Origin of the sequence: Sanguibacter sp. 25GB23B1 (assembly GCF_040012415.1) — a bacterium.
GTDB lineage: Bacteria > Actinomycetota > Actinomycetes > Actinomycetales > Cellulomonadaceae > Sanguibacter.
In genome coordinates this window covers 57672-98888 of the sequence record NZ_JBDYKL010000012.1, presented here as the reverse complement: position 1 = coordinate 98888, position 41217 = coordinate 57672, and the positions used below count along the sequence as shown (strand labels likewise).

General features: G+C 71.5%; 41 protein-coding genes and 5 tRNA genes (1 of these 46 cut by a window edge). 23 read left to right on the top strand and 23 right to left on the bottom strand.

The genetic code is table 11. The features are described 5' to 3' along the window. Window positions 1–93 precede the first annotated feature (93 nt). Together epsC and ABKW26_RS09185 are read left to right on the top strand one after the other, a co-directional pair. Complete coding sequence (gene epsC / locus ABKW26_RS09190) at window positions 94–678, top strand: serine O-acetyltransferase EpsC (RefSeq protein ID WP_348592925.1); 585 nt, start codon at window positions 94–96, stop codon at window positions 676–678. A 77-nt stretch (window positions 679–755) separates the two neighbouring features. Continuing rightward, on the top strand, window positions 756–1814 hold the full coding sequence (locus tag ABKW26_RS09185; protein WP_348592923.1) for an LLM class F420-dependent oxidoreductase: 1059 nt from the start codon (window positions 756–758) through the stop codon (window positions 1812–1814). Between the two features lie 18 nt (window positions 1815–1832). On the opposite strand, the gene ABKW26_RS09180 is transcribed toward ABKW26_RS09185, so the two are convergent. The 3 genes from ABKW26_RS09180 to ABKW26_RS09170 are packed head-to-tail and all read right to left on the bottom strand — an operon-like array spanning window position 1833 to window position 3613. After that, window positions 1833–2126, bottom strand: coding sequence for an MGMT family protein (locus ABKW26_RS09180; RefSeq protein WP_348592921.1), 294 nt, complete (start codon window positions 2124–2126; stop codon window positions 1833–1835). A gap of 23 nt (window positions 2127–2149) precedes the next feature. After that, a complete protein-coding gene (locus ABKW26_RS09175) occupies window positions 2150–3145 on the bottom strand; it encodes a zinc finger domain-containing protein (protein ID WP_348592919.1) in 996 nt (331 codons plus the stop codon). Between the two features lie 18 nt (window positions 3146–3163). Further along, the gene (locus ABKW26_RS09170) at window positions 3164–3613 is read right to left on the bottom strand and encodes a ribose-5-phosphate isomerase (protein WP_348592917.1); all 450 of its coding nucleotides are present in this window, start codon (window positions 3611–3613) and stop codon (window positions 3164–3166) included. A 91-nt stretch (window positions 3614–3704) separates the two neighbouring features. On the opposite strand from ABKW26_RS09170, the gene ABKW26_RS09165 reads away from it, so the two are divergent. After that, a complete protein-coding gene (locus tag ABKW26_RS09165) occupies window positions 3705–5711 on the top strand; it encodes a M13-type metalloendopeptidase (RefSeq protein ID WP_348592915.1) in 2007 nt (668 codons plus the stop codon). A 4-nt stretch (window positions 5712–5715) separates the two neighbouring features. Here ABKW26_RS09165 and ABKW26_RS09160 read toward each other — a convergent pair whose 3' ends face one another. From ABKW26_RS09160 to ABKW26_RS09150, 3 genes are all read right to left on the bottom strand, one after another. Continuing rightward, entirely contained in the window at window positions 5716–6297 is a 582-nt protein-coding gene (locus ABKW26_RS09160) for a hypothetical protein (RefSeq protein WP_348592913.1), read from the bottom strand. 136 nt (window positions 6298–6433) lie between these two features. Continuing rightward, window positions 6434–6928, bottom strand: a complete 495-nt coding sequence (locus tag ABKW26_RS09155; RefSeq protein WP_348592911.1) for a hypothetical protein — start codon at window positions 6926–6928, stop codon at window positions 6434–6436. Beyond that, window positions 6928–7554, bottom strand: coding sequence for a DsbA family protein (locus ABKW26_RS09150; protein ID WP_348592909.1), 627 nt, complete (start codon window positions 7552–7554; stop codon window positions 6928–6930). Before ABKW26_RS09150 ends, ABKW26_RS09155 begins: the two co-directional genes overlap by 1 nt. A 198-nt stretch (window positions 7555–7752) precedes the next feature. Between ABKW26_RS09150 and pepN the strand changes: the two genes are divergently transcribed. Then, window positions 7753–10305 (top strand): aminopeptidase N, encoded by a 2553-nt coding sequence (pepN, locus tag ABKW26_RS09145; RefSeq protein ID WP_348592907.1) that lies wholly within the window; start codon window positions 7753–7755, stop codon window positions 10303–10305. A gap of 84 nt (window positions 10306–10389) precedes the next feature. Here pepN and malQ read toward each other — a convergent pair whose 3' ends face one another. Further along, complete coding sequence (gene malQ, locus ABKW26_RS09140; RefSeq protein WP_348592905.1) at window positions 10390–12516, bottom strand: 4-alpha-glucanotransferase; 2127 nt, start codon at window positions 12514–12516, stop codon at window positions 10390–10392. 99 nt (window positions 12517–12615) lie between these two features. Between malQ and ABKW26_RS09135 the strand changes: the two genes are divergently transcribed. Further along, a complete protein-coding gene (locus ABKW26_RS09135; RefSeq protein WP_348592903.1) occupies window positions 12616–13731 on the top strand; it encodes a mechanosensitive ion channel family protein in 1116 nt (371 codons plus the stop codon). Window positions 13732–13738: 7 nt separating this feature from the next. Here ABKW26_RS09135 and ABKW26_RS09130 read toward each other — a convergent pair whose 3' ends face one another. Beyond that, the gene (locus ABKW26_RS09130) at window positions 13739–14074 is read right to left on the bottom strand and encodes a PTS glucose/sucrose transporter subunit IIB (protein WP_348592930.1); all 336 of its coding nucleotides are present in this window, start codon (window positions 14072–14074) and stop codon (window positions 13739–13741) included. Between the two features lie 526 nt (window positions 14075–14600). On the opposite strand from ABKW26_RS09130, the gene ABKW26_RS09125 reads away from it, so the two are divergent. From ABKW26_RS09125 to ABKW26_RS09110, 4 genes are all read left to right on the top strand, one after another. Beyond that, entirely contained in the window at window positions 14601–15632 is a 1032-nt protein-coding gene (locus ABKW26_RS09125) for a LacI family DNA-binding transcriptional regulator (RefSeq protein ID WP_348592901.1), read from the top strand. A gap of 7 nt (window positions 15633–15639) precedes the next feature. Continuing rightward, window positions 15640–16041 (top strand): globin, encoded by a 402-nt coding sequence (locus ABKW26_RS09120; protein WP_348592899.1) that lies wholly within the window; start codon window positions 15640–15642, stop codon window positions 16039–16041. A gap of 7 nt (window positions 16042–16048) precedes the next feature. After that, a complete protein-coding gene (locus ABKW26_RS09115; RefSeq protein WP_348592897.1) occupies window positions 16049–16960 on the top strand; it encodes an acyl-CoA thioesterase II in 912 nt (303 codons plus the stop codon). A 96-nt stretch (window positions 16961–17056) separates the two neighbouring features. Beyond that, window positions 17057–18040, top strand: a complete 984-nt coding sequence (locus tag ABKW26_RS09110) for a DNA topoisomerase IB (protein ID WP_348592895.1) — start codon at window positions 17057–17059, stop codon at window positions 18038–18040. Window positions 18041–18104: 64 nt separating this feature from the next. Here the strand turns inward: ABKW26_RS09110 and ABKW26_RS09105 are convergent, their stop codons facing one another. The 9 genes from ABKW26_RS09105 to ABKW26_RS09065 all read right to left on the bottom strand — a co-directional run bounded on the left by ABKW26_RS09105 (window position 18105) and on the right by ABKW26_RS09065 (window position 28998). Further along, the gene (locus tag ABKW26_RS09105; RefSeq protein ID WP_348592893.1) at window positions 18105–18602 is read right to left on the bottom strand and encodes a thioesterase family protein; all 498 of its coding nucleotides are present in this window, start codon (window positions 18600–18602) and stop codon (window positions 18105–18107) included. 23 nt (window positions 18603–18625) lie between these two features. Then, on the bottom strand, window positions 18626–20239 hold the full coding sequence (locus ABKW26_RS09100) for a GTPase (RefSeq protein ID WP_348592891.1): 1614 nt from the start codon (window positions 20237–20239) through the stop codon (window positions 18626–18628). Then, window positions 20236–22221, bottom strand: coding sequence for a GTPase domain-containing protein (locus tag ABKW26_RS09095; protein WP_348592889.1), 1986 nt, complete (start codon window positions 22219–22221; stop codon window positions 20236–20238). The genes ABKW26_RS09100 and ABKW26_RS09095 overlap by 4 nt, the downstream gene beginning before the upstream one ends. A 47-nt stretch (window positions 22222–22268) precedes the next feature. Beyond that, a complete protein-coding gene (gene ettA, locus ABKW26_RS09090) occupies window positions 22269–23951 on the bottom strand; it encodes an energy-dependent translational throttle protein EttA (RefSeq protein ID WP_348592887.1) in 1683 nt (560 codons plus the stop codon). Window positions 23952–24164: 213 nt separating this feature from the next. Next, window positions 24165–24749 (bottom strand): single-stranded DNA-binding protein, encoded by a 585-nt coding sequence (locus tag ABKW26_RS09085; protein WP_348592885.1) that lies wholly within the window; start codon window positions 24747–24749, stop codon window positions 24165–24167. Between the two features lie 98 nt (window positions 24750–24847). Further along, on the bottom strand, window positions 24848–26410 hold the full coding sequence (locus ABKW26_RS09080; protein ID WP_348592883.1) for an ABC transporter: 1563 nt from the start codon (window positions 26408–26410) through the stop codon (window positions 24848–24850). Window positions 26411–26433: 23 nt separating this feature from the next. Then, window positions 26434–28092, bottom strand: a complete 1659-nt coding sequence (locus ABKW26_RS09075; protein WP_348592881.1) for a dynamin family protein — start codon at window positions 28090–28092, stop codon at window positions 26434–26436. Window positions 28093–28165: 73 nt separating this feature from the next. Further along, window positions 28166–28780: a hypothetical protein gene (locus ABKW26_RS09070; RefSeq protein WP_348592879.1), complete on the bottom strand. Its 615-nt coding sequence runs from the start codon at window positions 28778–28780 to the stop codon at window positions 28166–28168. 145 nt (window positions 28781–28925) lie between these two features. Continuing rightward, window positions 28926–28998 (bottom strand) — tRNA-Arg (locus tag ABKW26_RS09065). 103 nt (window positions 28999–29101) lie between these two features. Between ABKW26_RS09065 and rnhA the strand changes: the two genes are divergently transcribed. The 4 genes from rnhA to ABKW26_RS09045 are packed head-to-tail and all read left to right on the top strand — an operon-like array spanning window position 29102 to window position 33029. Continuing rightward, a complete protein-coding gene (rnhA, locus tag ABKW26_RS09060; RefSeq protein ID WP_348592877.1) occupies window positions 29102–29587 on the top strand; it encodes a ribonuclease HI in 486 nt (161 codons plus the stop codon). 1 nt (window position 29588) lies between these two features. After that, complete coding sequence (locus tag ABKW26_RS09055) at window positions 29589–31118, top strand: AMP-binding protein (protein WP_348592875.1); 1530 nt, start codon at window positions 29589–29591, stop codon at window positions 31116–31118. 9 nt (window positions 31119–31127) lie between these two features. Further along, window positions 31128–31895 (top strand): type I methionyl aminopeptidase, encoded by a 768-nt coding sequence (map, locus tag ABKW26_RS09050; protein ID WP_348592873.1) that lies wholly within the window; start codon window positions 31128–31130, stop codon window positions 31893–31895. A gap of 3 nt (window positions 31896–31898) precedes the next feature. Further along, window positions 31899–33029 (top strand): thiolase family protein, encoded by a 1131-nt coding sequence (locus tag ABKW26_RS09045; RefSeq protein ID WP_348592871.1) that lies wholly within the window; start codon window positions 31899–31901, stop codon window positions 33027–33029. Between the two features lie 14 nt (window positions 33030–33043). On the opposite strand, the gene ABKW26_RS09040 is transcribed toward ABKW26_RS09045, so the two are convergent. Continuing rightward, window positions 33044–33769 (bottom strand): phosphatase PAP2 family protein, encoded by a 726-nt coding sequence (locus ABKW26_RS09040; RefSeq protein ID WP_348592870.1) that lies wholly within the window; start codon window positions 33767–33769, stop codon window positions 33044–33046. A 180-nt stretch (window positions 33770–33949) separates the two neighbouring features. Here ABKW26_RS09040 and ABKW26_RS09035 point away from each other — a divergent pair, with 180 nt between their 5' ends. From ABKW26_RS09035 to ABKW26_RS09020, 4 genes are all read left to right on the top strand, one after another. After that, a complete protein-coding gene (locus ABKW26_RS09035; protein WP_348592868.1) occupies window positions 33950–34123 on the top strand; it encodes a hypothetical protein in 174 nt (57 codons plus the stop codon). Window positions 34124–34207: 84 nt separating this feature from the next. Beyond that, window positions 34208–34873 carry an oligoribonuclease gene (orn, locus tag ABKW26_RS09030; protein ID WP_348592866.1) on the top strand — a complete coding sequence of 222 codons (666 nt, stop codon included), beginning with the start codon at window positions 34208–34210 and terminating at the stop codon, window positions 34871–34873. Between the two features lie 122 nt (window positions 34874–34995). After that, a tRNA-His gene (locus ABKW26_RS09025) sits at window positions 34996–35071 on the top strand. A gap of 107 nt (window positions 35072–35178) precedes the next feature. Next, on the top strand, window positions 35179–35385 hold the full coding sequence (locus tag ABKW26_RS09020) for a hypothetical protein (protein WP_348592864.1): 207 nt from the start codon (window positions 35179–35181) through the stop codon (window positions 35383–35385). Window positions 35386–35483: 98 nt separating this feature from the next. On the opposite strand, the gene ABKW26_RS09015 is transcribed toward ABKW26_RS09020, so the two are convergent. Both ABKW26_RS09015 and ABKW26_RS09010 read right to left on the bottom strand, forming a co-directional pair. Next, window positions 35484–35750, bottom strand: coding sequence for a hypothetical protein (locus ABKW26_RS09015; protein WP_348592863.1), 267 nt, complete (start codon window positions 35748–35750; stop codon window positions 35484–35486). Between the two features lie 75 nt (window positions 35751–35825). Beyond that, window positions 35826–36734: a hypothetical protein gene (locus tag ABKW26_RS09010; protein ID WP_348592861.1), complete on the bottom strand. Its 909-nt coding sequence runs from the start codon at window positions 36732–36734 to the stop codon at window positions 35826–35828. A 180-nt stretch (window positions 36735–36914) separates the two neighbouring features. On the opposite strand from ABKW26_RS09010, the gene ABKW26_RS09005 reads away from it, so the two are divergent. Genes ABKW26_RS09005 through ABKW26_RS08995 form a run of 3 tightly spaced genes read left to right on the top strand, consistent with a single transcriptional unit; the run spans window position 36915 to window position 39558 of the window. Beyond that, entirely contained in the window at window positions 36915–37298 is a 384-nt protein-coding gene (locus tag ABKW26_RS09005; RefSeq protein ID WP_348592859.1) for a response regulator, read from the top strand. Next, the gene (locus tag ABKW26_RS09000; protein ID WP_348592857.1) at window positions 37295–38116 is read left to right on the top strand and encodes a HEAT repeat domain-containing protein; all 822 of its coding nucleotides are present in this window, start codon (window positions 37295–37297) and stop codon (window positions 38114–38116) included. Before ABKW26_RS09005 ends, ABKW26_RS09000 begins: the two co-directional genes overlap by 4 nt. Next, a complete protein-coding gene (locus ABKW26_RS08995) occupies window positions 38113–39558 on the top strand; it encodes a glycosyltransferase family 2 protein (protein WP_348592854.1) in 1446 nt (481 codons plus the stop codon). Before ABKW26_RS09000 ends, ABKW26_RS08995 begins: the two co-directional genes overlap by 4 nt. A 149-nt stretch (window positions 39559–39707) precedes the next feature. Here ABKW26_RS08995 and ABKW26_RS08990 read toward each other — a convergent pair. The 3 genes from ABKW26_RS08990 to ABKW26_RS08980 all read right to left on the bottom strand — a co-directional run bounded on the left by ABKW26_RS08990 (window position 39708) and on the right by ABKW26_RS08980 (window position 40288). Then, window positions 39708–39783: transfer RNA gene (locus tag ABKW26_RS08990), tRNA-Lys, on the bottom strand. 121 nt (window positions 39784–39904) lie between these two features. Next, window positions 39905–39977: transfer RNA gene (locus tag ABKW26_RS08985), tRNA-Lys, on the bottom strand. Between the two features lie 116 nt (window positions 39978–40093). Next, a complete protein-coding gene (locus tag ABKW26_RS08980) occupies window positions 40094–40288 on the bottom strand; it encodes a hypothetical protein (protein ID WP_348592853.1) in 195 nt (64 codons plus the stop codon). 130 nt (window positions 40289–40418) lie between these two features. Between ABKW26_RS08980 and bcp the strand changes: the two genes are divergently transcribed. The 3 genes from bcp to trmB form a co-directional block, all read left to right on the top strand. After that, complete coding sequence (bcp, locus tag ABKW26_RS08975) at window positions 40419–40895, top strand: thioredoxin-dependent thiol peroxidase (protein WP_348592851.1); 477 nt, start codon at window positions 40419–40421, stop codon at window positions 40893–40895. 22 nt (window positions 40896–40917) lie between these two features. Then, a tRNA-Leu gene (locus ABKW26_RS08970) sits at window positions 40918–40999 on the top strand. A 135-nt stretch (window positions 41000–41134) separates the two neighbouring features. Further along, window positions 41135–41217, top strand: partial view of a tRNA (guanosine(46)-N7)-methyltransferase TrmB gene (gene trmB / locus ABKW26_RS08965; protein WP_348592849.1) — the beginning only. Its footprint extends 763 nt past the window's final position; only the first 83 of its 846 coding nucleotides appear in the window; the start codon lies at window positions 41135–41137; its stop codon lies off the right edge, out of view.

The following is a 41217-nucleotide window of genomic DNA, read 5'->3' as shown; positions in this document are numbered from 1 at the left end:
CGCCCCCCCCCCCCCCCCCCCCCCCCCCCCCACCGCGATCCTTCGCCGCTCCGGCGCCCTCCGCACCGCACACACCGACAGGACACCCACCGCATGTCACGAGTATCAGCCGCACGGCAGCTCCTGCGGGAGGACCTGGAGGCTGCGCGCGACCGCGACCCGGCCGCGCGCAGCGTGCTCGAGGTCGCCCTCGCCTATCCCGGCGTGCACGCGCTCTGGGCGCACCGGCTCGCCCACCGGATGTGGCGGCACCCCGGCCTGCGCCTCCCGGCGCGCCTCCTCTCCCAGGCGACCCGCGCGGCCACCGGCATCGAGATCCACCCGGCCGCGACGATCGGTCGCCGGCTCTTCATCGACCACGGGATGGGCGTCGTCATCGGCGAGACCGCCGTCGTCGGTGACGACGTGACGCTCTTCCACGGCACGACGCTCGGCGGCCGGTCCATGACCCACGGCAAGCGCCACCCCACGCTCGGCGACCGCGTCGTCGTCGGCGCTGGCGCCAAGGTGCTCGGCGCCGTCTGGGTCGGCGACGACGCACAGATCGGCGCCAACGCCGTCGTCGTCAAGGACGTGCCGGCCGGGGAGGTGGCTGTCGGTGTCCCCGCGAAGGTCAAGACCCGCCCGGCGTCGTCGCCGACGGTCGAGCACTGCGAGGACCCCGCGATCTTCATCTAGTAGGCTCGGGCAAGTACGTAGTACCGGCAGTCTCATGTTGCCGACCGTCCCTGCCCACCTCAACGACGAGGATCCATATGCGCATCGGAGTTCACACCGGCTACTGGTCTGCCGGCCCACCACCCGGGATCGCCGACGCCGTCCGTCAGGCGGACGAGCTCGGCGCCGACTCCGTGTGGACGGCCGAGGCGTACGGGTCCGACGCCCTCACCCCCCTGGCCTGGTGGGGTGCTTCGACCCGCCGGATCAGGCTGGGCACCGCCGTCATGCAGATGTCCGCACGCACCCCGACAGCCGCCGCGATGGCCGCGATCACCCTCGACCACCTCTCGGGCGGCCGGTTCATCATGGGCCTCGGCGTCTCCGGCCCGCAGGTGGTCGAGGGCTGGTACGGCCAGCCGTACCCCCGCCCCCTCGCCCGGACCCGCGAGTACATCGAGATCGTGCGTCAGGTCATCGCCCGCGAGCGACCGGTGAGCTACGACGGATCCTTCTACACCCTGCCGCTCACGGCCGAGGCCGCTGGCGGTCGCCCGATCACAGGGGTCGGCAAGGCCCTGCGCTCGACCGTCCACCCGCTGCGCGCAGACCTCCCCATCCACCTCGCCGCCGAGGGACCGAAGAACATCGCGCTCGCCGCCGAGATCGCCGACGGGTGGCTGCCGCTCTTCTACGCACCCCGCCTCGACGCCGACTTCCGTGCGAACCTCGCCGAAGGATTCGCGCTCCGCTCCCCCGAACGGTCCGCGCCCGCAGACTTCGAGGTGTCGGCGACCGTGCCCGTCGTCGTCCACGACGACGTCGAGAAGGCTGCCGATGCGGTGCGTCCTTTCCTCGCGCTCTACATCGGAGGCATGGGCGCCAAGGGTGCGAACTTCCACCGCAACGCCGTCGACCGGCTCGGATACTCCGACGCGTGCGACGAGATCGAGGCGCACTACCGCGCCGGCCGTCGCGACGAGGCCGCCGCGGCCGTACCGACGGCCCTCGTCGAGGACATCGCGCTCGTCGGGCCCGCAGAGAAGATCCGAGAGGACCTGCGTGCGTGGGAGGACACCGCGGTCACGACGATCATCGTCCAGGGCGACGCCACCGCCCTCCGCGCGGTCGCGGGCGCGCTCGCCCCGACCCGCTGAGGCACCTGCCCGGCCGGTTCAGACCGGCCGGTGCACGGCGGCACGCAGGTCGACCCGCGTACCGTCGGCGACGAGCGGGCACCCGTCGGCTCGCAGCCGCTCGATCGCCGACGCGTGGTGGTGCCGTGGCGGCGCGCCCGCCGCGTTGACCACGCGCCACCACGGGACTCCCGACCCCGCGCGGCTGAGGACCTGGCCCACCTGACGCGGACCTCCGCGGCCGAGCACCTGCCCGACGACCTCGGCGACGCCGCCGTACGTCATCGCACGGCCCGCCGGGATCTCCCCGACGACGTCGAGTACCGCCTCCATGTACTCCTCGTCCACCGGTCTGCCTACGACGCCTGGCACCGCGGGCACCAGTACAGCGTGCGTCCGCCGAGCTCGGCGAGGGCGATCGTCGTGCCACAGATCCTGCAGGGCAAGCCGTCGCGATGGTAGACGTAGAACGCCTCGTCGTGCGGGACCGCACCAGGGAGGCCGTCGGTGTTCTGTCTCGTCCGACGGCGGGCCCGCACGGACGGGACGTCGGGCAGGCTCCCTCCGGGCACCTCGCCGCGATCCTCGACCCGCGTCGTGACGATCGCTCCCACACGGACCCCGTCGTGCATGAGATCGACGAGATCGGCCCAGAGCTCGAGCGCCGTCTCACGGGGAACCGCCGTCCCGGGCGTCCTCGGGTCGAGCCTCGCGCGGTACAGCGACTCCGCCCGGTAGATGTTGCCGACCCCGGCGAGCACCTCCTGGTTCATGAGCAGGAGCGCCACGCTGCTCCTGGAGCGCGTGAGCGCGGCGACGAACGCCTCGGGGTCCGCATCGTCCCGCAGGGGGTCCGGCCCCAGCCGCGCCTGGACGGCGGCCTTCTCGGCCGCCGTGACGACCTCGCACGCGGTCGGCCCCGTGAGGTCCGCGCTGGCGCGCTCCGTGGTCATCCGCACCCTGACCTGGCCCCGCGGTGCGGGCGGCTGCCACGTCCCGTCGGACGCGTCGGACGCGTCGGACGTCACCTCGCTCTCTCCCACCCGGCGCCGGGGTGCGCCGATCGCGTGGACCACGTCGGAGCCCGGGTCTCCCGCGAAGGTCCATGCCCCGTAGAGGCCGAGGTGGACGCGGAGCCAGCGCACGTCGTCACCGTCCGCCGTACCTGCGTCCTGGGCGAAGCCGAGGAACATCTGCTTGCCCCACGCCTCGCTCGCGACGAGCACCCGTCCGTCCAGGCGGGCGGCACCGGCGGCGAAGCGCCCCTGAGGACTCGACACGGCGAGCCGCTGGCCGTGGAAGAGCTGGTCGAACGTCGTGGCCAGTCGATGGACGGTGTGGCCCTCAGGCATCGTGCGCGACCGCCTGCGTCAGCGGCGTGACTCGTACGTCGCGAGCTGGTCGATCCGGCGCTGGTGCCGGGCGTCGCCGCTGAACGGCTCGGCGAGGAAGGCGTCCACGAACGAGGCTGCCTCCTCGGGGGTGTGCTGCCGGGCTCCGATCGAGACGACGTTCGCGTCGTTGTGCTGGCGTCCGAGGCGTGCGGTGTCGAGGTTCCAGGCGAGCGCCGCCCGGACACCCGTCACCTTGTTCGCGGCGATCTGCTCTCCGTTGCCGGAGCCGCCGATGACCACACCGAGCGACCCGGGCTCGGCCACGACGGCCTCGCCCGCGGCGAAGCAGAAGGACGGGTAGTCGTCCTGGGCGTCGAAGCCGTGCGCGCCGTGGTCCACGACGTCGTGACCCCCCTCACGCAGGTGGTCGACGAGGAAGGTCTTCAGCTCGAATCCGGCATGGTCAGAGGCAATGTGAACGCGCATGGGCCCATCATGCCGCATCCGCATCGAGGACCTCTGTGCGGGGTCGGCCAGCGGACGCGCGGTGTCGGGTGCACCGCCTAACCTGTGACGTATGACTACAGCTGACACCGCCGGGGCTGCTCCCAGCACCCGGTCCGGGATCGACCTCGCCGCGATCGACGAGGCGGTCCGTCCTCAGGACGACCTCTACCGCCATGTGAACGGGACCTGGCTCGACACCCACGAGATCCCGGCGGACCGTGCCGCGGACGGAGCGTTCCGCGTCCTCCACGACGAGGCGGAGGTGCACGTCCGCGAGATCATCGAGGAGCTCGCCGACCAGGACGGGCTCACCGGGGTCTCGGCACAGATCGGCGCTCTCTACGCGAGCTTCATGGACACCGACCGCGTCGAGACGCTCGGCGTGGAGCCGCTGGCACCGGACCTCGGTCTCCTCGCGGGTGCGACGTCCCAGGCCGAGCTCACGGGTGCTCTCGGTGCGCTCCAGCGGACCGGTGGCGCCGGCGCGTTCGGGTTCTGGGTCGACAACGACGCCAAGGACCCCGAGAAATACGTCGTCTACCTGTACCAGGCCGGCCTCGGGCTGCCCGACGAGTCCTACTACCGCGACGAGAAGTACGCCGAGATCCGCACGAAGTACGTCGCGCACGTGGCACGGATGCTCGAGCTGGCCGAGGTCGCCACCGCCGAGGCAGCGCCCGACGCCGCCGAGCGTGTCCTCGCTCTCGAGACGAAGCTCGCCGGTCACCACTGGGACGTCGTCCGCGACCGCGACTCGGAGCTCACGTACAACCCGACGACGCTGCACGCCCTCACCGAGACCGCGCCCGGCTTCGACTGGCGGTCCTGGACCATGGCGGTCGGGGCCCCGGCGAAGGCGTTCGACGACGTCGTGGTCCGGGAGCCGGAGTTCTTCCAGGGCTTCGCGTCCCTCTGGCAGAGCGAGCCCCTCGACGACTGGAAGACGTGGGCCGCGTACCACCTCGTCTCGGCCCGTGCGCCGTACCTCTCCGAGGCGGTCGTCGAGGCGAACTTCGACTTCTACGGGCGGACGCTGTCCGGCGCCCAGGAGGTGCGGCTGCGCTGGAAGCGAGGCGTCTCCCTCGTCGAGGGTGCTCTCGGCGAGGCCGTCGGCGAGGTCTACGTCGAGCGGCACTTCCCGCGCAGCCACAAGGAGCGCATGGACGTCCTCGTGAAGAACCTCATCGAGGCGTACCGCGAGTCGATCGTCGGGCTCGAGTGGATGGGCCAGGAGACGAAGACCAAGGCCCTCGCGAAGCTCGCCGCCTTCACGCCCAAGGTCGGATACCCGGTCCGGTGGCGGGACTACTCGGCCCTCGTCGTCGAGCCCGACGACCTCCTCGGGAACGTCCGCCGGTCCAACGCGTTCGACCTCGACCGCGAGCTGGGCAAGATCGGCAAACCGATCGACCGCGACGAGTGGCACATGACACCGCAGACGGTGAACGCCTACTACAACCCGTCGATGAACGAGATCGTCTTCCCTGCAGCGATCCTCCAGCCGCCGTTCTTCGACCCCAGGGTCGACGACGCGGCCAACTACGGCGGCATCGGGGCAGTCATCGGGCACGAGATCGGCCACGGCTTCGACGACCAGGGCTCGAAGTACGACGGTGCGGGGCGGCTCGAGGACTGGTGGACGAGCTCCGACCGCGCAGAGTTCGAGAAGCGGACGACGTCCCTCGTCGACCAGTACGACGCCTTCCACCCGGCGCAGCTCGGCCCGGAGCACCCGGTCAACGGTGCTCTGACCATCGGCGAGAACATCGGCGACCTCGGCGGGCTCTCGATCGCGCTCAAGGCCTACCGGCTCGCCCTCGGGACGGAGCTGTCCTCGGCACCCGTCGTGGACGGACTCACCGGTGCCGAACGCGTGTTCCTCAGCTGGGCGCAGGTCTGGCAGACGAAGATGCGCGACGAGGCGGCAGTCCAGCGGCTCGCGACCGACCCGCACTCACCCGCGGAGTTCCGCTGCAACGGGGTCGTGCGCAACCTCGACGAGTTCCACTCGACGTACAACGTCCAGCCGGGAGACGCGCTCTATCTCGCCCCCGAGGAACGCGTGCGGATCTGGTAGCAGGTCAGAACTCGGTGATACCGGCACGGGCGAGGGTGAACCCCTTGCCCGTGCTCGTGTCCGTGCACGTCATCCCGGACTCGGTGCTGTCGCACGTGAAGTTGTTCACGGTGATGTTCTGGCCGTAGTCGAGGACCTCGACCGCGGCACCGGCCGCTGTGGGGAGCTCGTCGGGGCTCACGCACGGGAGGGAGACGCCCTCGGACGTGAGCGAGACGACGTAACCCTGGACGCCGTCGCAGTCGTCGGCGGGGGCCGGCTCCGACGTGAGCGTGGCGATCCCGCACTCGGCGCCGCTCGGCGAGACCTCGCACGTGATGTTGCCGCTCGGCGACGCCACCGACTCGGTCCCTGGCTCCGGTCCGGCGGAGGGCTCGGCGCCGGGAGCCGGCGTCTGCGTCGCAGACACGCTCGGGGACGGCTCGGCGTCCCCCGACGCCTCCGGGTCGTCCGAGCCGAGCGAGACACCGAGCCAGATCGCCCAGACGACGAGCAGGACGTCGAGGACGATGAACGCGATGAGGCCGGGTCCGAGGCCCCGACCCTTCTGCGCGGTCGACGATCCTGTGGGCGACGTGCCTGACATCCCGAGCTCCTCACGGTTGGACAGAGCACGGCTGTCTCACCCGCTCCGGACGCCCAGCATGTCATGCCCGGCGAGAGCACGCCCACACGGTGGCGCGCCGCACACCTCCACCGGTCCCGGGGGGGGAGTCCGGGTCTCAGTGCCGGTGCCCGCCGTGTCCTGGCCGCCACCGGGTGACGCCGGACGCCGCCCGGTCGTGCGCCGCGGGAGCCAGCCGCACCGTGCGCAGCCGCAGGAGGAACACGTCGGACGGCTCCCGCAGTCCCGCGTCCTCGACGAGGGCGTCGTGCGCGCCGCCGGCGACGAGCTCGACCGCCAGCCCGCCGACCTTCGCGTCGCCGCGGGTGCCGTCACCGGGGTTGGAGTGCAGGGCGAACCGTGCGTCGGAGCGGAGGTCGCGCGCCTTGGGCGACCCCGTCGGTGCAGCGAGCCACATCTCGTCGCCCCACCACCCGACGCCCGCACCGCTGACGCGTGGCGAGCCGATGATCGTCAGGGTCGCGAGGACGTGCTGGGTGTGCGCCTCGAAGAGCTGCCGGACGCGGGCGGCCAGGTCGGGCGTCTCCCCTGCGAAGATGCCCCAGGGGACGCCGGTACGCCCCGGTTCGGGCTCCGGGACGCCGTCCGGCATCAGTCGAACACCGGGCCCTGCGTGCGGGTGCGCTTGAGCTCGAAGAACCCGGGAGTGCCGGCGACGAGGACGCACCCGTCCCAGAGTCGGCCGGCGGCCTCCCCCCGGGGGGCGGGTGTGACGACGGGGCCGAAGAACGCGACGTCGTCGAACGCGACGACCGGGGTGCCGACGTCCTCACCGACCTTCGTGATGCCCTCCGTGTGGGATGCGCGGACCTCCGCGTCGTAGGTGTCCTTCTCGAAGTGCTCGATGAGGTCCGCCGGCAGTCCGACCTCGGCGAGCGCCTCGGCGACCGCGTCGCGCCGGTCCTTGCGGCCACCCGGGTGGAACCGTGTGCCGATCGCGTCGTAGAGCGGCTTGACGACGTTCTCGCCGTGCTCGATGCGCGCAGCCGTGACAACCCGCACCGGCCCCATCGCCCCCTCGAGCCCCTTGCGGTAGGACTCCTCGAGCTCACGCCCCTCGTTGAGCACCGCGAGGCTCATGACGTGCCAGCGCACGGTCACGTCACGGACCTGCTCGACCTCGCCCATCCAGCGGCTCGTCATCCAGGCCCACGGGCACAGCGGGTCGAACCAGAAGTCGGCGACGGTTCCGGAGTTCTCGAGGGCAGGGGTCGTCATGATGCTCCAATGCGTCGGCGGCGTGCGTCGGGGGGCTCCCGGGGACTCGTAACGTGCCTGCCTGGCACTCCATTCCCGAGAGCACGTGAAATGATCAGTCTCGGCCACGACCAGGCCACCACACGTGGTGCTCGACGGTGCACCCGCTCACCAGCGGGCCTCTCTCCCGGTAGCACCCTCAGAGCCGAGGAGGCGTCCGTGCCCGGACAGAACCTGACCCGCACCGAAGCGATCGAGCGTGCCGACATCGTCGCAGCACAGTCCTACGAGATCGCGCTCGACCTGACGACCGGGCCGACCACCTTCGCGTCGACGACGACGGTCCGCTTCACGGCGCGACCCGGCGCGACGACGTTCATCGACCTCGTCGCCCCCACCGTCCGCACGGTGCGGCTCAACGGCCGCGACCTCGACCCGGCCGCGGTGTTCGCCGACTCGCGCGTCACGCTGACCGACCTCGAGGCGGAGAACGAGCTGCTCGTCGTCGCGGACGCCGCGTACACGAACTCCGGCGAAGGTCTCCACCGGTTCGTCGACCCGGTCGACGACGAGGTCTACCTCTACACGCAGTTCGAGGTCCCCGACTCACGCCGCGTCTTCGCGGTGTTCGAGCAGCCCGACCTCAAGGCGACGTTCCAGTTCACCATCACCGCACCGGCCCGCTGGCACGTCGTGAGCAACCAGCCGACACCCGCGCCGGTCGCGGCCGGCGACGACGTCGCGACGTGGACCTTCGAGCCCACCCCGCGCATCTCGTCCTACATCACCGCGCTCGTCGCCGGGCCGTACGTCGTCGAGCGCTCCGAGCTCACGAGCCGCGACGGCCGGGTCGTCCCCCTCGGGGTGTTCTGCCGGGCGTCGCTCGCGGAGTTCCTCGACGCCGACTACATCTTCGCCAAGACACGGGAGGGCTTCGCGTTCTACGAGGAGAAGTTCGACTACGCGTACCCGTTCGACAAGTACGACCAGCTGTTCGTCCCCGAGTTCAATGCCGGTGCCATGGAGAACGCCGGGTGCGTGACCTTCACCGAGACGTACGTCTTCCGGTCGAAGGTCACCGACGCGATCAAGGAGCGTCGCGTCGTGACGATCCTCCACGAGCTCGCCCACATGTGGTTCGGCGACCTCGTGACGATGAAGTGGTGGAACGACCTCTGGCTCAACGAGTCCTTCGCCGAGTGGGCCTCGACGCTCGCGACGGCCGAGGCCACCGAGTGGACCCACGCCTGGACGACGTTCGCAGCCATGGAGAAGAGCTGGGCGTACCGCCAGGACCAGCTCCCCTCGACGCACCCGATCGTCGCGACGATCAACGACCTCGAGGACGTCCAGGTCAACTTCGACGGCATCACCTACGCCAAGGGCGGATCGGTCCTCAAGCAGCTCGTCGCGTGGGTCGGCATCGACGCGTTCATGGCCGGGGTCTCCCGCTACTTCAAGAAGCACGCGTTCGGGAACACCGAGCTGTCCGACCTGCTCGTCGAGCTCGAGACCACGAGTGGTCGCGACCTGTCCGCCTGGGCGACGACCTGGCTCGAGACCGCGGGCGTCAACACGCTCCGACCGGAGATCGAGGTCGACGCGGACGGGACCATCACGTCGTTCGCCGTGCTGCAGAGCGCCCCCCAGGACTACCCGACGATCCGTCCCCACCGCCTCGCGGTCGGCTTCTACGACCTCGACGCGAGCGGCGCCCTCGTGCGCACGCACCGCGAGGAGCTCGACGTCGACGGGACCCGCACCGACGTCCCCGCCCTCGTCGGACGTCCGCGACCGGCGATGGTCCTCATCAACGACGACGACCTCGCCTACGCCAAGATCCGTCTCGACGACGCCTCCCTCGCGGTCGCCACCGAGCACCTCTCCGACATCTCGGACCCGCTCGCCCGCTCGCTCGTCTGGGGCTCGGCATGGGACGCGACGCGCGACGGCGAGACGCCTGCCAGCCTCTACGTCCGTCTCGTCCTCGGGAACATCGCGACCGAGAGCGAGTCGACCACCATCCGCACGACCCTCGCGCAGCTCGCGCTCACCGCCCGCAGCTATGTCGACCCGGCGAAGCGGTCCGCCACGGTCGCCGAGGTGGGCGACGCGCTGTGGTCCCTGGCACGCGACGCAGCAGCCGGGTCCGACGCCCAGTTCCAGCTCGTCAAGTACTTCGCGAGCATCGCCAGCACGGACGCGCACCTCGACGCGCTCCAGTCGCTCGTCGACGGCACGCTCGAGCTCGCCGGTCTCGTCGTCGACACCGACCTGCGGTGGGAGCTCCTGGAAGGCCTCGTCGTCGGTGGCCGTGCGACGCAGGCGGACATCGACGCTGCGCTCGCCGCCGACAGCACGGCGAACGGCCAGCAGGCGGCAGCACGGGCGACCGCTGCGCTGCCGACACCCGAGGCCAAGCGCGCCGCGTTCGACTCCCTGGTCACCGCGGACACGGCGCCGAACGCCATCGTCCGTGCGACGACCCTCGGGTTCCTCCACGTGAACGACCCCGCGGTCCTCGCACCGTTGGTCGAGCCGTACTTCGACGCGATCGAGCGCCTGTGGGAGGAGCGCAGCTACTCCATCGCCGAGACCCTCGTCGAAGACCTGTTCCCCGCTCCTCTGGCGAACGAGGCGCTCCGGGCCGCGACGCAGGCGTGGCTCGACGACCACCGGGACGCGGCGCCGGCACTGCGCCGGCTCGTCGTCGAGAACCTCGCCGGGGTGGAGCGGGCGCTCGCCGCGCAGGCCGTGGACGCACGCTCCTGACGGTCCGCACCTGACACGACGACCCGCCCTGCAGAGCTCCTCGGAGACTGTCGGGCGGGTCGTCTGGGTGCAGAGGTGTGCGGTCTAGTCGTTCATGACCGCAGCGAGCGACCGGAGCCGTGCGTTCGCGAGGAGGTCCTCGATGAGCACCGGGTTGCCCGAGGAGTCCCCCAGCGGGATCTTCCAGTTGGGGTACTCCTGGTCCGTGCCGGGCTGGTTCTGGGCCCGGCGCTCGCCGACCGCGTCGGCGAGCGAGACACCGAGCAGGAGCGCGGGCGTCGCCTTGATGTACCGGTGGAGCGCCTCGACGAGCTCGCGCTCGGACGGGTCGTCGTCCACGAGACCGCGGGCAGCCAGCGCGAGGATCATCTGGTCCCGCTCCTGACGCGCCTGCTGGCGCACGAGCGCCAACGGCTCCGTGAGCAGTCCGAGACGCTCCCGGATCTCCACGTGCTCCCCTGCGAGGTAGCCCGCCGTCGGCGGGAGGTCGTGCGTCGTCACGGTCGTCAGGGCCAGCGGGCGGTAGCCCTCGGGCCGGAGCGGTCGGTCGCCCTCCTCCTTCTCGAACCACAGGACGGACGTGCCGAGGATGCCGCGCTCCGTGAGGTAGTCGCGGACCCACGGCTCGAAGAGGCCGAGGTCCTCGCCGATGACGACCGCACCGGCGCGGTGGGCCTCGAGGCAGAGGATCCCGATGAGCGCGTCGTGGTCGTACCGCACGTAGGCACCCTGGTCGGCGGAGTTGCCCTGCGGGATCCACCACAGACGGAAGAGACCGATGACGTGATCGATGCGCAGCGCGCCCGCGTGGCGGAAGATCGTCCGCAGCAGGTCACGGAACGCGGCGTACCCCGTCCGGGCGAGCTCCTCCGGGTGCCACGGCGGCTGCGACCAGTTCTGCCCCTGCTGGTTGTACATGTCGGGCGGTGCCCCGACACCGATCCCCTTCGCGAGGACGCTCCCGAGCGCCCAGGCGTCCGCACCCTCGGGGTGCACGCCCACGGCGAGGTCGTGCATGATCCCGAGAGACATCCCGCCGTCGAGTGCCGCGCGCTGTGCGTGCTCGAGCTGGAGGTCGGCCACCCACTGCAACCAGCAGTAGAAGTCGATCTCTGCGGCGAGCTCGGCGCGCAGCGCCTCGGTCGTCGCGCTCGTGGGGTCGTGCAGGTCCTCGGGCCACTCGTGTCCGGCGAAATAGTCCGAGAACGCGCACCAGGCGGCGAAGTCCTCGAGGCCGCGCCCCTGCGACGCGCGGAACTCCGCGAGCGCGGTCTCACGTGCGGCCGAGCGCGGGGCCTCGAAGATCACGCGCAGGGCGACCTTCTTCGCGTCCCACGCCGAGTCGCGGTCGATGGGACCAGGATCGGTGCTCATCTCACGCACCCCGTCGGCGGACCACTCGATGAGGGACCGGTCGGCGGCCGACAGGTACGCCGTCTCGCGGATGTCCTCGACGCGCAGGTAGAGCGGGTTGACGAACCGCCGGCTCGAAGGCAGGTAGGGGGACGGCGTCATCGGGGTTGACGGCTCGGCCGCTGCGACCGGGTTGATGAGCAGGAAGTCGGCGCCGAGGGATCGTCCGGCGAGCCAGCCGAGGTCGGCGAGGTCGGCGAAGTCGCCGACGCCCCACGACTGCCGGGAGCGGACGGAGTACAGCTGGGCCATGAGCCCCCAGGTGCGTCGCTCGGTGAACGTCGACGGGAGCTCGAGCCGGTCCGGTGTCACGGCGAGCGTCGCACGGGACTGGCCGTCGGGTGTGCGTGCTCGCACCTCGTGCCACCCGAGCGGGAGGTCGTCCGGGAGCTCGAAGACCGCGCGCCCGATCGAGCGGCCGTCGACGGTCCGCGGCTCGGTGTACACGTCGAGCTGGGAGAGCTCGCGGACTCCCGAGTGTGCCTCCAGCTCGATCCAGACCTCGACGGGCAGCCCGTTCGTCACGTGGACAGGGAGCTCGACGGACCGGCCCTGCCGGACGACGACCGTGGGCGGGAGCATCCGTCGCCACGGTGCGTCTGCGACGCTCGCCACGGCGACGTCGACGCGCTCCGGGGTCGTGGCGTCGACCCCCATCGCGCCGAGCACCGCGACGAGCGTGTGCGCCGCGACATCCTGCTTCTCACCATGGAACCCCCAGTGGTCAGGCGAGATGCCGAAGGCACGTGCGAGGTCGACGAGAGCGGGCGAGGGGGTTGGGTGTTCGACGGGGTCCACGTGTGAATCCTGCCAGAGAGCGCGGCATCGAGCAGCAGATGGCCTCGGCGAGCCTGGACGCACGTCCGTCAGGGACCAGCGGCTCGGTAGCCTTCGACCATGATCAACTCCGACGTCCCGCCCGAGGCGTTCGACCCTGGGAGCCTCGACTCGTGGCTCACCTGGTTCGTGGGCACCCCTCTCAAGCTCCTCCTCACGCTCCTCGTCGGTCTCGTCGTCCTGCTCGTCCTGCGCCGCCTCATCAAGGCGGCCACCGACCACATCGCGGACGGCACGCTGATGAACCGCCGGGGGCTGCGCGAGCTGGGCGCGACGGACTTCGGTTCCGCGCTCTTGCGCTCGAGCCCCGTCGCCACCGCTCGCCGGATGCAGCGTGCGCGGACGATCGGCTCGGTCCTGCGGTCGACGACCACGCTCGTCGTCGGCGCGATCGTCGTGCTCATGATGCTCTCCGACGTCGGGGTGAACATCATGCCGCTCGTCGCGTCGGCCGGTGTCGCCGGTGTCGCGCTCGGCTTCGGCGCGCAGAGCCTGGTCAAGGACTTCCTCTCGGGCACCTTCATGCTGCTCGAGGACCAGTACGGCGTGGGAGACACCGTGACGTTCGGAGCTGTCTCCGGGACGGTCGAGGCCGTGGCGCTGCGGGTGACGAAGGTGCGCGACATCAACGGGACCCTCTGGTACATCCGTAACGGCGAGATCGTCAGCGTCGGCAACCGCACGCAGGGGTGGGCTCGCGCCGTGGTCGACGTCCAGCTCCGCTTCGACACGGACATCGCGCTGGTGCGCCGGCTGCTCGAGCGCGCGGGCGAGAAGGTCAAGAACGACCCGATCATCGGCACGTACCTGCAGGAGGATCCCGAGGTCATCGGGATCGAGGCGCTGACGGCCGAGTCGGTCCTCATGAAGGTCCAGGCGAAGACGGACCCGGCGATGCAGTGGAGCGTGGCGCGCGCCCTGCGCGAGGCGGTCCGGGAGGAGCTCGACGCCGCCGGGGTGTCCCTCGCGGCCAGCCAGCAGACGGTGCTCATCAACGAGCAGGCGTCGGGCGGGCCCGTCGCTCCGCCGACGGTGACTGCTCCGGCAGCACTGGCGACGCGGACCGCAGGGCCAGGACCCGACGACGACGCATCGTCGTCGGGCCAGGCAGCTGACGACCACGTGGGCGCCACGCCGACGCCGGTGGAGGAAGAGACAGCCGCGCGACCGCGCTGAGGGCGGCTCAGCGCAGGCCGTCGAGCTCCGCAGCGAGCGCGTCGGCCTCAGGACCGACGATGACCTGCACGACGCGACCCGAACGGACCACGCCGAACGCGCCGGTCGCCTTGAGTCCTGCCTCGTCCACGAGGTCGGGGTCCGTGACCTCGACACGCAGTCGGGTGATGCACGGCTCGAGGTCGACGACGTTGACCTGGCCGCCGAGGGCCGCGAGGATCTGCTGGGCCTTGCTCATGGATGGGGCTCCTGAACTCGATGATCGATCGGTGGACCGGTGACTGGCATCAAGAGTAGTCGTCCCTGGTACTGATCGCGGCGGTGGCGCCGCACGTCGGAGCAGCCGCGACCGTGGTGGGCTGCGTCGTCGTGCCGGGCTGCTCTCCCTCGCAGGCCCTGGCCTCCGACCTCCGGCACGGCCGCCCCCTGCTCGGCCGTGTCGTCTTCAAGCATCCTCCTGAGGGGCCCGGTGCGCCCGCGGGGGCGGCGGGCGCACCGGAGCCCGGGGGCGTCCTCGTTCGCCTCCGGGCTCCCCGGCATCCGCTCACGTGCGCTCCGGGACCCGAGCATCAGGCCTGGTCGGGCCTGACACCCCGCGCGGGACGCGGCGACGGCACGTGGCCCATCGGCGCAGGTCGCGGCCCTATGCCCAGGTGGTCGTCTCGCGGCGCACGAACGACCCCGCCGGCGCCCGCACCTCCCCGCCTCGGCGGCGAAGGCACCCACGGGCGGGGGCGACCGACTGCGGACGGGCCCGACCTGCACAAGAACTTCACCCGGTCGGCCCGGCAGAGAGCCGTCCACGTCGGTGCACGGGCGTAGCATCCACGCAGGCCTGACCCCACACGAGACGACGAGAGCGAGCGGGCATGGACGCGGCACCTGTGACCATCTCGACGATCGCCGAAGCAGCGGGCGTCTCGGTCCCGACGGTCTCCAAGGTGCTCAACGGTCGCGCCGACGTGGCCCCGGCGACACGCGCACGGGTCGAGGCCCTCATCGACGAGCACCAGTACCGTCGTCGACGCGGCTCCCCGACCGTCGGTGGCCGGATGATCGATCTCGTCTTCCACGAGCTCAGCAGCGCCTGGGCGGTCGAGATCATCCGCGGTGTCGAGCGGGTCGCCCGCGAGACGGGCGTGAGCGTCGTGCTCTCCGAGTGCGGAGGCGCGACCACCCCGCGCCAGGACTGGCTCGACGGCGTTCTCGCCCGCAGACCGCTCGGTGTCGTCCTCGTCTTCTCCGACCTCGATCCCTCCCAGCGACGGCAGCTCGAGGCGCGCAACATCCCCAGCGTCGTCGTCGACCCGGTGGGCGAGCCGTCGGGCGACGTCCCGGCGATCGGGGCGGCCAACTGGAGCGGTGGTCTCGCCGCGACCCGGCACCTGCTGCACCTCGGACACAGCCGGATCGCCATGATCGCGGGCCCGGCACGCGTGTGGTGCAGCCGCGCGCGCACGGACGGCTACCGCGCGGCGCTGGAGGACGCGGGCATCACCCCTGACCCGGATCTCCTCCGCCACGGCGACTTCACGGTCGAGGCCGGGTACGCGGTGGGTCTCGCGCTGCTGCGCCTCACCGACCGCCCGACCGCCGTGTTCGCCGGCAGCGACCTCCAGGCCCTCGGTCTGTATCGCGCGGCCGCCGACCTCGGGCTCCGGGTGCCCCAGGACCTGTCCGTGGTCGGGTACGACGACCTACCGGTCGCCCAGTGGATCGGTCCCCCGCTGACCACCGTCCGCCAGCCGCTGTCCGAGATGGCCGACCACGCGACACGTCTCGTCCTGCAGCTCGCCCGCGGAGAGAGCCCGCCCAGCACCCGCATCGACCTCGCGACGATCCTCGTTGTGAGGGAGAGCACCGCGCGCGTGGGACCGGAAGCCCACGGTTCTTTGGGATAGTGGAGCAGTGACCGACCCGACCCTTGACGCGCGCGACCCGTTCTACGACCTCGTCGGAGGGCACGAGACCTTCGTCCGGCTCGTCGACCTCTTCTACACGGGAGTCGCCCAGGACGAGGTGCTGCGCGCGATGTATCCCGAGGAAGACCTCGGCCCGGCGAAGGAGCGGCTCACGCTGTTCCTCGAGCAGTACTGGGGCGGGCCCACCACGTACTCCCAGGAGCGCGGGCACCCACGACTGCGCATGCGCCACGCCCCGTACAAGGTGAACCCCGATGCTCGCGACCGCTGGCTCGCGCACATGCGGGCAGCCGTTCTCGGTCTCGGGCTCGCGCCGCTCCACGAGGCGACGTTGTGGGACTACCTCGAGCGTGCAGCCCATTCCCTCATCAACACGTTCGACGAGTAGGAGCACCGTGACCGATCCTGCACCCCACCAGCCGAGGCCCGACATCGCCGCGATCGAGCGTGACCCCTTGGCGTACCTTCTCGAGGTGCTGCGCCTGGAGTACCACGGCGCCGAGACCGGCGAAGACGTCTACTCCGGCCCGAGCCTCCCCCAGCTCCACGGTCGGGTCTACGGCGGTCAGGTGCTCGCACAGGCACTCCTGGCGGCCGGCGCCACGGTGCCCGACGGTCGCCTTCCGCACTCGATGCACGGCTACTTCCTCCGCGCCGGTGACATCCACCAGCCCGTGGACCTCGCCGTCGAGCGGCTCCGGGACGGACGCTCGTTCAGCGCACGACGGACGCACGCGTACCAGGGTGGGAAGGCGATCCTCTCGATGATCGCCTCGTTCCAGGAGGACCAGGACGGCATCGAGCACACGTCGCGGATGCCCGAGGCACCGGACCCGGAGGACGTCGAGTCGGCGCATGCCGTGCTCGCCGGTATCGACCACCCCATCGCGCACTTCTGGTCGCGGCAGACCGCCTTCGACGTCCGTCACGTCGACGGAGCGCTCTACCTCGCGCCCGGTGTCGAACGGACCGACCACCAGCTCGTCTGGATGCGGTCACGCGGCCCCGTCCCCGACGACCAGCTCCTCCACCGTGCGCTCCTCGCCTATGCGTGCGACCAGATCATGCTCGAGCCCGTCCTGCGACAGTCCGGGCACAGCTGGCGAACACCGGGCCTGAGCATCGCCAGCCTCGACCACGCGATGTGGTGGCACCGCGACGTGCGCGTCGACGAGTGGCTCCTGTACGTACAGTCGTCGTCGTCGGCCCAGGGCAGCCGCGGGCTCGGCTCGGCCCGGGTGTTCGCCCAGGACGGCACCCTCGTCGCGAGCATCGCGCAGGAAGGGATGATCCGGGTCCCCAACTGACCGGTCTGTGCTCCGGGGCCGAGCAGCAGTCCCGACCGTCCTGCGGGTGCTCACCGATGTCCTGCGGGCCGTCGACGGACGATGCAGACTGTCCGGGTGCCACGACTGCGACGCGTATCGGTCTCCCAACCGGGACTCTCCCGGCGTGCCGCAGGGAAGGGCTTCTCCTACACGGACGTGAACGGGACGCGGATCACGGACCCCGAGGTCGTGGCGCGCTGCAAGGCGCTCGCCGTCCCGCCCGCCTGGACGTCGGTGTGGATCTCCCCGTACCCGAACGGCCACATCCAAGCGTTCGGCTACGACGCGGCGGGTCGCGGCCAGTACCTCTACCACCCCCAGTGGCGGGCGCGACGCGACCGCGCCAAGCACGACCACATCCTCGAGGTGGCCGCGCGGCTACCGGCCGCCCGCCGCCGCACGGCCGCGGACCTCGCGCTCCCGGGCATGCCCCGGGAGCGGGTGCTGGCCCTCGCGTTCCGGATGCTCGACCTCGGGTACTTCCGCGTGGGCGGCGAAGTCTATGCCGCCCAGAACGAGAGCTACGGGCTCTCGACCCTCCGCAAGGAGCACGCGTCGATCCAACCCGACGGCTCGGCGCGCTTCACGTTCCCGGCGAAGTCGGGCCAGCTGCGTGACGTGGTGCTCGACGACCCGGAGGTGGCGGCCGCCGTGACCACGCTCCTCGGCCGACGCGGCGGCGAGAGGCTCCTCGCCTGGCGCACGAGCGACCGGCCTGTCGCGTGGCACGAGATGGCCTCTGCCGACCTGTCGGCGCACGTCAAGGCGATGCTCGGCGACGATGCCTCCCCGAAGGACTTCCGCACGTGGCACGCGACCGTCCTCGCGGCGCGCGGGCTGGCCGAGATCGGCCCGGCACCCCGGTCGCAGCGGGGCCGGCGCGCGGCCGTCGCCCAGGTGGTGCGCGACGTCGCGGACGAGCTCGGCAACACTCCTGCGGTGTGTCGCGCGTCCTACATCGACCCGCGGCTCGTCGACCTCTGGGAGCGCGGCTCGACGATCTCGACGACGCAGAGCTCGGCGCGAGCCGAGCACGAGGTGCTGGAGCTGCTCGGCTAGGCCGTCACGCTCGCCAGGGAGGGCCGCGTGGTCCGGCGACGGCCGGCGACGAGCGACGTGTCGCTCATCGGCGCAGGAACGCGACCGGTTCGTCGCGGAAGGGCTCCCACGCCGCCCGCTCTGCGGCATCGAAGCGACGCGGTCGGCCAGAGTCGGCGTCGATGACGACGATCGTCGTCGTCGCACGTGCGTACGGTGCCCCCGCCGTCGCCGGGCCCCACCGGCCCACGACACCACCGTCGTCGTGCACCTCGTAGCAGACGTCCAGGCTCGCCGCACCGATCTTCCCGATCCACATCTCGACGCGCACCGGCTCGCGCGTGAAGCTCAGCGGGCGCAGGTACTCGATCTCCTGGCGTGCCACGAGCGTGTGCGACGTCGCCGTGGGCCCCGAGTCGAGGACCGCAGTCGGCCACACGTCCGCGTCCGGCGCCAGCGGATGCCTCCAGAACGCCGTGATCCGTGCTTCCTCGAGCAGCCTGAACATCTCGACGTTGTTCACGTGGGCGTAGGCGTCGAGGTCGGACCAGCGCAGGCGGACGGGCACGTAGAGGCGAGTCATGGGACCAGTCAACCAGCCGAGACCTACCGGCTCGCGAGCGCCGCGGCCGCGCGGCACTCGTCGAGCAGCCTGCGCTGTGTCCCGACAGGGCCGATGACTGCGTCACGTGCGACGGCGTCGATCTCCGCGCGCAGCCGGCGAGCCGCACGGCGCGCCGCCTGGTTCGCCCCGAGGAGCCCGAGCAACCGTGCGACGAGCGCGAGGAGCACCCCGACGAGCAGCCCACCCACGACCATGAGCGTCGGGATCGGGAAGCCCTCCACGTCGGGTGAGGCGGGCACCGGGAGCTGGACGTAGGCGAGCAGCGCAAGACCACCGAGCCACGCCAGCCCCGCGACGAGGACGCCGAGAACGACCCACTGGACGACCGACACGACAGCCCACCAGCGCGGACGACGCTCCCCGTCGAGCTCGGTGCGCGCCACCGCCTGGTCGAGCGCGTCCGGGAGGTCGTCGTCACGCAGGTGCTCCCGCGTCGCGAGCACCCACCCGGTGGGCGCACCGACCGACGCCGCGTCCACGTAGGCGCGCACGGCGCTGCGCGTCCGGGCCGCCATCGCGGCGTCCACCGGGGGCAGCGACGAGCGTGCCAGCTCGGCGCGCACCTCCCGGCGGTGGAGGTTGAGCCTGCGGAGCGGGTCGGCGCGGAAGCGCCCCACCCACCGCGTCACCGGCCAGCCGGTCGCGGCCCGGGCACGCAGGAGCGCTGACCCGCGCACCGCGTCGACCACCACGTCCGCGCGTGCTGCTCTGCTGAGCGACTCCAGGAGCTCCCCGCGGACGAGGTCCTGCTGCTGGGCGCCGCCGTTGCTCGCACCGCACTCCGCCAGGACGGCGCTCGCCGCACCCCTGACGTCGGCGAGCAGCCGGTCGGTCGACGCTGCGCGCTTGCGCGCGGCCTGCGCGACGAGCTCGTGCAGCTCGCCCATCCCCTGTCCGGTCGCTGCGGACACTCCCACCACGACCGCCGACGAGAGCCCGTCGTCGCTCGCGAGGCGTCGTAGGTCTGCTAGGCACTGCTCCTGGTCGACCGGAGAGAGTCGGTCGATCTGGTTGAGCACGATGACGACGACGTCCGCATGCCCGGCGAGCGGTCGCAGGTAGCGGTCGTGGACAGCCGCGTCGGCGTACTTCTGCGGGTCCATGACCCACACGAGCAGGTCGGCGCGCTCGACGAGCCGCTCCGCCCGCACCCGGTGCTCGACGACGACGGAGTCGTGGTCCGGGAGGTCGAGCAGGACGAGCCCGGCCCGGTCCTCCCCGGTGTCGACGAACGTCCGCTGCGCCACCTCGAGCCAGTCCAGGAGCGGTTCGACCGCTCCCGTGCCCGGGGTGTCCCACACGGCAGCGACCGCGCGGGACGTCGTCGGGCGCCGGATACCCGGGCTCGAGATCTCCCGGCCCGCCAGGACGTTGAAGATCGACGACTTCCCCGACCCCGTCGAGCCGGCGAGCGCCACCACCGTGTGGTCGACGGAGAGCCGCAGCCGCTCACGAGCGTGCGCGGCGGTCTGGGCACCCCGCTCGAGCACCTGGGTGCCGAGCCACCCGCGGCCCGCGTCGAGCGCAGACTCGAGAGCCTGGGTACGGCGCGCCAGCACCTCTCCGCGGCGCGTCACGCCGCTGAACCGCTTCACGCTCGCCCGCGCCTCTGGCGCAACCTGCTGAGGAATCCTCGTCGGACGGGATCCTTCTCGGGCGCGGGTGCGTACGGATCGTCCAGCACGGAGAGGTCCGCGCCCCGTAACCGGCCCCGGTGCGCGTCCGGTTCCGGCGAGAGGCCGGACGCGACGGCCTGGCCGGGAGGTCCAGGAACCGGCCGCTCCGCCGCTGCTGCGGCACGGGCTGCTCGCTCGCGCTGCGCGGCGCCCTGGAGCGTCTGCGCTGCGCCCCGGAGCGCAGGACCCCAGGCAGCTCCGGAGCCGACCGCGTCGAGAAGACCGACGAACCGTGCGGACTCGTGCTCGAGGAGACGGTCCACCCGCTCGAGGAGAGCCGTCTGGGCCGCGCGCGCGAGCGACCGCACGGCCTCGTCTCCGAACACCGCCTCGAGGAGCCGCTGGGCGAGGATCGCTGATCCCCCGGCGATCCCGACCTCCGCGCCCGTGAGCCCACCCGTCTGGGCGAACACGACGATCATGAGCGCTGCTCCGAGCCCGTTCACCCCGACGGCCAGGACCCGGGCGCGCCCACGCTTGTCGGCGCCACGCTCGCTCACGAGCGCGAGGACGTCCGACTGCCATGCCCGGATCTCGACGGCGAGCCTCGTGCGGAGGTCGGCGGACGCACGCGAGAGCTCGAGGCTCTCGAGGAGGGGGGCTCCGGCACCGTCCGAGCGCCAGGCTCCGTACGTGCGTTCCGCCGCCCGGTCCGCCGTGTCGAAGATGATCGCCTCGAGGTTGGTGCCGATGGCGACGGCCACCTTGGGCTCGGCCGGTCCTCGACCGCGGAAGAACCCCGTGATCGTGTCGCGGACCATCCCGATCCTCACCTCCACCGCGCGCATGAAGTCGCCGGTACCGATGAAGTCCTGCCAGCGGGCGAGCACCTCACCCCGGAGCATGGTGCCGTCCGAGGTGGCGTCGGCGACGTCACGGGCAGCGGCCGCGTAGGTGTCACTGACGATCGCCCGCAGGCGGGCGTCCACCGACACCTGGGCGTCGGCGGCATCGGCGAGGGACATCGTGCGACCGGCGATGTCGTCGATCGCCCCGTCCCGGGTCGCCTCGATGACCGTCGTCCGCGACGCGGCGTCGCCGCCGGTCGCGGTGAGCCACCGCGAGATGGGAGCGACGACCTGCGACGGAAGCATGCCGTCGACGAGCGGGGTCTCCGGGACGAGGAAGACCGGCGACCCTCCGAGCCCGTGCTCCGCGAGCATCTGCCGCAGGTGCTCGCGCACGACCTCGGCGCCGGGGTCCACCCGGTCGATGACGATCGCGACCTGCGCGCGGCGCTCGGCGCCCTCGCGCAGGAGGTCCCACGGGACGGCGTCGGCGTAGCGGGCAGCAGTGGTGACGAACAGCCAGAGGTCCGCGGCCGCGAGCAGCTGGGCGGCGAGCTCCCGGTTCCCGACGACGACCGAGTCGATGTCGGGGGCGTCGAGGATCGCGAGGCCGGGAGGCAGGACGTCCGTGGCCACGAGCCGCAGCGAGCGTCCCGCGCCGGTCCCGGGCGCGTGCATCGACGCACCTCCGTCCGACGCCCCCGTGGTCGTCTCGCGAGCAAGGTGCGGGAAGACGCGTTCCGTCTGGAACCATGACGCGTCGAGCGGATGGTGCGCGAGCACCGGGGAGCGCGTCGTGGGGCGGAGCGCTCCGGGCGTGGTCACGTGCTGCCCGAGGATCGAGTTGACGAGTGTCGACTTCCCCGCGCCCGTCGATCCGCCGACGACGACGAGGAGAGGTGCGGCCACCGCGTCGATGCGGGGCAGCAGGTAGTCGTCGAGCTGGTCGAGGACGCGCTCGCGCGCGGCGCGAGCAGCCGGGGCGAGCACGGTCTCGAGCGGCAGCGCGAGATCGTCGACGGCGCTGCGCAGCTGGGCGAGCGCCGAGGCGAGCTCGGCGACGCGGGAGGTCCCGTCGCCGCCGAGCTCAGAGGGGTCAGGTGCGTCCGGCATGAGTGCAGTCTGCCGGAAAACCCCTGGTCGCACCCACCGTGCGTGGTTCAGCCGCGCGTGAGCTTGCGGTGCGTCACGCGGTGCGGGCGTGCGGCGTCGGCGCCGAGGCGCGAGACCTTGTTCTCCTCGTACGAGTCGAAGTTCCCCTCGAACCAGTACCAGGCCGACGGGTTCTCGTCCGTACCCTCGTACGCGAGGATGTGCGTCGCGACCCGGTCGAGGAACCACCGGTCGTGCGAGACGACCACGGCGCAGCCCGGGAACTCGAGCAGAGCGTTCTCGAGCGAGCCGAGGGTCTCCACGTCGAGGTCGTTGGTGGGCTCGTCGAGCAGGAGGAGGTTCCCACCCTGCTTGAGGGTGAGCGCGAGGTTGAGGCGGTTGCGCTCTCCACCGGAGAGCACGCCGGCCGCCTTCTGCTGGTCCGGGCCCTTGAAGCCGAACGCGGCGACGTAGGCACGAGAAGGCATCTCGACGTTGCCGACCTTGATGTAGTCGTTGCCGTCGGAGACGACCTCCCAGAGGCTCTTCTTCGGATCGATGCCACCACGCGACTGGTCGACGTACGAGATCGAGACCGTCTCGCCGATCTTCAGCTGTCCGCCGTCGAGCGGCTCGAGACCGACGATCGTCTTGAAGAGCGTCGTCTTTCCGACACCGTTGGGGCCGATGACACCGACGATGCCGTTGCGCGGCAGCGTGAAGGAGAGCCCGTCGATGAGGGTCCGGCCGTCGAAGCCCTTGTTGAGGTCGGTCGCCTCGATGACGAGGCTTCCCATGCGGGGGCCCGGCGGGATCTGGATCTCTTCGAAGTCGAGCTTGCGGGTACGGTCCGCCTCGGCGGCCATCTCCTCGTAGCGGGCGAGTCGAGCCTTGGACTTCGTCTGGCGTCCCTTGGCGTTCATGCGGACCCACTCGAGCTCGTCGCTCAGGCGCTTGGCGAGCTTCTGGTCCTTCTTGCCCTGGACCTTGAGGCGCTCGCCCTTCTTCTCGAGGTAGGTCGAGTAGTTGCCCTCGTACGGGTAGAGGCGTCCGCGGTCGACCTCGCAGATCCACTCCGCGACGTGGTCGAGGAAGTACCGGTCGTGGGTGACGGCGAGGATGGCGCCGGCGTAGGACGACAGGTGCTGCTCGAGCCACAGGACGGACTCGGCGTCGAGGTGGTTGGTGGGCTCGTCGAGGAGCAGGAGGTCCGGCTTCTGGAGCAGGAGCTTGCACAGGGCGACGCGGCGGCGCTCTCCACCTGAGAGCACCTTGACGTCGGCGTCCGGCGGGGGGCAGCGCAGGGCGTCCATCGCCTGCTCGAGCTGGGCGTCGAGGTCCCACGCGTCGGCGTGGTCGAGAGCCTCTTGGAGGTTCCCCATCTCGGCGAGGAGCGTGTCGAAGTCCGCGTCGGGTTCCGCCATGAGCGCGGAGATCTCGTTGAAACGGTCGAGCTGTGCCTTGATCTCGGCGACGCCCTCCTCGACGTTCCCGAGGACGGTCTTGTCCTCGTTGAGCGGCGGTTCCTGGAGGAGGATTCCCACCGTGTACCCGGGCGAGAGCCGGGCCTCGCCGTTCGACGGCTGCTCGAGGCCCGCCATGATCTTCAGGATGGTCGACTTCCCGGCACCGTTGGGGCCGACGACGCCGATCTTCGCGCCGGGGAGGAAGTTCAGTGTGACGTCATCGAGGATGACCTTCTCACCGTGCGCCTTGCGCGTCTTGTACATGGAGTAGATGAACTCAGCCACTGGCTCTCTGTCCGCCTCATGATCGATTGCGCTGGAGCGGGTTCGCCTCGCGCGGGTCAGGGGACCCGTCGCACTGCTCGCCGGCAGCGTGTGCTGGGTGGAGCCGGTGGACGGGATGCTCAACGTCCCAGCCTACGCCGTTCTCACCCCTGGCTGCTCAGCCGACCGGGCAGCCCGTCGCGGCGGGTGCCCGGTCGGTCGTCGCGGAGCCGCTCAGCCGGCGAGGCTCGGCACCCGGGAGTCGCTCTGCGCGACGCCTTCGTCCGTGACGTCGTCCGGCTCGTCCACGCCGCGCTCGGGTGCCGTGACCGCCACGGACCACGGGTCGTCCTGCTGGAGCAGGGAGGACGCGTCGTCGGGTGCGTCCTCGACGAGACCGTGCTCGGGCACGTCTGCTGCGCTCGTGCCGTCGGTACCGGCCGCGAGCGGTCGTGCCTGCACCGTGTGCCGGAACGTGGCCTGACCACGGGAGAGGTCAGGGCCGAGGGCGTCGGCCTCGATGACGAAGGTCGTGCGCGGCCCCTCGGGAGATACCCACTCGTCGCTGGACAGGGAGCCGTGCACGACGACGGGGTCGGACTTGCGGAGCGACTCCGCGACGTTGAGCGCGGTGCTCCTCCACGTCTTGACGGTGAACCACGTGGTGGGGCCGTCGACCCAGCGGTCCTCGGCCCGGTTGTAGTAACGCTTGGTGCTCGCGAGCCGGAAGGTCGTGAAGTCGGTGCCGTTCTCGGACACGAAGTGCTTGGGCTGGGTGCCGACCCAGCCGGCGACGGTGACCTTGGTGTCAGTGCTCATGGGTCCTCCTGAGACTCGGGAGGCGCGGTCGCTTCCCTGGTCCGGTCAGACTCGTCGCTCGTGACGGGCTCCGCGTCGCCCCACGAAGGACCTGTGGATCAGACCTCGGTGACGCGCCCTGTGGCCGACGACTCACGGGCGGAGAGAGCCGACTCCCGGACATCCGTGTGCTCGTCGAGCACTCGCTGTGCCGGAGCGACGAACTCTCGCTCGACGACCGAGCGCAGCGCGCCGAGCGCTGCGTCCCGGACGCCGTCGGCCCGCTGCTCACCGAGCGCCGCACGCAGCCGGGCACCGACCACGAACGACACGACCGCGCCGAGCGCGGCCACGATCGTGAGGATCCCGGTGACCGCCGCCCACGGAGCACCGAGGTCGAGTACCCCGGTCCCCAGCAGGAGAGAGAAGACACCGGCGACCAGCGCGAGGCCGGCGAACACCCACCCGACCGTCCGTGCACGCCGCCCGCCGACGGAGCCGGACGTGTCGATGGGGACCTCGTCGAGCGCAGCGACGATCCTCTGCGAGAGCTCGCCGTGGTCCGGGACTGCCGCGTCGACCGACTGCGCCCAGGTCGGACGCATCGTGTCCGTGATCCTCGTGATCCACCGGCTCCGGATGACACGGACGGCCGACTCCTGCGGTGCGCGGAAACGCGGCGCGTCGGACTCGCGGACACCGCCGAAACGGACGACCCCGCGGACGTCGTCGACGACCGCCGACACCCCGACCGCCACCGCGACACGGTCGACCTCTCCCTGCACGAGCGGCGAGAGGTTCTGCAGGACGGTGGGCCGCACCTCGGCCGCGATCTTCCGGCCCTCACGGTCGAGCTCGTCCGCGAGACGGCTCGCGGCGACGCTGCGCTTGCCGACGGCCTCGCGCAACGTCTCGCGCAGCTCGGCGACCCCTTCCCCCGTCTTCGCGGAGAGCGTCCGGACGTCGACGCCGACAAGACCGTCCTCCTCGAGGAGCCGGGAGACGTCCGCGACGAGCGAGGCACGCCCGCCGGGCGCGATCGTGTCGATCTGGTTGAGCACGACGATCATCGACGCCTCGGACCCCGCGAGGTTGCGCAGGTACCCGGCATGGAGCGCCTCGTCGGCGTACTTCTGCGGGTCGACGACCCAGATGAGGAGATCGACGAGCGGCAGGATGCGGTCGACGATCTCGCGGTGCGCCGGCTCGATCGAGTCGTGGTCGGGCAGGTCGAGGAGGATGAGGCCGTCGAGGCCGAGCTCGGCATCGCCGTCGAGCTCGCTCCCCCGGTTGATGCGACGCTCGGAGTCCACCTCGAGCCAGTCGAGGAGCGCCGTCGCGCTCTGGCTCCACGCGCACGCGGTCACGCGCGCCGTCGTGGGGCGGCGCACGCCGACGTCGGCGAAGTTCAGGCGTGAGATCGCGTTGAACGTGCTCGACTTTCCCGAGCCGGTCCCGCCGGCGAGGGCGACGATCGTGTGGTCGACGCCGAGCGCGAGGCGCTCGTCGGCCCCGGCGAGCACGGAGCGTGCGTGCGCGGCCACCGCGGGGTCCAGCCGGTCGCCGGCGACCTCCAGAGCGTGGCGCAGGTTCGCGACGTGGGCGGTGTAGCGCTCGCCGTCCGAGGTCGTCGACCGGGTGCGCCGCGTGCTGCGATCGCTCGTCTGGTCGGTCTGGGTCACGGGCTGCTCCTGAGGTGGCGGGGTCATGTGAGCTGGGCGAGCTCCGCGAGCCGGACGCTCAGCCCGACGGCCGCGTCGTCCGCCAGCGCGGGCACCGCGAGAGCAGCGACGACGGGTTCGATCTCCCGGTTCACCAGAGTAGCCGCGCGGTCCGCCAGGTCCGTGGTCACGACCGGGACGAGCTCGCGCCCGTCGTTGCCGAGGAGCCGGCCGAGGAGTGCCGCAGCGTCCTCGTTGCCGACGGCGGCCGCGAGCAGGAGGGCCGTGAGACCCCCGCGACCGAAAGCACGCACCGCGGCGGCAGCCTGCTTGGAGGCGGTGTCGTCGAGGGCGTCCACCCGGGCGCGGACCGACGCGACCCAGCCGTCGACGGAGCCGCTCACCGCCTCGTCCGAGTCGGGCGGGCGGATGTGCTCCGCTCCGAGCTCGGGACCGCCCGGGACCGCCTCGAGAGCTGTCCGCAGCGCCTGCTGGGCGTCGTCGACCGCCGAGGTGAGCGCGGCCGTGGCCGCCTCCCCCACCGCAGCGGCGAGGTCGTCGAGCTGCGCCTCGCGGGAGCGGCCGCGTCGTGCCGAGCCGCGGGCGAGACCGGAGCGGGTGATCGCCTTGTCGAGGCGCGCCGGCTGCACGAGGTGCGACCACCGCGACTGCACGGCGCCGACCGCGAGCGCTCCGGACTCGACCGAGCGACGGACGGTCGTGACGACCGGCGGGAGCGCCGTCTCGGCGGCGGTGACCATCCGCCGACCGGCCAGGTACTGGGCGTCGACGTGCGCGACGAGCTCCTCGACCCACGGGGGCAGCGCCACCAGCGAGCCCCGCAGCGTACGGAGGATGACCGTACGGGCACGGTCGGCGCCCCCGAGCGTCCGCAACCACCGCTCGATGGGCGCGACCTCGGTGGCGGGCAGCAATCCCTCGTGCGGACCCGCGTCGGGCACCACGAAGAGCGGGGTGCTGTCCATGTGGTGCTCTCGGAGGCGGTCGAGCAGGTCGCCGCGGACCGTCTTGAGCGACGCTGTGGGGGCGCGGTTGAGGACCATCGCGACCGTCGCGCCACGCTCGACCGCACCGGTGAGCGTGCGCCACGGCAGCGCGTCGCCGTAGCGGGCGGCGGTGGTGACGAAGAGCCAGAGGTCGGCTCCCTCGAGGAGCCGGGCGGCGGTCTGCCGGTTCTCCTCGAGGACGGAGTCGAGGTCGGGTGCGTCCAGCAGTGCGATGCCGCGCGGGACGTTCGTGTTGACGACGGACCGGATCGAGGTGACCAGCGGCGTGCCGGCGACGATCTCGGCGTCCTGCGGGTTGTAGACGACGACGGGCTCGCGCGTGGTGGGTCGGATGACGGACGCCCGCGAGATCTCCTCGCGCAGGAGCGAGTTGAGGAGGGTCGACTTCCCGGCCCCGGTCGAGCCCGCGATGACGACGACCGCAGGTGTGGAGAGCTCCTTGAGGCGCGGGAGGAGGTGGTCGTCGAGCTGGCCGACGAGCCGGGCCTGCTTGGCGCGGGCCTCGTCGGCGCCGTCGACCCCGAGCGGGAACTCGAGCGCCGCGACGTCGCGTCGCAGGTCCGTGACGATGTCGAACACCGTGAAGTGCGGCTCCGCCGCGTCCACACCGTCTGACGTGTGGCGGCCCTGGCTGGTGCTCGGCTGACGCGCTCCGGGGCCGCTGGTGGTAGTCACGGCGTAATTCTCCCGTGGATCGCGGGTGAGGCCAAACGCGCGCGCCGTCGGGGGCCGACGAGAACGCGCGTCGTCAGGCTCTCCGGGCAGGCTCTTTACCAGGTCCGTCGCCGCGTCCAGCCGGGAGCATCGCGGCGGCGATGCCGCTGCGCCAGCCCGGGGCGCTCCCACCGTGCGGTGGGGCGAGGTCGCTCGCGTCGATACCGGAGGTGTGCAGGAGCCAGGAGACGAGGGAGTTCGAGTTCCACATGTCGCCGACGTCGAGCACGTCGCGCCCCCAGGTCAGCGGCGGTACCGTCGCCACGCGTCCGAGCAGGGCGCGGGCGTCGTCGGGAGTGAGCGCGAACCGGGCGGGCGGGCCGACCGCCCAGTCCTTGTCCGGGATGGTTCCGTCCTCCCAGCACCGGACCTCGTAGCGGAAGGACCGGAGCCGGCCGAGCCGCTGAGCACCGACAGGGCCGTTCGCGACCACGCCACGAGAACCGGCGGGCTGCCCCCATGCGGGCGTCATCTCGATCACGTACCGGCCGTCGCCGTCGAACGCCTCGAGCGCGGCGTGGAACAACGGACGGGGGTGGCGGTGCTCGCGCCGGGCGCGGAGCAGCTCCCACCACCTGCTGGTATGGATGACGACGTGCCCACCGGCTCCCACGGGGAGCCACCACAGGTCGACGTGGGGACCTGTCATGGGTGATCCTGCACGGTTCCCACGACGATCGCGTCGGCGTCTGCGACGGCCCGGACCCACAGCGAAGAAGCCACGTCAGAACGCTAGCAGCCCACCGCTCCCGCCCCGAGCACGCGACGAGGGCGCTACCGACGTCGCGCGGAAGTGCCCCCGACAGGATTCGAACCTGCGACCTAGAGATTAGAAGGCTCTTGCTCTATCCACTGAGCTACGGAGGCATCCCCAGATCTTATGCGAGTCGCCCGTGATCGGCGGAATCTTCGCTGCGTGCCCCCGTCGCGGGGTGTGCGCGGGCGCTGTCGAGGCTGGAAGACTGTCCGCATGACGTTGCCGACACCGCCGCCCGCGCCCGCGCCGAACGACCCGACCGTCGTCGAGATCTGGACGGACGGCGCGTGCAAGGGCAACCCGGGACCGGGAGGCTGGGGCGCGTGGCTGCGGTCGGGCGACCGCGAGCGCGAGCTCTTCGGCGGCGAGGAGCTGACGACGAACAACCGGATGGAGCTGACGGCCGTCATCGAAGGCCTGCGCGCCCTCACCCGTCCGTGCGTGGTGAACGTCCACGTCGACTCGACCTACGTCATGAACGGCATGTCCACGTGGATCGCCGGCTGGAAGCGCAACGGGTGGCGCACCGGCGACAAGAAGCCGGTGAAGAACATGGACCTGTGGAAGGCGCTCGACGAGCAGGTCGCGCGTCACACGATCACGTGGACGTGGGTCAAGGGCCACTCGGGGGACATCGGGAACGAGAAGGCCGACGAGCTCGCGAACCGCGGCGTGGACGCGGTGCGCCGGACGGAGTGACGTGCCGGTCGCACGCGACGTCCTCGACCACGCCCGCACGGCTCCGGGTCGGGTGGCGGTCGCGCTCGACGGGGAGGCCGGTGACGTCACCTACGCGCAGCTCGCACGCCGTGTCCTGAGCACGGCGGCGCGCCTCGCGGAGGGCGGGTCGGGTGTCTCCGGCGGGCCGGTCATGCCGGGAGGCGTCGTCGCGATCGTGCCACCGGGGCCCGCGGCGGCCGCCGCCCCGCCGTCTGCGGGCGCACGCTGGTCGCAGACCCTCGTCACGTTCCTCGCGGTCGACCTCGTCGGTGCGGTCCCGCTCGTGTGCGACGCGAGCTGGGGTGACCGGCACCGGGAGGACGTGCTGGCGGGGGTGAGACCGGACCACCGTGTCTTTGTGTCCGCTCCGCCCGCACGGCCCGACCGACCGGTCTCGTCGCTGCCCGGACCGGCACGGGCTCTCCTGGCGTCGTCCCTGGCCGCTCGAGCCCGGCCCGACGATCTCGCGTGGGCCGGGTTCACGTCGGGCAGCACAGGTCGACCGCGGGCCGTCGTCCGGACCCGTGGCTCCTGGACGGGATCGTTCTCGACAGTGAGCGACCTCGCCGGCGTGAGCGCGACGAGCACGGTGCTCGTCCCGGGCGACCTCGCCACGTCGCTCTACTGCTTCGGCGCAGTCCACGCGCTGGCGGCGGGCGCGACCCTCCGACCAGCCGTGGCGCGCCGCGACCTCGGACCCGCGGCCCTCGCGAGCGACGTCCTCCATGTGACGCCGGCACAGCTCGAGATCGTCCTCGACACCCTCGCCCCGTCCGCGCGACGTCGGCACCGCACCGCCCTCGTCGGGGGCGCCGGCCTCCCGGACGCGGTGCGCCGGCGCGCCGAGCGCGCCGACGTGCACGTCGTGCCCTACTACGGCGCGGCAGAGCTCTCCTTCGTGGCCTTCGACCCCGACGGCACCGGTCTGCGCCCGTTCCCAGGCACGGAGATCGAGGTGCGGGTCGACGGCGAAGACTCCCACGGCACCGTCTGGGTGCGCTCGCCGTGGCTCGCGTCCGGGTACCTCGCAGGCGCGGACGGTCCGCTCCGACGGTCCGACGGGTGGGCGACCGTCGGCGACCTCGCCGACCCGCGCGCCGCCGACGGCCCGCTCGTCCTGCGCGGTCGCGGGACGGGGGCGATCACCGTCGGTGCCGCGACGGTCCTGCCCGAGGACGTCGAGGCGGTCCTCGCCGACGCCCCCGGCGTCGCCGATGTGGTCGTGCTCGGCACCCACCATCCGCGGTGGGGCGAGGTCGTCACGGCGGTCGTCGTGGTCGAAGCCCGCGAGGGTGCCGAGACCGCGACGTCCGACGAGGACTCCCGCCTGCTCGAGGAGCTGCAGCACCGGAGCACCGTCGCGCTCTCACCGGCCCAGCGACCACGGCGGTGGTTCGTCGCCGCGTCGCTCCCCCGGACAGGGAGCGCAGACGGGGGCAAGCTCGCCCGCGCGGCAGTCGCCGAGGCGCTGCCGGGCTACCGGCGTCTGCGTGGCCGCGCTCAGGGATAGGCTCGACCGGTGATCGAGATGAAGAGCCCCGAACAGATCGAGAAGATGCGCGAGACCGGCCGTGTCGTCGCCCGCGCGCTCCAGGCGATGCAGGACGCGTCGGCCGTGGGGGTGACCCTCACGGAGATCGACGCCGTCGGTGCGGGTGTCCTCGCGGACGCCGGTGCCACGTCGCCGTTCCTCAACTACCACCCGGACTGGGCGCCCACCCCGTTCCCGGGCTCCATCTGCGCCTCCGTGAACGACGTCATCGTCCACGGCATCCCCACCGACTACGCGCTCGTCGACGGCGACCTCCTGAGCATCGACTTCGGAGCAGTCCTCGACGGCTGGTGCGGCGACGCCGCGCGCAGCTTCATCGTCGGGACCCCTCGACCCGGCGACCAGGAGCTCGTGGACGCGACGAAGGCCGCACTCGACGCCGGCATCGCTGCGGCGCAGCCGGGGAACACGATCGGTGACATCGGCTACGCGGTCAACAGGATCGCCAAGAAGGCACGCCTCGGGAACCTCGAGGACCACGGCGGCCACGGCATCGGGACCGAGATGCACATGGACCCGTTCGTCCCGAACGAGGGCCGCCGCGGCAAGGGGATGAAGCTCACGCCCGGTCTCGTCATCGCGATCGAGCCCATGTTCATCGCCGACGGCCGCAGCGACTACCGGCACGACGACGACGGCTGGACGCTGCGCTCGGCGCGCGGTGCCCGTGCGGCCCACTGGGAGAACACGATCGCGATCACGTCGGACGGTCCGCGGATCCTCACCGCCCTCTAGCCCGTGCTCGGGACCTCTCCGGACGCACCGGTCGTCGTCGCCGCGCGCCGCAGCCACGTCGGGACCGCCGGGCGGGGCCACCGCCACCGTCTCGCCCACGAGCTCGCGGCCCCCGTCCTCGCCGCCGCGATGGACGACGTCCGCGCGCTGCACGTCGACGCCCCGGTCGCCGACGTGGTGCTCGGCAGCTGCACAGGTCCGGGCGGCAACGTCGCCCGGATCTCGGCGCTGGCGGCGGGCCTCGGCGTCGAGGTCCCCGGGGCGACCGTCGACCGTCAGTGCGGCAGCGGGCTCGCAGCCGTGCTGCTCGCGGCGCACACCGTCCGTTCCGGCGAGGCCGACCTCGTGCTCGCGGGCGGCGTCGAGAGCGCCTCCACGTCGACCCGTCGAGCACAGGCCGCCTTCGCGCCCGAGGGCTTTCCCGACCCCAGCATGGGTCCTGCGGCCGACGCGCTCGCCGCCGCCCACGGGGTGAGCCGCGAGCGCCAGGACGCCTACGCTGCCCGGAGCCACGCCCGCGTCCTCGCGGCCCAGGCCACCGGCACCTTCGACGACGAGACGGTGCCGCTCGGAGGTCTGTACCGCGACGAGCACGCTCGCTCTCTCGACCCGAGGCTGCTCGCGCGACTGCGACCCGCGTTCACGCCGGACGGGACGGTCACCGCGGCGTCGTCGAGCCCGATCAGCGACGGTGCGGCGGCGCTCGCACTCGTCCCCGAGCGGCTGCGCGGTCGTGTTCCGGGACTGCGCGTGGTCACCGGAGCCGTCGTCGGGTGCGATCCCGCGCTCCCTGGGTGGGGGCCCGTCCCGGCCGTGCGTGCCGTGCTGGCACGTGCCGACGTCGACCTCGCAGAGGTGGCGGTCGTGGAGATCGTCGAGGCGTTCGCCGCGCAGGTCCTCGCGGTCACCGACGCGCTGGGGCTGGACGTTCTCGGCGACGCTGCCGCGCGTGTCTGCCCCGACGGCGGTGCGATCGGCCTCGGGCACCCATGGGGCGCCAGCGCGGCCGTGAGCGTCGTGCGTCTCTACTCCCGGCTCGTGCGCGGCGGAGCCCCGGCCGGGACGCTCGGCCTCGCGACGGCAGCGGTCGGGGGCGGGATGGGCGTCGCGATGCTCGTCGAGGTCGTGCGCTAGACGACGGCAGGGCGCTACGCGTCGACGGTCTCCCTGACGCCCTCCAGGACGAGCCACCGGTGCGCGGCGACCACCACCCCCAGGACCGCGAGCGCCAGGCTCACGGCGGCGAGGACGTCGGTGACGAAGTGGTAGCCGAGGTACAGCCGGCTCACCGCGACGATCGCGACGACGACGACGCTCGCCAGCGCCCAGAGCCCGAAGAGCCGGCCGCTGTGGTGGCGCGACCAGATGAGGTACCCGCTGACGAGCACCAGGGTCGCGGCACCGATCGTGTGGCCGGACGGGAAGGAGAAGGACGTCTCGACACCGGGCACCGTCATGAGCCCGTCGTCGGGCCTCGGTCGCGCGACGACGGCCTTGATGAGGACGGAGATGACCGTCGACAGGACCATGGCCCCGACGAGGAGGGCAGGATCCCGCCACGTCCTCACCAACCACGCCCAGACGAGACAGCAGAGCGCCACGACGATCGGGAGCACGACCGGCCCGAACGTGTTCGTCACCCACGTGAGCACGGTCGTCACGACGCCCGTGCGGTGAGCGGCGAGCCACTCGAGGACCGGCTGGTCGAGCAGCGCCAGGTCGTCCTGCTCCCGGACGGCCTCGAAGATCCCGAGGAAGGCGCCGACGCCGGCCGCGACGAGGAGCACGCCAGGCGCGACCGCGACGAGCACCGGGGGGAGCCTGAAGCCGAGCACGCGGGCGCGCGGAGATGGCGAGGAGCCCCCAGAAGTCATCGTCCGAGGCTACCTGCGGGCTCCTGCCCCGCAACCACAGGTGCCTCCGTGCGGCGGTGACGGGAGAAAAAACCGTGCATCCCGGACAGCCTCCGTGGTTGGCTGGTGCCACACCGCGGTGACGTCCAGGGCAGCGGAGTCGACACCTCTGCCCACAACCGAACGTCACGAGAGAACACCATGATCGACCTCAGCACCGGATACCTCGACCCCCTCCTCCTCCACCAGATCAGGGTGTCGGAGCTCGAGGAACGCATCGCCGCCGCCCGAGCGGCACGCGAGCGGGCCGACCGCCTCCGTCCAGCACCCCTCCCGCCCGAGCGCCGTCGCACGGCGTTCCGTCGCGACGCATGACGCGCCGCCCAGAGCCCCGTCGGGCCGGCCCACCACGGCCGAGACCGGCGGGGCTCTCGTCATGGACGCCGTAGGCTGTGTGCCGTGGCACGCACCCTGAACAACGACCGGATCGTCTGGATCGACTGCGAGATGACCGGTCTCGACCTGGGCACAGACGCCCTCGTCGAGGTGGCCGCCGTGGTCACCGACTCCGAGCTCAACGTCCTCGGCGACGGCATCGACGTCATCATCCGCCCCCCAGCACTCTCCGTCGTGCAGATGAACGACTTCGTGCGGAACATGCACACGACGTCGGGACTCATCACCGAGCTCGACGACGGCATGACGCTCGCCGAGGCCGAGGAGCAGGTGCTCGCCTACATCCGCGAGTGGGTCCCCGAGCCCGGCAAGGCGCCGCTCGGCGGCAGCTCCGTGGCGACGGACAAGATGTTCCTCGAGAGGGACATGAAGTCGCTCGTGGCGCACCTGCACTACCGGATCGTCGACGTGTCCTCGATCAAAGAGCTGGCCCGCCGCTGGTACCCCCGTGTCTACTTCGCCTCGCCGACGAAGAACGGTGGCCACCGCGCCCTGGCCGACATCCTCGAGAGCGTCGACGAGCTGCGCTACTACCGGTCGACCGTGTTCGTCCCCCAGCCCGGCCCCGACACGAAGACCGCGCGCGCGGCTGCGGCCGTCATCGCCGGGTCGTCGGTGTCCGGGACGCTCTCCGTCCCCGACGGCTACGCCGAGGACGCCCCGGTCTGAGACACCACCGCACGGGGCGTGGCGAGCGTCACGTCCCCTGTTCTGCGAAACGCGTACGAACGCCCCTCAGATCGCATGTACACTTTTCGACGGTTCAGTTCTTCAGAACTGACCGTTGCATGGTGGGTATAGCTCAGCTGGTAGAGCACCTGGTTGTGGTCCAGGGGGTCGCGGGTTCAAGTCCCGTTACTCACCCCATGTAGAGCACCACGAGCAAGGGCCGTCCCGGTACGCCGGGGCGGCCCTTGCTCGTTCAGGTCGCCCGTCGACCACGCTGACGTCGCCGCTCGTGGGACCCTGGACGCATGACTGACCTCCCGTCGTGCCGGCAGTGCCGGACAGGCGAGCATCTCGAGTACTCGAACTACGTCCCTGCCACGATGCGGGCCATCACGAGAGGTCGCACGACCAAGCACGTGCCCCAGCCGCCTGAGGTCGACTGGGTCTGCACGGAGTGCGGGCTGCGGGACGGACGCGCCGTCCCCGTCGACTGGCGGCCGCCGAGCGCCTGACCCGCATCGTCGAGCTCACCGGGCTCTGCGCACCCACAGCACCGGGCCCTGCGCACCCAACGCACCTGGCCGTGCCGACGGTCTCTCCATGGCCTCTCTCAGGGCGACGAGGGTTCCGGCTGCTCGGAGACGGGGCCCGCAAGGCTTCCGACGAGCTCGAGCAGGCGCCCCGCATCCCAGTCGAGGTCCGGGAGCAGCTCGAGCCATGACGGTCGGGCGACGCCCACACCGCCCAGGACGAAGAGCAGGACCATGACGTTCGTCAGGGTGCGCGTCGAGCGGGCCGACGGTCGTCGTGCACCGCGTCGCCCCGGCCGGCGCGCTCGTCCGCGTGCAGGCGTGCGCACGGGCGGTGCGAGCTGCACGGTCCCCCGCTCCTGTCTCCGCGGCGCGGGAGCGACCCGGACCGATCGCGGTCGGCCGGTACCGGCCGGCCGGTGCTATCGCGACGCGCGCGCGACGATCGCGTCGGCGAAGCGTGCCAAGGACTCCGGCGCCTTGCTCATGAACATCGAGGGCTCGGCGAGCTCGAGCTCGAGGAGGATGGGCTCACCATCGTCCCCGGGGAGCATGTCCACGCGGGCATAGAGCAGCGCGTCGCCTGCGGCCCCGACGACGGTGTGTGCTGCCTCGAGCGCACGCTCAGCCAGAGCCAGCTCGGTCTCGCTCGCTTCGACGCTGCGCATGACCTCCTCCTGGTACAGCCCCTGCGTGGGGCGGTGACCTCGAGAGAGCATGGCGTTCTTGCGGATCGCGTGGGAGAACTGGCCGGCGATGAAGACGAGACCCGTCTCCCCCGCGACGTCCACCTGGTTGAGGTAGGGCTGCACCATGACGTGCCGACCGGACCGCAGCAGCTCGCGCGCGTGCAGGATCGCCTCGCCACGCGCCTTCGCGGTGTTCTCCTGGTACCGGGCGGTGTCACGCGAGCCTGCGCTCACGGTCGGCTTGATGACGTAGTCGCCGTGCGCGGGGAGCCGCGTGTGGATCGCCTGAGAGGTCAGGTGGCGGTCCGGGTCGAGCCACAAGGTCCGGACGATGGGGACGCCCATCTCGCCCAACGTCTTGAGGTAGTACTTGTCGGTGTTCCAGGCGATGACCTCGGCGTCGTTCGCGAGCCGCGGCACGCTCCGCGCCCAGGCGATGAACTCGTCCTGCCGCGAGGAGTAGTCCCAGGTGGAGCGGACGACGACGAGGTCGAAGGAGTCCCAGTCGACCTCCGTGTCGTCCCACACGGCCGCGACGGCGTCGACGCCGCGTTCCGCCAGCGCTCCGATGAGAGGCATGTCGTCCGGGTCGAGGTCCGGGAGGATGGAGCAGGTCGCGAGAGCTACACGAGTTGTCGGCACACACAAAGGATAGCGATTGCGACGGACACCGCAGCCGTGGGGCCTCGTCGGGGGCCCAGAGCGGGTGAACTCCACGCGACCGCGGGTGAATGTTCCCTCTCCGCCGCGGGCGCGGGCGCAGTACTCGCGGGCCACACCTAGGCTGTCGCCGACAGTATCTAGTGCAGGGGACGGATCTACATGGCGTCACAGGACCACGTGCTGGTCGTCGACGACAACCACGACATCTGTGATCTCGTGGCCCTCAAGCTCGGCAACTCGGGCTTCGCCGTGACGCAGGCGTTCGACGGAGCCGCCGCGCTGGAAGCGGCTCGGACCGGTGCGTTCGACCTCATCATCCTCGACGTCATGATGCCGGGCATGTCCGGCCTCGACGTGCTCCGCGCGCTGCGGGACGAGCCGACGACGAGCGCCACGCCTGTGCTCATGCTCACGGCGAAGACCCAGGAACGCGACATCGAGGCCGGTTTCGCGGCCGGTGCCGACGACTACATCACCAAGCCGTTCAGTCCTCGAGAGCTCCTCATCCGCGTTCGGGTCATCCTGCGCCGCGGACAGCAATGACGGTGGTCACCCTCAGCTGGACCGTGCTCGTGTGGACGCTCGTCGCCGCGAGCGTGGCGTGCGCCGCCAGCCTCGCCGCGATCGTCGTGCTGCGGTCGGCGCGCGCGTGGCGCACCCGCCGGCTGGAGATCGCCCGGTCACGCGTGCGGCCCGCCGTCCTGGGCGTGCTGGCGGCAGAGGAGGACGAGCTTGCGGAGGCGGTCGAGCAGCTGCGTCAGCTCCCAGAAGAGCACTGGCCTGCCGCCGAGCGATACGTGCTCCAGACTCTCAGTGAGGTCCGGGGCGGCTCGCGCGACGCGCTGGTCCGCCTCCTCGTCGATCGAGGAACGATGAGCGCCGCCATGCGCGAGTCCCGAGGGCGGAGCGCGATCCGCCGCGCACGAGCAGCGGAGGTCTTGGGCCTGCTCGCGCGACCGGACGCACGCAGACGACTGATCCAGCTGACCGCCGACCCCTCACGCGACGTGCGGATCGTCGCCGTCCGAGCGCTCGGGAGCCTCGAGGACCCGGCGCTCACGTCGACCATCCTCGCCACCCTGTCCGCGGATCGGAGCGTGCCGGCGAGCGTGGTTGGCACAGCACTCCTCCGGGCTCGCGACGCCGACACCGACGCCCTCCGCGACGGCCTCGGCTCCACTTCCGACTCCGTGCGGGCGACGTCGGCCGCTGTCGTGGGCCACCTGCTCGTCACAGAGCTTGCCGCCCCCATCTCCGCCCTGCTCGAGCACGACCCGTCCGCAGTCGTCCGATCGGCTGCCGGACGTTCTCTGGACCGGTTCGGTCGCGGCGACACGACAGACAGCGAGGTGTACGGATGAGCGAGACCATCGTCGACGCGATGCGGGACGCGCTGCTCGTGTTCTTCTCCGTGACCGGGGCTCCGCTCCTCGCGTACTTCCTCCTCATCAACACCTCCTACCTCGTCCTCATCCTGCTGGCCAGCGTGAACTTCACGAGACACCTGCGGCGGACGCCCTTCGCCGGCACCGACTCGGTGGCGAGCTCGGCGCTCACACCGGGAGTCTCGGTCATCCTGCCCGCGTACAACGAGGAGATGGTCATCCTCGACTCCGTACGCTCGGTCCTCGACCTACGACACCCGGACCACGAGGCGGTCGTGGTGAACGACGGCAGCAAGGACTCGACCCTCGAGCTGCTCGTCGCGGCATACGACCTCGTCCCCGACACGCGGCAGATCACCGAGCAGATCCCGGCTCGCGGGCGCATCCGCGGGGTCTGGGTGCCCTCGAACCCGGCGATCCCTCTCATCGTGGTCGACACGGAGAACTCCGGCCGCTCGGACAGTCTCAACGCGGGCGTCAACGCTGCGACGCGAGACCTCATCGTCATGCTCGACGCCGACTCGCTCATGGACCCCGACGCGCTGCTCGTCGTCTCGCAGCCGTTCGCGGACGACCCAGAGGGCACCGTGGCGACAGGCGGTGTCATCCGCGCAGCGAACGGGTGCCAGGTGGTCGGGGGCCGCGTGGTCGACGTGCGCATGCCACGACAGATGGTCGCCCGGATCCAGGTGGTCGAGTACCTGCGGTCGTTCCTCCTCGGGCGGACAGGGTGGTCGCAGGCGAACGCCCTCATCCTCATCTCGGGTGCGTTCGGCATGTTCCGGCGCGACGTGCTCGTCGAGGTCGGCGGGTTGGACGCGGACTGCATCGGTGAGGACTTCGAGCTCGTCATGCGCATCCACCGGCACATGAAGGACGCGGGTCGCGACTACCGCGTCGTCTTCGTGGCCGAGCCCGTGAGCTGGACCGAGGTGCCGTCCACGCTGGCCGTCCTCGGCCGTCAGCGGCGCCGCTGGCACCGCGGGCTCTGGGAGGTCCTGTGGTCCTACCGCGCGATGACCTTCAACCCGCGCTACGGCCGGGTCGGCATGGTCGCCCTGCCGTACTACTGGCTGTTCGAGCTCTTCGCGCCGCTCATCGAGCTCGTGGGACTCGTCGTCGTCCCGCTCGGCCTCGCTCTCGGCGTCGTCGACCTGCGCTACGCCGTCGCTCTGCTGCTCGTGACCTACGTCTACGGCTTCTTCGTCACGTGCGCGGCGCTGCTCGTCGAGGAGATCTCTTTCCACCGGTACTCCCGCTGGAGCGACCTCCTGCGCATCCTCGGCGCTGCGTTCGCCGAGAACGTCGGCTACCGCCAGCTCACGGCCGTGTGGCGGCTGCAGGGCTGGTGGGCCGCGCTGCGGAACAAGAAGGCCGTGTGGGGCACGATGACACGCACCGGCTTCGGCAGCAGCTGAACCGGACCGACGCGGTGGCCGGTCCGACGCGGTGGCAACGACACGGACCTGCTCCGTGCCACGACCGCCGGCTCGGACGTGACACAAGAGGAGGCCCGGAACCAGAGCGGTTCCGGGCCTCGTTCCTCTCCCCCATCGGGGACCTGCCGTGGTGCGCCATCCTGGACTCGAACCAGGAACCCGCTGATTAAGAGTCAGCTGCTCTGCCAATTGAGCTAATGGCGCGCGATGAAAAACACTACCAGCACCGGCAGACAGCCAGCGCCACCCCGGATGTCTGCTCCGTCACAGGCCTGAGCGGACATGACATCGCCCCTGCCGGAGGACCGGTCAAGGGCTTCGTCAGTGCGCCATCCTGGACTCGAACCAGGAACCCGCTGATTAAGAGTCAGCTGCTCTGCCAATTGAGCTAATGGCGCGCGGTTGGGAACCCTACCAGCAGCGAGCCAGAGGGTGCCAATCAGCAGCGCGTGCGGACCAGCAGGGCATGTCGATCAGACGGGCGCCGATCGGACGAGCCACCGCAGCGGGGACGCTACTCGCCGCGCTCCCGCTCGAGGATGTCGGCGGAGCGCGGTCCCTGCGGGCTCGCGAGGTCCGCCATGAGCGCCAGGGGGATGCGCTCGTCTAGGAGTCGCGCGAGGAGGGCGCTCACGTCCGGGAGGTCATGGAGGTCGAGCGGCTCGAGCTCAGCGGCTCGGTGCGAGCTGCGGGTCTTCACAGTCGACATGTTCTCCCCATTCCGTGCGACGAACGATCTGCTCATATCAACACCCTTCCCACCGGGCGGCAATGGTGAGAACTCCCCATGCACCGTCTCACGCGTAGGCTTGCGGCGCAGTCCGACGACGAGGAGAACCATGTCCATCCGCTTGTCCCCTGGGCAGACCGCCCCTGACTTCACCCTCGAGACCGCCGACGGTGGCACCGTCTCTCTCGCGGACCTCCGCGGGCAGCGCACCATCGTCTACTTCTACCCGGCGGCTGCGACCCCGGGGTGCACGACGCAGGCGTGCGACTTCCGCGACAACCTCGCGTCGCTCCAGGCCGCCGGGTACGCGGTGGTCGGCATCTCCCCCGACCCGGTCTCCAAGCTCGTCGCCTTCGCGGAGTCGGAGCACCTGACGTTCCCGCTCGCGTCCGACCCCGACAAGGTCGTCGCGACCACGTACGGAGCGTTCGGCGAGAAGAAGCTCTACGGGAAGACCGTCGTCGGGATCATCCGGTCCACCTTCGTCGTCTCCGAGGACGGCACACTCGAGGTGGCCCAGTACAACGTCAAGGCGACGGGCCACGTGGCGAAGCTGCGCCGCGACCTCGGCGTGGACGCCGCCTGAGACCACCTAGACTCGTCCCCGAGCGCGAGTGGCGTAATTGGCAGCCGCGCCAGGTTTAGGTCCTGGTGTCTTCGGACGTGGGGGTTCGAGTCCCCCCTCGCGCACCGCTCCGCCGTCGCGCACCGCTCCACCGTCGCGCACCGCTCCACCGTCGCGCACCGCTCCACCGTCGCGCACCGCTCCACCGTCGCGCACCGCTCCGCCGTCGCCCGGCGGATCCCGACGCCCTGAGAAGGACCATGCCTGAGAACCCCTCCACCGCCTCCGTCAGCGCCGAGGCGACCGCTCCCTCGAGCGCCGAGGCGACCGCGCGGGCGGACGC

What these genes read in the sequence shown, in the direction of transcription:
- epsC (WP_348592925.1), top strand. Translation starts at nt 94, where the DNA reads ATGTCACGAGTATCAGCCGCACGGCAGCTCCTGCGGGAGGACCTGGAG.
- ABKW26_RS09185 (WP_348592923.1), top strand. Translation starts at nt 756, where the DNA reads ATGCGCATCGGAGTTCACACCGGCTACTGGTCTGCCGGCCCACCACCC.
- ABKW26_RS09180 (WP_348592921.1), bottom strand. Translation starts at nt 2,126, where the DNA reads ATGGAGGCGGTACTCGACGTCGTCGGGGAGATCCCGGCGGGCCGTGCG.
- ABKW26_RS09175 (WP_348592919.1), bottom strand. Translation starts at nt 3,145, where the DNA reads ATGCCTGAGGGCCACACCGTCCATCGACTGGCCACGACGTTCGACCAG.
- ABKW26_RS09170 (WP_348592917.1), bottom strand. Translation starts at nt 3,613, where the DNA reads ATGCGCGTTCACATTGCCTCTGACCATGCCGGATTCGAGCTGAAGACC.
- ABKW26_RS09165 (WP_348592915.1), top strand. Translation starts at nt 3,705, where the DNA reads ATGACTACAGCTGACACCGCCGGGGCTGCTCCCAGCACCCGGTCCGGG.
- ABKW26_RS09160 (WP_348592913.1), bottom strand. Translation starts at nt 6,297, where the DNA reads ATGTCAGGCACGTCGCCCACAGGATCGTCGACCGCGCAGAAGGGTCGG.
- ABKW26_RS09155 (WP_348592911.1), bottom strand. Translation starts at nt 6,928, where the DNA reads ATGCCGGACGGCGTCCCGGAGCCCGAACCGGGGCGTACCGGCGTCCCC.
- ABKW26_RS09150 (WP_348592909.1), bottom strand. Translation starts at nt 7,554, where the DNA reads ATGACGACCCCTGCCCTCGAGAACTCCGGAACCGTCGCCGACTTCTGG.
- ABKW26_RS09135 (WP_348592903.1), top strand. Translation starts at nt 12,616, where the DNA reads ATGATCAACTCCGACGTCCCGCCCGAGGCGTTCGACCCTGGGAGCCTC.
- ABKW26_RS09125 (WP_348592901.1), top strand. Translation starts at nt 14,601, where the DNA reads ATGGACGCGGCACCTGTGACCATCTCGACGATCGCCGAAGCAGCGGGC.
- ABKW26_RS09105 (WP_348592893.1), bottom strand. Translation starts at nt 18,602, where the DNA reads ATGACTCGCCTCTACGTGCCCGTCCGCCTGCGCTGGTCCGACCTCGAC.
- ABKW26_RS09095 (WP_348592889.1), bottom strand. Translation starts at nt 22,221, where the DNA reads ATGCCGGACGCACCTGACCCCTCTGAGCTCGGCGGCGACGGGACCTCC.
- ABKW26_RS09085 (WP_348592885.1), bottom strand. Translation starts at nt 24,749, where the DNA reads ATGAGCACTGACACCAAGGTCACCGTCGCCGGCTGGGTCGGCACCCAG.
- ABKW26_RS09070 (WP_348592879.1), bottom strand. Translation starts at nt 28,780, where the DNA reads ATGACAGGTCCCCACGTCGACCTGTGGTGGCTCCCCGTGGGAGCCGGT.
- rnhA (WP_348592877.1), top strand. Translation starts at nt 29,102, where the DNA reads ATGACGTTGCCGACACCGCCGCCCGCGCCCGCGCCGAACGACCCGACC.
- ABKW26_RS09040 (WP_348592870.1), bottom strand. Translation starts at nt 33,769, where the DNA reads ATGACTTCTGGGGGCTCCTCGCCATCTCCGCGCGCCCGCGTGCTCGGC.
- ABKW26_RS09035 (WP_348592868.1), top strand. Translation starts at nt 33,950, where the DNA reads ATGATCGACCTCAGCACCGGATACCTCGACCCCCTCCTCCTCCACCAG.
- ABKW26_RS09020 (WP_348592864.1), top strand. Translation starts at nt 35,179, where the DNA reads ATGACTGACCTCCCGTCGTGCCGGCAGTGCCGGACAGGCGAGCATCTC.
- ABKW26_RS09005 (WP_348592859.1), top strand. Translation starts at nt 36,915, where the DNA reads ATGGCGTCACAGGACCACGTGCTGGTCGTCGACGACAACCACGACATC.
- ABKW26_RS09000 (WP_348592857.1), top strand. Translation starts at nt 37,295, where the DNA reads ATGACGGTGGTCACCCTCAGCTGGACCGTGCTCGTGTGGACGCTCGTC.
- ABKW26_RS08995 (WP_348592854.1), top strand. Translation starts at nt 38,113, where the DNA reads ATGAGCGAGACCATCGTCGACGCGATGCGGGACGCGCTGCTCGTGTTC.
- ABKW26_RS08980 (WP_348592853.1), bottom strand. Translation starts at nt 40,288, where the DNA reads ATGTCGACTGTGAAGACCCGCAGCTCGCACCGAGCCGCTGAGCTCGAG.
- bcp (WP_348592851.1), top strand. Translation starts at nt 40,419, where the DNA reads ATGTCCATCCGCTTGTCCCCTGGGCAGACCGCCCCTGACTTCACCCTC.